At 71.0% G+C, this 56854-nt stretch carries 49 protein-coding genes and 3 pseudogenes (2 of these 52 running past the window's edge); 32 read left to right on the forward strand and 20 right to left on the reverse strand.

Translation table 11 applies throughout. The features are described from left to right. Both IE269_RS16940 and IE269_RS16945 read right to left on the reverse strand, forming a co-directional pair. Positions 1–755: the 5' portion of an alpha/beta fold hydrolase gene (locus IE269_RS16940; protein ID WP_189823778.1), read on the reverse strand. 154 nt of this gene lie to the left of the window's left edge; the window shows 755 of its 909 coding nt (coding positions 1–755); it begins with the start codon at positions 753–755; the stop codon falls past the left edge of the window. Between the two features lie 66 nt (positions 756–821). Then, a complete protein-coding gene (locus IE269_RS16945) occupies positions 822–1346 on the reverse strand; it encodes a GNAT family N-acetyltransferase (RefSeq protein ID WP_229897771.1) in 525 nt (174 codons plus the stop codon). A gap of 207 nt (positions 1347–1553) precedes the next feature. On the opposite strand from IE269_RS16945, the gene IE269_RS16950 reads away from it, so the two are divergent. Next, positions 1554–2132, forward strand: coding sequence for an EF-hand domain-containing protein (locus tag IE269_RS16950; protein WP_189823779.1), 579 nt, complete (start codon positions 1554–1556; stop codon positions 2130–2132). 64 nt (positions 2133–2196) lie between these two features. Here IE269_RS16950 and IE269_RS16955 read toward each other — a convergent pair whose 3' ends face one another. Next, on the reverse strand, positions 2197–3174 hold the full coding sequence (locus IE269_RS16955) for an aminoglycoside phosphotransferase family protein (RefSeq protein ID WP_189823896.1): 978 nt from the start codon (positions 3172–3174) through the stop codon (positions 2197–2199). Positions 3175–3234: 60 nt separating this feature from the next. Between IE269_RS16955 and IE269_RS16960 the strand changes: the two genes are divergently transcribed. Beyond that, the gene (locus IE269_RS16960; protein WP_189823780.1) at positions 3235–4173 is read left to right on the forward strand and encodes a DUF389 domain-containing protein; all 939 of its coding nucleotides are present in this window, start codon (positions 3235–3237) and stop codon (positions 4171–4173) included. A gap of 16 nt (positions 4174–4189) precedes the next feature. On the opposite strand, the gene IE269_RS16965 is transcribed toward IE269_RS16960, so the two are convergent. Together IE269_RS16965 and IE269_RS16970 are read right to left on the reverse strand one after the other, a co-directional pair. Next, positions 4190–4606: an ATP-binding protein gene (locus IE269_RS16965; protein ID WP_308436951.1), complete on the reverse strand. Its 417-nt coding sequence runs from the start codon at positions 4604–4606 to the stop codon at positions 4190–4192. Between the two features lie 118 nt (positions 4607–4724). Next, positions 4725–5033: a hypothetical protein gene (locus tag IE269_RS16970; RefSeq protein WP_189823781.1), complete on the reverse strand. Its 309-nt coding sequence runs from the start codon at positions 5031–5033 to the stop codon at positions 4725–4727. A gap of 141 nt (positions 5034–5174) precedes the next feature. Here IE269_RS16970 and IE269_RS16975 point away from each other — a divergent pair, with 141 nt between their 5' ends. Further along, positions 5175–5960 (forward strand): VOC family protein, encoded by a 786-nt coding sequence (locus IE269_RS16975; RefSeq protein ID WP_189823782.1) that lies wholly within the window; start codon positions 5175–5177, stop codon positions 5958–5960. A gap of 115 nt (positions 5961–6075) precedes the next feature. Here the strand turns inward: IE269_RS16975 and IE269_RS16980 are convergent, their stop codons facing one another. Next, on the reverse strand, positions 6076–6636 hold the full coding sequence (locus IE269_RS16980) for a MarR family winged helix-turn-helix transcriptional regulator (RefSeq protein ID WP_189823783.1): 561 nt from the start codon (positions 6634–6636) through the stop codon (positions 6076–6078). A gap of 45 nt (positions 6637–6681) precedes the next feature. Here IE269_RS16980 and IE269_RS16985 point away from each other — a divergent pair, with 45 nt between their 5' ends. The 3 genes from IE269_RS16985 (at position 6682) to IE269_RS16995 (ending at position 8922) form a co-directional block, all read left to right on the forward strand. Beyond that, positions 6682–7605 carry an EamA family transporter gene (locus tag IE269_RS16985; RefSeq protein WP_189823784.1) on the forward strand — a complete coding sequence of 308 codons (924 nt, stop codon included), beginning with the start codon at positions 6682–6684 and terminating at the stop codon, positions 7603–7605. A 53-nt stretch (positions 7606–7658) separates the two neighbouring features. Further along, positions 7659–8300 carry an NAD(P)-dependent oxidoreductase gene (locus IE269_RS16990; protein WP_189823785.1) on the forward strand — a complete coding sequence of 214 codons (642 nt, stop codon included), beginning with the start codon at positions 7659–7661 and terminating at the stop codon, positions 8298–8300. Positions 8301–8592: 292 nt separating this feature from the next. Then, positions 8593–8922, forward strand: coding sequence for a DUF4288 domain-containing protein (locus IE269_RS16995; protein ID WP_189823786.1), 330 nt, complete (start codon positions 8593–8595; stop codon positions 8920–8922). 29 nt (positions 8923–8951) lie between these two features. Here the strand turns inward: IE269_RS16995 and IE269_RS17000 are convergent, their stop codons facing one another. The 3 genes from IE269_RS17000 to IE269_RS17010 are packed head-to-tail and all read right to left on the reverse strand — an operon-like array spanning position 8952 to position 10713. Beyond that, a complete protein-coding gene (locus tag IE269_RS17000) occupies positions 8952–9464 on the reverse strand; it encodes a cupin domain-containing protein (protein ID WP_189823787.1) in 513 nt (170 codons plus the stop codon). Between the two features lie 49 nt (positions 9465–9513). Further along, positions 9514–9984: a hypothetical protein gene (locus tag IE269_RS17005; protein WP_189823788.1), complete on the reverse strand. Its 471-nt coding sequence runs from the start codon at positions 9982–9984 to the stop codon at positions 9514–9516. A gap of 36 nt (positions 9985–10020) precedes the next feature. Continuing rightward, positions 10021–10713 carry a sirohydrochlorin chelatase gene (locus IE269_RS17010; RefSeq protein ID WP_189823789.1) on the reverse strand — a complete coding sequence of 231 codons (693 nt, stop codon included), beginning with the start codon at positions 10711–10713 and terminating at the stop codon, positions 10021–10023. Positions 10714–10956: 243 nt separating this feature from the next. Here IE269_RS17010 and nirB point away from each other — a divergent pair, with 243 nt between their 5' ends. Next, positions 10957–13785: a nitrite reductase large subunit NirB gene (nirB, locus tag IE269_RS17015; RefSeq protein WP_189823790.1), complete on the forward strand. Its 2829-nt coding sequence runs from the start codon at positions 10957–10959 to the stop codon at positions 13783–13785. After that, positions 13782–15215, forward strand: a complete 1434-nt coding sequence (locus IE269_RS17020) for an MFS transporter (protein ID WP_189823791.1) — start codon at positions 13782–13784, stop codon at positions 15213–15215. Before nirB ends, IE269_RS17020 begins: the two co-directional genes overlap by 4 nt. 64 nt (positions 15216–15279) lie before the next feature. Here IE269_RS17020 and IE269_RS17025 read toward each other — a convergent pair whose 3' ends face one another. Further along, entirely contained in the window at positions 15280–15732 is a 453-nt protein-coding gene (locus IE269_RS17025) for a VOC family protein (protein WP_189823792.1), read from the reverse strand. Positions 15733–15753: 21 nt separating this feature from the next. Here IE269_RS17025 and IE269_RS17030 point away from each other — a divergent pair, with 21 nt between their 5' ends. Further along, positions 15754–16341: a CGNR zinc finger domain-containing protein gene (locus IE269_RS17030; RefSeq protein WP_189823793.1), complete on the forward strand. Its 588-nt coding sequence runs from the start codon at positions 15754–15756 to the stop codon at positions 16339–16341. Between the two features lie 45 nt (positions 16342–16386). Here the strand turns inward: IE269_RS17030 and IE269_RS17035 are convergent, their stop codons facing one another. Further along, on the reverse strand, positions 16387–18702 hold the full coding sequence (locus IE269_RS17035) for an MMPL family transporter (protein ID WP_189823794.1): 2316 nt from the start codon (positions 18700–18702) through the stop codon (positions 16387–16389). A 138-nt stretch (positions 18703–18840) separates the two neighbouring features. Between IE269_RS17035 and IE269_RS17040 the strand changes: the two genes are divergently transcribed. The 13 genes from IE269_RS17040 (at position 18841) to IE269_RS17100 (ending at position 36644) form a co-directional block, all read left to right on the forward strand. After that, positions 18841–20052, forward strand: a complete 1212-nt coding sequence (locus tag IE269_RS17040; protein WP_189823795.1) for a winged helix DNA-binding domain-containing protein — start codon at positions 18841–18843, stop codon at positions 20050–20052. Between the two features lie 146 nt (positions 20053–20198). Next, a complete protein-coding gene (locus tag IE269_RS17045) occupies positions 20199–21077 on the forward strand; it encodes a cysteine peptidase family C39 domain-containing protein (RefSeq protein ID WP_189823898.1) in 879 nt (292 codons plus the stop codon). 162 nt (positions 21078–21239) lie between these two features. Next, complete coding sequence (locus tag IE269_RS17050; RefSeq protein ID WP_189823796.1) at positions 21240–22052, forward strand: MerR family transcriptional regulator; 813 nt, start codon at positions 21240–21242, stop codon at positions 22050–22052. A 324-nt stretch (positions 22053–22376) separates the two neighbouring features. Continuing rightward, positions 22377–23921 carry a serine hydrolase domain-containing protein gene (locus tag IE269_RS17055; RefSeq protein WP_189823797.1) on the forward strand — a complete coding sequence of 515 codons (1545 nt, stop codon included), beginning with the start codon at positions 22377–22379 and terminating at the stop codon, positions 23919–23921. 56 nt (positions 23922–23977) lie between these two features. After that, the gene (locus IE269_RS17060) at positions 23978–24400 is read left to right on the forward strand and encodes a hypothetical protein (protein ID WP_189823798.1); all 423 of its coding nucleotides are present in this window, start codon (positions 23978–23980) and stop codon (positions 24398–24400) included. 304 nt (positions 24401–24704) lie between these two features. Then, entirely contained in the window at positions 24705–25439 is a 735-nt protein-coding gene (gene cseB / locus IE269_RS17065; protein ID WP_189823799.1) for a two-component system response regulator CseB, read from the forward strand. Between the two features lie 8 nt (positions 25440–25447). Continuing rightward, positions 25448–26686, forward strand: a complete 1239-nt coding sequence (locus IE269_RS17070) for a sensor histidine kinase (RefSeq protein ID WP_189823800.1) — start codon at positions 25448–25450, stop codon at positions 26684–26686. A gap of 196 nt (positions 26687–26882) precedes the next feature. Further along, positions 26883–27650, forward strand: coding sequence for an ABC transporter ATP-binding protein (locus IE269_RS17075; RefSeq protein ID WP_229897804.1), 768 nt, complete (start codon positions 26883–26885; stop codon positions 27648–27650). A 166-nt stretch (positions 27651–27816) separates the two neighbouring features. Continuing rightward, the gene (locus tag IE269_RS17080) at positions 27817–30345 is read left to right on the forward strand and encodes an ABC transporter permease (RefSeq protein WP_189823801.1); all 2529 of its coding nucleotides are present in this window, start codon (positions 27817–27819) and stop codon (positions 30343–30345) included. 219 nt (positions 30346–30564) lie between these two features. Next, positions 30565–30870, forward strand: coding sequence for a hypothetical protein (locus IE269_RS17085; RefSeq protein WP_189823802.1), 306 nt, complete (start codon positions 30565–30567; stop codon positions 30868–30870). A gap of 696 nt (positions 30871–31566) precedes the next feature. Continuing rightward, positions 31567–32571 carry an Acg family FMN-binding oxidoreductase gene (locus IE269_RS17090; RefSeq protein WP_189823803.1) on the forward strand — a complete coding sequence of 335 codons (1005 nt, stop codon included), beginning with the start codon at positions 31567–31569 and terminating at the stop codon, positions 32569–32571. A gap of 216 nt (positions 32572–32787) precedes the next feature. Then, positions 32788–33675 (forward strand): universal stress protein, encoded by an 888-nt coding sequence (locus tag IE269_RS17095; RefSeq protein WP_189823804.1) that lies wholly within the window; start codon positions 32788–32790, stop codon positions 33673–33675. A gap of 620 nt (positions 33676–34295) precedes the next feature. Further along, entirely contained in the window at positions 34296–36644 is a 2349-nt protein-coding gene (locus tag IE269_RS17100) for a heavy metal translocating P-type ATPase (RefSeq protein WP_189823805.1), read from the forward strand. On the opposite strand, the gene IE269_RS17105 is transcribed toward IE269_RS17100, so the two are convergent. Both IE269_RS17105 and glgX read right to left on the reverse strand, forming a co-directional pair. Next, on the reverse strand, positions 36623–37279 hold the full coding sequence (locus tag IE269_RS17105) for a pyridoxal phosphate-dependent decarboxylase family protein (RefSeq protein WP_229897773.1): 657 nt from the start codon (positions 37277–37279) through the stop codon (positions 36623–36625). The genes IE269_RS17100 and IE269_RS17105 overlap by 22 nt on opposite strands. Positions 37280–37552: 273 nt before the next feature. Further along, the gene (gene glgX / locus IE269_RS17110) at positions 37553–39607 is read right to left on the reverse strand and encodes a glycogen debranching protein GlgX (RefSeq protein WP_189823900.1); all 2055 of its coding nucleotides are present in this window, start codon (positions 39605–39607) and stop codon (positions 37553–37555) included. A gap of 110 nt (positions 39608–39717) precedes the next feature. Here glgX and IE269_RS17115 point away from each other — a divergent pair, with 110 nt between their 5' ends. Both IE269_RS17115 and IE269_RS17120 read left to right on the forward strand, forming a co-directional pair. Beyond that, the gene (locus tag IE269_RS17115; protein WP_189823806.1) at positions 39718–43485 is read left to right on the forward strand and encodes a P-loop domain-containing protein; all 3768 of its coding nucleotides are present in this window, start codon (positions 39718–39720) and stop codon (positions 43483–43485) included. Positions 43486–43539: 54 nt separating this feature from the next. Further along, positions 43540–44109, forward strand: a complete 570-nt coding sequence (locus IE269_RS17120) for a hypothetical protein (RefSeq protein ID WP_189823807.1) — start codon at positions 43540–43542, stop codon at positions 44107–44109. Between the two features lie 650 nt (positions 44110–44759). Here the strand turns inward: IE269_RS17120 and IE269_RS17125 are convergent. Next, on the reverse strand, positions 44760–45821 hold the full coding sequence (locus IE269_RS17125) for a GNAT family N-acetyltransferase (protein ID WP_189823808.1): 1062 nt from the start codon (positions 45819–45821) through the stop codon (positions 44760–44762). Between the two features lie 146 nt (positions 45822–45967). Here IE269_RS17125 and IE269_RS43190 point away from each other — a divergent pair, with 146 nt between their 5' ends. Together IE269_RS43190 and IE269_RS43195 are read left to right on the forward strand one after the other, a co-directional pair. Beyond that, complete coding sequence (locus IE269_RS43190) at positions 45968–46231, forward strand: hypothetical protein (RefSeq protein WP_229897774.1); 264 nt, start codon at positions 45968–45970, stop codon at positions 46229–46231. Between the two features lie 95 nt (positions 46232–46326). Further along, positions 46327–46662 carry an SHOCT domain-containing protein gene (locus IE269_RS43195; RefSeq protein ID WP_229897775.1) on the forward strand — a complete coding sequence of 112 codons (336 nt, stop codon included), beginning with the start codon at positions 46327–46329 and terminating at the stop codon, positions 46660–46662. On the opposite strand, the gene IE269_RS17135 is transcribed toward IE269_RS43195, so the two are convergent. Both IE269_RS17135 and IE269_RS17140 read right to left on the reverse strand, forming a co-directional pair. Next, positions 46615–47508 (reverse strand): PaaX family transcriptional regulator C-terminal domain-containing protein, encoded by an 894-nt coding sequence (locus IE269_RS17135; protein WP_189823810.1) that lies wholly within the window; start codon positions 47506–47508, stop codon positions 46615–46617. The genes IE269_RS43195 and IE269_RS17135 overlap by 48 nt on opposite strands. Next, positions 47505–48164, reverse strand: coding sequence for a GNAT family N-acetyltransferase (locus tag IE269_RS17140; RefSeq protein WP_189823811.1), 660 nt, complete (start codon positions 48162–48164; stop codon positions 47505–47507). Before IE269_RS17140 ends, IE269_RS17135 begins: the two co-directional genes overlap by 4 nt. Before the next feature lie 178 nt (positions 48165–48342). Here IE269_RS17140 and IE269_RS17145 point away from each other — a divergent pair. The 4 genes and pseudogenes from IE269_RS17145 (at position 48343) to IE269_RS17160 (ending at position 51448) form a co-directional block, all read left to right on the forward strand. After that, positions 48343–49518: pseudogene (locus IE269_RS17145) on the forward strand (DUF418 domain-containing protein). 55 nt (positions 49519–49573) lie between these two features. Then, positions 49574–50305 (forward strand): YqeB family protein, encoded by a 732-nt coding sequence (locus tag IE269_RS17150; RefSeq protein WP_189823812.1) that lies wholly within the window; start codon positions 49574–49576, stop codon positions 50303–50305. Between the two features lie 170 nt (positions 50306–50475). Then, positions 50476–50610 (forward strand): annotated as a pseudogene (locus tag IE269_RS43780) (transposase); the annotation flags it as partial. After that, on the forward strand, positions 50603–51448 hold the full coding sequence (locus tag IE269_RS17160; RefSeq protein ID WP_189823813.1) for an IS3 family transposase: 846 nt from the start codon (positions 50603–50605) through the stop codon (positions 51446–51448). The pseudogene IE269_RS43780 and the gene IE269_RS17160, both read left to right, overlap by 8 nt. On the opposite strand, the gene IE269_RS17165 is transcribed toward IE269_RS17160, so the two are convergent. From IE269_RS17165 to IE269_RS43200, 3 genes and pseudogenes are all read right to left on the reverse strand, one after another. After that, on the reverse strand, positions 51409–52617 hold the full coding sequence (locus IE269_RS17165) for a globin domain-containing protein (protein WP_189823814.1): 1209 nt from the start codon (positions 52615–52617) through the stop codon (positions 51409–51411). The genes IE269_RS17160 and IE269_RS17165 overlap by 40 nt on opposite strands. Before the next feature lie 162 nt (positions 52618–52779). Beyond that, positions 52780–53172, reverse strand: a complete 393-nt coding sequence (locus IE269_RS17170; RefSeq protein WP_189823815.1) for a hypothetical protein — start codon at positions 53170–53172, stop codon at positions 52780–52782. Between the two features lie 429 nt (positions 53173–53601). Continuing rightward, a pseudogene (locus IE269_RS43200) lies at positions 53602–53802 on the reverse strand (hypothetical protein); the annotation flags it as partial. 309 nt (positions 53803–54111) lie between these two features. Here IE269_RS43200 and IE269_RS17175 point away from each other — a divergent pair. Then, positions 54112–54846: an alpha/beta fold hydrolase gene (locus tag IE269_RS17175; RefSeq protein WP_189823816.1), complete on the forward strand. Its 735-nt coding sequence runs from the start codon at positions 54112–54114 to the stop codon at positions 54844–54846. Positions 54847–55379: 533 nt separating this feature from the next. Further along, a complete protein-coding gene (locus IE269_RS17180; RefSeq protein WP_189823902.1) occupies positions 55380–56738 on the forward strand; it encodes an NAD(P)/FAD-dependent oxidoreductase in 1359 nt (452 codons plus the stop codon). Here the strand turns inward: IE269_RS17180 and IE269_RS17185 are convergent. Next, positions 56728–56854, reverse strand: the 3' portion of a protein-coding gene (locus tag IE269_RS17185) for a hypothetical protein (protein WP_189823817.1). Its footprint extends 404 nt past the window's final position; 127 of the gene's 531 nt are visible here — the last part of the coding sequence; its start codon lies off the right edge, out of view; the stop codon is at positions 56728–56730. The genes IE269_RS17180 and IE269_RS17185 overlap by 11 nt on opposite strands.

The following is a 56854-nucleotide window of genomic DNA, read 5'->3' on the forward strand; positions in this document are numbered from 1 at the left end:
TATTCGCCTGCCAGCAGGCCGACAGGGGCGGTGAGTCGGGTGAGGGCCGCGCGCGTCGGCTCCGGGGTGAAGGCGCCCTCCGCGCCGAAGTGGCGGCCTGAGTCCGGGTTGGTGTTCTGCGCCTCGGACGCGGCGACGTGGGCGCGTGCCGTCTCGTCCCAGCGACCCCAGAAGAACGGCGTGACCGCCGCGAAGTTCTCCCCCGACGCCTCGCCCGCCGCGATGGCGCTCAGCGCGGCCGAGGCCTGCGGGTACCAGTCCTCGCCCTGGCGCAGGTCCGCGCCCGCTCGGCGCATCGTGTCCGGGATGTCGATGCCGACGGCCCGGGCGCTCGGGGTGATCAGGATGAGCCGGGCGACGCGTTCGGGGTGGCGGGCGGCGTACTGCGCGGCGACGTTCGCGCCCGCGCAGTGGGCGAGGAGGTCGAGCGTGGGCAGTCCGAGGTGGATGCGCAGTGCCTCGACGTCCTCGACGAGGCGGTCGCAGCGGTACGACTCGGGGCCCTCGGGGAGGTCGGAGCCGCCGCTTCCCCGGAAGTCCAGGAACAGCAGCCGCCGCCCGGAGGCCTCGGGCAGCCCGCCGAGGTCCCCCAGGTAGCGGGAGTCGTGCAGGGGGCCGCCGGGGAGGCAGACGACGGGGGCCGCACCCTCGTCCTCCGAACCGTCGACGTCTCCGACGACGCGGTAGGCGAGGCGGGTGCCGTCCGGCGCGTCGAAGAAGGAGTACGGGGCGGAGGGGGCGGAGGAGTTAGTCATTCCGCGAATGATGTCAGCCTTCCGCCGCAGGTCAACCCCTATTTTCCCCAGCCCCGCCGCATGGTCTCAGAAGGGGCCCGTCTCGAAGTACTTCACCTCGTCGTCCTCCCCGACCAGCCGCATCCCCGCCGCCTCCATCACCCGCTGCGACGCGACGTTCGCGTGATCGGCGTCCCCCTTCACCCGCGTCGCCCCGCACTCCCGGGCGAACCGCACGATCTCCCGCAGCGCCTCCTTCGCGTACCCGTTGCCCCACGCCGACGGGATCAGCCCGTATCCGATGGTGACGGCACCGGTCTCGTCCGCCGGCCCGTGGAAGCCGATGCCGCCGATCGGACGGCCGTCCTCCGCCCGCAGGCGTATCTCGAAGTTCGTGTACGGGCTCGGGTCGCCCTGCTCCGCACACACGCGCAGGAAGCGCCGGGCCGCAGCGATGTCCCCCTCGCGGGGGTAGTCGGAGGTCTCGCGGTACGGTCCGCCCGCCACCAATTGCTCGCTGTACGCCACGGACATCGGGCGCAGGACCAGCCGCTCCGTGAGGAGGTCGGTCAGCGGAGTTTCGTCCAGCGGGGTGTCGAGGTCATGAGTCATGGGAGCGAGACCTATCACGCCGGTCCGTCGGCCGCACGCGGTTAACTCCCCGCCTTCGTAACGCCGTTCCCGCCGCGCCGTCCGGCCCGCACAGCCGACCGACGCACGCACTTCGCAGGAAACCCGCGTGCCCCCCTCCGGGTTGGACCGGGTGACCGCAGGCCTTTGGGCCGTCCACCGCCGCCTACCCAGGAACGGGAGCCACCCATGACCGTGAGCGCGGACGTCGACTTCCTCACATACAAGATCGACCGCACCTTCGACATGCTCGACGGAGACGGTGACGGCCTCCTCACCGAGACCGACCTCTGCGGTCTCGCGGACGGCATGGCGAAGGCGCTCGGCGAGCCCTCCGACGCCCCGAAGATCGTCGAACTCCGTTCCGCCTTCAGCCACTTCTGGCACAGCGAGCTGGGCCGGATGAGCTCCGACAGCAGCCGGGAAGGGCTCACCCGGGAGGACTTCTGCGCGGGTATGCGGGGACGGGCGGTGTCCCAGGGACCCGAGGCGCGCGAGGAGTTCCTGAGCAACGTGGGCGTGATGACGCACTGTTGGATGGACATCGGCAGCCAGGACGGCGACGGACTGGTGACACAGGACGAGTTCGTGGCGATGTACCACAACGGCATGGGCGTCCCGGAGGGCGAACTCGTCGGCACCTTCGCGAAGTTGGACGTGGACGGCGACGGCCGGCTCAGCCGCGACGACGTGCGGCAGGCCACCGCGGAGTACTACACGAGCGAGGACCCCGAGGCCCGGGGCAACTGGCTGTTCGGCCCGATCTGAGCGGGCGGGCCCGGGCGGATTCCGTACCTCCTGCGACTCTCGTACGGTACGGAATCCGCCCCCGTCACCCCGCCAGCAGCCGCTCCAGCGACGCCCTGCCCGCCGGGCCCCAGGTCGGCTTTCCGCCGGGCAGGCCCTTGTCCCCGGCGTGGCCGATGCCGACGAGCATCAGGGCGCGGGTCAGCGCGAAGCCCTTGGCGCGCCGTACCGTCGCCTCGTCCACCTCGCCGTACCCGGCGAAGAAGCGCGCCACGGTGGCGGGTTGGGCCCCCGGCGGGCCCGAGGGCAGCAGGTTCCAGGCCGCCGCGAGATCGTGGGCCGGGTCGCCCGCGCACAGGTCGCCGAAGTCGATGACCCCGGAGAGCCTGCCGTCCGTGACGACGACGTTCGCGGGGTGGAGGTCGGTGTGCCGCCACACCCGGGGGCCCTCCCAGGCCGGTGCGGCCACCGCGTCCTCCCACAGGGCGTTCAGCCGGTCGACGCCCACGCTCCGCACCGCAGAGGCGTCGCCCTCCGCGAGGTCCTTCCGCACCATGTCCGCGACGGAGTCGCTCGCCGCGGCCAGCGTCCACTCGCGCGTCGGGTTCCCCGGGGCGTCCGCCGGGGCCGGAACGTGCAGCGCGCGCAGGAACCCGGCCAGCGCGTCCGCCGCCTCCAGCCGGTGTTCGTCGGCCACCGGCGCGGCGTCGGCCGGCTCGCCCGGCAGCCAGGCCGTCACCGACCACGGGCGCGGGAACCGCTCGGTCGGCTCCCCGGCCCGTACCGGCACCGACACCGGCAGGGGGAGCCGCCCGGCCAGCTCCGGCAGCCAGCGCAGTTCGTTGCGCAGCAGCTCGGGACCGCGCGGCGTGAGCGGCAGACGTACCGCCAACTCCTCGCCCAGACGCCACATCTGCATGTCCCAGCCGCCCCGGACCCGGCTCAGCTCCAGACCGGCCAGATCCGGATGCTGTTCCTCCAACAGCCCTCTCACCAACGGCGCGTCGATCGCGGCACCCTTCAAGTGGCTTGTCGCGTCGATCCGGAGAGTTCGTGCGTCCATCGTGTTGCTCGCGTTACCCATGGGGTCAACCTACGACGACGCACCCGGCACAATGCGTCCATGCTGCATGTACGAGTCATCAGCCCGGCCGACCGCACCGACGCGGTGCTGGGCATCGCGACGGAGTGCCCCGCCGTCGTCAACGTCCTCAGACTGCCCGGCGCCGCGCACGCCCCCGCAGGCGACCTCGTCGAGTTCGACGTCGCCCGGGAGGCCGCCAACGGCGTGCTCGACGCACTGCGCGACCTGGGGCTGAAAGACACCGGCGGCATCACCGTCGAGCAGCTCGACCTGTCGATCTCCACGGCCGCCGAGCAGGCGGAAGAGATCGCTCCGGGCGACCCGGACGACGCCGTGGTGTGGGACGAGCTGACCGCCCGTACCGCCTCCGAAACCCGCCTGACCTGGGCCTTCCTCGCCTTCCTCGCACTGGCCACACAGATCGCGGCGATCGGTGCGCTGCTGGATCAGCCCATCCTGATAGTGGGTGCGATGGTGCTGGGTCCGGAGTTCGGGCCGGTGGCGGCGATCTGCTTCGGCGTGATGAGCCGCAAGGGGGCACTGGTCGGCAAGGCCGTCCGTACCCTCGTCGTCGGCTTCACCGCGGCCGTGCTGATCACCATGGTGTGCGCGGCGGCCGGGCGGCTGCTGGGCTGGATCGAGCCGTCGATGCTGGACGACCGGCCGCTGACCGACTTCATCATCCACCCCGACCGCTGGTCGTTCATCGTGGCACTGCTCGCCGGGATCGCGGGCATCCTCTCGATGACCGCGGGCAAGTCCTCGACGCTGGTCGGCGTCTTCATCTCGGTCACCACCGTCCCCGCCGCCGGAAACCTGGCGGTCGCCGTCCCGCTCGGGCACTGGAGCGAGGTGAGCGCCTCGCTGATCCAGCTCGGCGTCAACCTGGCGGGGATGCTGATCGCGGGGACGGTGACCCTGTTCGTACAGCGGGCGCTGTGGTCGCGGTACGGGCTGAAGGTCGTACGGTCCCGCTAGGGCGGCGGTACGGCGGTCAGCCCTTCACCGGCTCCGGCAGCTCCGGGGTGAAGCAGGCCGTGACCGCCTTGCCGTGCTGCTGCTCGTGGGTCTCCCAGCTGTCCGCCAGTGCGTCCACGATCGCGATGCCGCGCCCCGAGAGCGCGCCCGTGGACTCCGCGCGCTGCTGTGGCGCGCGCTCGGGCGTGTCGTCGTGCACGGAGACGTGCACACAGCGGCTGTCCCAGGTCAGCACGAGCTGGGCGTCGCTGCGGGCGTGCAGATGGGCGTTGGTGAGCAGCTCGGAGACGGCCAGCACGATCGAGTCCGCGGTGTCGGGACTGCTCTCGTACCAGGGCAGCTGGGAGAGGTGCTGCTCCGTCCACCTTCTGCCCTCGCGCACGCCCCCCGACACCGGGAACGTCCTCGCCCAGCCCACCGCGCGCATCGACATGGCCCTGCCCCTCTTCCGTATCGCCGTCCGGTGGTACGTCTGACACGTCACCGCTCGCTGTCGTACGTGTACCCGGGAACCCGGCGGCGAACAGGGGTGTGCGGGGGCGCGTCCGGGATCAGGCGGCGCCCGCGTCGGCGTCCGGGTCGCGGACGACGCGCAGCCCGCGCCGGGCGTTGTTCACCGGGCCGCCGGGGCCGCCGGCCGTTGCCGTCCAGTACGGGTGCTCGTTGACGGCCATCGTCAGCTCGCGGATGCGCTCCCACAGCTCCTCGACCTGGTCGACCTCCTCCTCGGTGAACACGGGGGCGGAGTCCGCGCCCCAGGGAGGGGCGGTGGCGAGGGTGTGGAAGTCGGCCTGGGCCTGGTGGAGCTGCTGCTGGAGGTCGATGAGGTCCTCGGGGAAGGGGGCGGAGTAGGAAGACATAGCGGAAGCGTACGTCTGTTCGATTTACAGATGCCAGTCGAGCGACTGTGATCTGCGCGTTCGCCATGGACGACGGGCGGGGCGCTCGTACGATTCGAGGCAAGGGGGCACAAGCCCCCGCGAAAGGGAGGTCGGATTCCCATGCTCTCCAGCGAATTCCGTACCGGCGCACCCAACTGGCTCGACCTCGGCAGTCCCGACATCCCCGCATCGGCCGCCTTCTACGGAGCGGTCTTCGGCTGGGAGTTCGAGTCCGCCGGGTCCGAGAGCGGGGGCTACGGCTTCTTCCGGAAGGACGGCAGGACCGTCGCCGGCATCGGCTCCCTGACCGAGGAGGGCGCGCACCCCGCCTGGACGGTCTACTTCGCGACCCGGGACGCCGAAGGCGTGGCCAAGGCCGTGGAGCAGGCGGGCGGGACGGTACGGGTCGAGGCCTTCGACGTCATGGACTCGGGGCGGATGGCCTGCTTCACCGACCCGACGGGGGCCGAGTTCGCGGTGTGGCAGCCCGCCGCGCACCAGGGCCTGGAGGCGACGTCGCAGGACGGCACCCTGCTCTGGACCGAGCTGCACACCCCCGACCCGGTGGCCGCGCTGGACTTCTACCGTTCCCTCTTCGGCTGGCGCGCCCAGGAGATGGAGGTGCCGGGCATGGTCATGGCGTACGCGGTGATCTCCTCGGCGGAGGGCGACCTGGAGGACATGTCCTTCGGCGGCGTGGCCCCGTCCAGGCCGGACGAGCGGACGGCGTGGATCTCGTACTTCTCGGTGGCCGACCCGGACGCGACGGCGAGCCGGGTGGTGGAGAGCGGCGGCAGCGTCGTCGTACCGCCGTCGGACATCCCGGAGGTCGGGCGCATGGCGTTCTTCGCGGACCCGGCGGGGGCGCGGTTCGCGGTGCTGAAGCCGAACCCGCGGCAGGGGTAGGGGTCCCCTTCGGGGGTACGGACGGCGGGCGCGCTCCCTTGCGGGGCGCGCCCGCCGGTGTGTGCGGGGGCGGTGTGTGCGGTGGCGGTGGCGTCTTGCTCGGAACGCGTCCGGCTCAGAACTCGTCGCCCAGCCCCAGCAGCAGCGTCCGCATCAGGAGGGCGAGCTGTTCCTGCTCGGCGGGGGAGAGGGCGGACAGCAGCCGGGTCTCGGTGGCCAGGTGGTCGGGCAGTGTCGCCTCGACCAGGGTCAGCCCCCGCTCGGTCAGCGCCACCTGGACGACGCGTCCGTCCGTGGGGCTCGGCCTGCGGGTGATCAGCCCGCGCCCCTGGAGCCGGTCCAGGCGCTGGGTGACCGCGCCCGAGGTCACCATCGCGGAGGCCATCAGCTCGGCGGGGGTGAGGGGGTTGTCGGGGCCGTTGCGGCGCAGCGTCGCCAGGACGTCGAAGGACGCCCGGTCCAGGCCGTGCGCGGCGAAGGTCCGCTTCATCTCCGGGTCGATGAGCAGCATCAGCCGCTTCAGCCGGCCGATCACCGCCATCGGGGAGACGTCCAGGTCGGGGCGCTGGGCGTGCCACTGGTCGAGTACGTGGTCCACGTGGTCGCGGGTGCGCGCCGCGCCGCTCGCGGGGGTCGGTGCCGCGCCGCCCTCGGGGGTCTTTCCGTTCACCGTCATGGAAGGACCCTAGCCGATCTCTTAGCGGTGAGATATGTTGTCTTAGTGCTAAGAAACCGCACGGCCCTCGTGCTTCTGACTGCCCTCGCCCCCGCCGTCTGGGGCTCCACCTACTTCGTCACCACCGAGTTCCTGCCCCCGGACCGGCCGCTGCTCGCGGGCGTGCTGCGGGCGCTCCCGGCCGGAATCCTCCTCGTACTCCTCACCAGGCAGCTCCCGAAGGGGAGTTGGTGGTGGAAGTCCCTCGTCCTGGGCGCCCTGAACATAGGCGTCTTCTTCGCCCTCCTCTTCGTCGCCGCCTACCGCCTCCCCGGCGGGGTCGCCGCCACCGTCGGATCCGTGCAGCCCCTCCTCGTGGCGGGCCTCTCCGCCGGACTCCTCGGCCAACGCCTCACACTCCGTACGCTGTTGGCGGCCGTCACCGGCATCGCCGGGGTCGCGCTGCTGGTGCTGCGCGCCGATGCCCGGCTGGACGCGCTCGGTGTGGCCGCCGCGCTCGGCGGGGCGGTCGTCATGGCGACCGGCGTCGTCCTCAGCAAGCGCTGGGTCTCCCCGGCGCCGCTGCTCGCCACCACCGGGTGGCAACTCGTCGCGGGCGGACTACTGTTGACCCCCGTCGCGCTTCTTGTCGAGGGGCCGCCGCCGTCCTCCTTCACGGGCGAGAACCTGCTCGGCTACGGATACCTCACGCTGATCGGCGCGGCCGTCGCGTACGCCCTGTGGTTCCGCGGCATCAAGGCGCTCTCGCCGACCGAGGTCACCTTCCTCGGGCTGCTCAGCCCGCTGGTCGCCACTGTGCTCGGCTGGGCGCTGCTCGGGCAGCAGCTCACCCCGCTGCAACTCCTCGGCGGACTGCTCGCGCTGGCGGCGGTGGCCCTGGCGCAGTTGCGTCCGAGGGGTGCCTCCCGGACGGTCGCGGGGTCCGTTCCGGCGGAGACGGCGACGACCGTGCCCGTCGGCTCCCGTTGATTCCCGCCACTTCGATACCGCATATCACCTGTTTCCAGAGGAGTTACGAACCCATGCGCATCACCGTCTTCGGAGCCACCGGCGCCGCCGGAAGCCGTATCGTCGCCGAGGCCGTCGGCCGGGGGCACGACGTCACCGCCGTCACCCGTGACCCGGCCCGCTTCGACGCACTGCATCCCGGGGCGAGACCCGCCGCCGCGAACGCCCTCGACCCGGACGCCGTGGCCGAACTCGCCGCCGGGCAAGACCTGTTGATCGGCGTGACCCGGCCGGTGCCCGGCCAGGAGGGGCAGCTCGCGGAGACCGCCCGGGCGCTCGTCGCGGGGGCCGCCAGGACGGGGGCGCGGCTGCTGGTGGTCGGTGGGGCGGGCAGTCTGCGGCTCCCCGGCAGTGACACGCTCACCGTGATCGACGGGCCGGACTTTCCGCCGTCCTGGCGGCCCATCGCGCTGGCCTGCAACGAGCAGTTGGAGGTGGTCCGGGCGGCGGGGGCGGGGGTGGACTGGGTGTACGTGAGCCCTTCCGCGCTCTTTGCGCCGGGGGAGCGTACGGGGGCGTACCGCCTGGGTACGGACGAGCTGCTCGTCTCTCCTGCCGGGGAATCCGCCATCTCCATGGAGGACTTCGCGCTTGCTGTGCTGGATGAGGCGGAGCGGCCCAAGCATCAGCGCGTGCGCTTTACGGTGGGGTACTGAGCTTGGGCATCGGCCCTGGGTCGGACGCCCGTCGCGAAAGGGGCCCCGGGATGCCCCGTGTCGGGGGCGGGCTCTGTTCGGTCGGCGCCCGGTGCCGGGGTGTTTTCGCCCCAGCCCCGCCCCTTCACCTCAACCCTGCGGGGCAGTTGGACGGTTTTCGTGCGGGTGAGTGGGTGGCTGGGCGCGCAGTTCCCCGCGCCCCTGAAGGGGCGCGGATCGGCGCCTGCGTGGCGGAGCCCTAGGTGTGGCGTAAGGTCCGCTGCGCAGCACCGCCGGAAAGAAGGAGTGGACCATGGCGAGCACCTACATTGCGATCCTGTTGACCCGGGCGACTTCCGACGCCGACGGGTATGAGCCTCTCTATGCCGAGGACTTCGTTCTGGTGACCGCCGACGGTGAGGAGGAGGCCCGGGACAAGGCCCTCGCCCACGGCAGGGCCCAGGAGACCAGTTACGAGAACGACCGCGGTGAGCGCATCACCTGGAAGCTTCTGCGCGTCGTGGACGTCAGCGAGGTCCTGGACGGCTCGCTCGGCGACGGCGCCGACCTCTACAGCCGCCACTTCAGGAACTATGAGGCCTACCGGGCCTTCGAGCCCCTGTTGTCGGGCGAGTCTCTCTGAGTGGTGAGTCCGCGCCGGTTCCTAGTTCCTCAGTAGGCCGCTGTCGTCGGCAGCTCCTTCCCGCACCGGGCGCAGAACCGCGCCCCGGCCTCCGAGCCCAGCCGCCCGCACTCCTGGCAGACTCGCCCCAGCGCGCAGGGGGCCTCTCCGCCCTCCTGCACGGGCGGTACGGGGAGGACAGGGCGGACCGATATCCCCGGACGGCGCCGGTGCACCGTGAGGTAGGTAAGGCCCCGTGGGCCCGCCGTCAGGGCCCGGGGTGTGCCCCTCGGCAGCCAGGCGAGTCCGCCCGGTCGCAGTTCCTGCGGCGGCGTCGTCCCGCCGTCGAGGCGGCCTTCGCCCTCCATCACGAGCAGCAGCACGTCCAGTGCCTCCTCGACGTGTGCCGGCACGGCGGCGTCCGGCAGGAGCCGTACCAGATTCGCGTCGAGCTGGCGGTCCTGCTCGGCGAGCCGCCACAACGCCCCGCGCTGCCCCTCCGGCGCCTCGGCGGCGCACTCGTCCAAGAACGCGAGCACCCTGGCCGTCTCCTGATCGGACACCTTGTCCCCCCTGCTCAACTCGGCCCAGGAATAAGTTACTTGTGCCGGATCAGCCCCGCAGCGGCGGATCCGTCAGGTCGGTGATCTTCAGGTCGGAGCGGCGGACCGTGTACCAGACCTCCGTGTCCGGGCTCGCGCCCCAGATCTCGGTGACGATCACCGTGGCCGTCGTGGCGGTCTGGCCGTGGTTGCGCACCTTCCAGTCCTTGGGGATGTTCTGCGCGCGCATCACCGGGTCGGCGTGGTTCTCCTCGGCCCAGGCGGTGAGGCGGGCGTCCAGCTCGGCGGTGAGGTGGGCCTTGCGGACCTGTTCGGGAGCCTGCGGGCCGGAGCCTTGGGCGGCCTTCCGGTAGGCCTTGAAGAAGTGGTTGACCTCGGTGGCGGGGGTGCGGGTCTCGCCTTGGACGGCGGGGGCCGGGTCGGAGGCTGTGGCGGACGCGGGGGTCGTGGCGAGCGGGGCCGCCAGGGCGAGGGCGGAGATCAGTGCCGCCTGGGCGAGAAGGTTGCGCTGCGTGTTCATACGTACAAGAGAAGCAGGCGATTCGTGTTCGTGCCATCACTCACAGTGATGAATCTGCTCCAATAGTTCGCCGCGCCCGGCCGTGTACCTGTCCGCCACCAGCCGTGCGATCCGCGGATGGTCCGCGACCGGCTCCGACACCACCCACGCCCCGCACCCCGCCAGCGCGTGCGTGAAGCGGCCCGGTGCGAGGAGGTGCGCCGCGACCGCGATCCGCCGGTGGCCCTCGGCGCGCAGGGAAGCCACCGCCTCCGGCACCGTCGGCTCCGCCGCCGAGCAGTACGCCGGGACCACGGGGACGTCCCGCAGGTCGCGGAGGCCCTCGACCACCGCGAGGGTCCCGTCGTTGCCGCCCGGCCGGGTCGAGCCCGCCCCCGCCACCACGATCGCGTCCGCCCACTTCCCGAGCGACGCCTCCGCCTCCCGCAGCCGCGCGTGCACCGCCAGCGTCACGTCCCGCTCGCCGCTCAGGCCCTCCGTGACCGTGCAGTCGTACGCCCGCGCCACCGCCGGAATGTCGACCTTCCGGTGGTACCCGTCGCCCAGCAGCACCGGCACCACCACCGCCCCCGGATGCTCCGCCAGCACCTCGTCCAACGAGGGCCGCTGCACGTCGAGATGGCCCACCACGGGGCGTCCCCCCGTCGTCTGCTCCAGCCGCGCGGCCAGCCGCCCGATCGTCGCGGCGGCCTCCGGGACCGCGCTGCCGTGTACGGCGAGGACCAGCATCCGTGCCTCCGAAAGGACTCCGTCAGGGACTCCGCAGGGGGAGCCGAAGGGGTGAAGAGGGGCATCCACCTCTCACGCTATGCCGCGCCAAGCCCCCGCGCCGCCGTCCAACGTCCCGGGCCGGTAGGGTCCTACGGCCCTCTCACCTGGGGCTTTCGCTGACAGTCAGGACGCCTTCACAGGTCTAGCGTCGAAGGTGCCCGGCACGGTACCGGGCGGTTGTGACGGAGCGGAGATTCGCCCATGACACACGCAGACAGGGGCCGGAGCCCCGGGGCGCCCGGCCCCGAGACGCAGACCCTGGTGGTGATCGGCCACGGAATGGTCGGCCATCGGCTGCTGGAAGCGCTCGCCGAACGCGGTGCCCTCACCGGCCCCGGTTCGCCCGGCTGGCACGCGATCGTCCTCGCGGAGGAGGACATACCGGCCTACGACCGGGTCCACCTCTCCTCGCTCTTCACGGGCACCGACCCCGCCGAACTCTCGCTCTCCACCCCGGAGTTCCTGGCCGAGCACGGCGTCGATCTGCGCCTCGGCGACCCCGCCGAGCACATCGACCCCACCGGACGGACCGTCACCACCGCCTCGGGCGCGACGATTTCGTACGACGCGCTGGTGCTGGCCACCGGCTCGTACCCGTTCGTCCCGCCCATTCCCGGCGCCGACGCCACGGGCTGCTTCACCTACCGCACGCAGTACGACGTCAACTCCCTCACCGAGTACGCCGGCGAGGCCCGCGACGGCGTCGTCATCGGCGGCGGTCTCCTCGGCCTGGAGGCGGCCGGTGCCCTGCGCACCCTTGGGCTGCGCACCCATGTCGTCGAGTTCGCGCCGCGCCTGATGCCCCTTCAGGTCGACGACGGCGGTGCCGCCGCCCTGCGCGCCACCATCGAGTCGATGAGTGTCGCCGTCCACACGGGCGTCGGCGCGACCGAGGTCGTCCGGGGCGACGACGGCATCGCGAGCGGACTGCGGCTCTCCGACGGCAAGGTCATCGACGCCGAGGTCGTCGTCTTCTCCGCAGGTGTACGTCCCCGGGACCGCCTCGCGCGCGAGTGCGGCCTCGCCGTCGGCGACCGGGGCGGCGTCGCGGTCGACGCCCACTGCCGCACCTCCGACCCGTACATCTACGCGGTCGGCGAGTGCGCGCAGACCGTCGACGGCCGGGTGTACGGCCTGGTCGCGCCCGGCTACCAGATGGCCGAGACCGTCGCGGACGCCCTCGCGGGCGAGGGCGACAACGTCTTCACCGGCGCCGACACCTCCACCAAGCTGAAGCTGATGGGCGCGGACGTCGCCTCCTTCGGCGACCCCTTCACCGTCGAGGAGGACGCGGTCGCCGTCGTCTTCTCCGACGAGCGCGAAGGCGTCTACAAGAAGCTGCTGCTGGGTCCCGAGGGCCAGCTCCTCGGCGGCATCCTGGTCGGCGACGCCGAGGCGTACGGCTCGCTGAAGCCGCACACCGGACGCCAACTCCCGGGCACCGCCGAGGCGTTCATCGTCCCGAACACCGGCGGCGTCGAGCTGCCCGGTGCGGACGCGCTCCCCGACGACGCCGTCGTCTGCTCCTGCCACAACGTCACCAAGGGTCAGGTGCAGGCCGCCGTCACCGAGGAGGGCGTCACCGACATCGGCGGCGTCAAGCGCTGCACCAAGGCCGGCACCGGCTGCGGCGGCTGCATCGGCACGCTGCAAGCCGTCCTCGACGCGGCGGGCGTCGAGAAGGCGCGCGGGCTCTGCGAGCATTTCCCCGAGCTGACCCGCTCCGAGATCTACGCCCTCGTACGCACCGAAAAGATCCGCTCCTTCAGTGAGTTGAGGGACCGTCACGGAGTCGGTGAGGGCTGCGCCGTCTGCAAGCCGGTCGTCGCCAACGTGCTCGGCACGCTCGGCCCCGACCTCGGCCTGGAGCACATCCTCGACGGCGAGCAGGCCGCCCTCCAGGACACCAACGACCTTTTCCTGGCCAACATCCAGAAGGACGGCACCTACTCCGTCGTCCCGCGCGTCGCGGGCGGCGAGATCACCCCCGAGCAGCTCGTCGCACTCGGCGAGGTGGCTGCCGCGTACGGCCTCTACACCAAGATCACCGGCGCCCAGCGGATCGGCCTCTTCGGCGCCCGCAAGGACCAACTCCCCGACATTTGGCGGCGGTTGGCCGGACACGGCTTCGAGTCCGGGCAGGCGTACGGAAAGTCGCTGCGTGCCGTCAAGTCGTGCGTCGGCGCCCGCTTCTGCCGCTTCGGGCAGGGCGACTCCATCCAGCTCGCCGTCGACCTGGAGCTGCGCTACCGGGGCCTGCGCACCCCGCACAAGTTCAAGGGCGGCGTCTCCGGCTGCCTGCGCGAGTGCGCCGAGGCGCGCGGCAAGGACATCGGCGTCATCGCCACCGCCGGCGGCTGGAACCTGTACGTCGGCGGCAACGGCGGCACCAACCCCCGCCACGCCGACCTCCTCGCCCAGGACCTCGACAGCGCCCAACTCTTCGCCCTGGTCGACCGGTTCCTCATGTACTACCTGCGCACCGGCGAACGCCTGGAGCGCACGGCGGCCTGGATCGAGCGGCTCGACGGGGGCGTCGAGCACCTCAAGGAGGTCCTCGTCGAGGACTCCCTCGGCATCTGCGCCGAGCTGGAGGCCCAGATGGAACGCCACGTCGAGGCCTACCGCGACGAGTGGGAGGCCGTCCTCACCGACCCGGCCAAGCTCGACCGGTTCGGCGAATTCACCGGCGAGACCGAGGACTTGGAGCCCGGCCGCGGCCGCGTCACCTTCCTCCCCGACGGTACCGGACAGGCCGCGGTCTTCCGTGACGCGGCGGGCGAGGTGTACGCGGTCGGCAACCGCGATCCCTTCTCCGGCGCCGACGTTCTCGCCGACGGAATCATGGGCACCGTCGGCGACCGGCCCGTCGTCACCTCCCCGATGCACAAGCAGGCCTTCGACCTGCGCACCGGGCAGTGCCTCGACGACCCCGAAGTCTTCATCCCCGTACACGAGTTGACCCTCGAAGGTCCTCGCACGCACCAGTCCCACCGGGCCACGCACCAGACGCACAGGAAGCAGTCATGAGTTCCCTCGCACAGGCACCCCGCACGGGTGACGACGCGGCCGAGGCCGCCGACCCGACTCAGTACCGCCCCGGCCGCACCATCACCGACTGGCGTCCCGAGGACCCCACCTTCTGGCGCACGACCGGCCGCAAGGTCGCCAACCGCAACCTCTGGATCGCGGTCCCGGCACTGCTCGTCGCCTTCGTGGTCTGGCAGGTCTGGTCGATCACCGCCACCAACCTCACCGACGTCGGATTCGGCCTGAGTCAGAGCCAGTTGTTCTGGCTGACCGCCATCCCCGGCATCACCGGCGGCACCGCCCGCATCCTCTACACCTTCCTCGGCCCGATGGTCGGCCAGCGCACCTTCACCGCGCTCTCCACGGTGATCCTGGTCGTCCCGCTGATCTGGCTCGGCATCGCCATCCAGGACCCGACCACCCCGTACGGCGTCCTCATCACCATCGCCGCGCTCTGCGGCATCGGCGGCGCGAACTTCTCCTCCTCGCTCGCCAACATCGGCTTCTTCTTCCCGAAGAAGGAGAAGGGCAACGCCACCGGCATCAACGGCGGCCTCGGCAACCTCGGCGTCTCCGTCGTCCAGCTGCTCACCCCGATCGTGATCACCTGGTCGACCATCGCCATCGGCACCGCCCAGCACAAGAAGGACGGCACGCCCGTCTACCTCCAGAACGCGGCGTTCCTGTGGGTGCCGGTCCTGGTGATCCTGGCCGCCGTCGCCTGGTTCGGGCAGAACAACCTCAAGGTCGCCTCGACCCCCTTCTCCCGCCAGAAGATCATCTTCAAGCGCAAGCACAACTGGGTCATGACCTGGCTGTACGTCGGAACCTTCGGCTCCTTCATCGGCTTCGCGGCGGCCCTTCCGCTGCTCATCAAGACCACCTTCACCCCCATCGACGCCGCCTACTCGGCCGCCACGTACGCCTGGATGGGCCCGGCCATCGGCGCGCTCGCCCGCTGGGCGGGCGGCTGGATCGCCGACAAGCTCGGCGGCGCCCGCGTCACGATCATCTCCTTCGTCGGCATGGGCGTCTCGCTGATCGGCGTCATCAACTTCCTCCCCTCCGGCGGCGACAACGGCAACTTCTGGGGCTTCTTCCTCTGCTTCCTGGCCGCGTTCCTCTTCTCGGGCATCGGCAACGGCTCCACCTTCCGGCAGATCCCCGTCATCTTCCGCACCACGCACCTCAAGGGCCTCGTCGAAGGCACCCCCGCCTACGACCAGGCGCTGAAGCAGGCCGAGATGGAGTCCGGTGCGGTCACCGGCTTCACCGCCGCCATCGCGGCGTACGGATTCTTCTTCATCCCGGCCCTCTTCGGGTCGGTCGCGGTGACCAGCGCGATGTGGGGCTTCGTGGCCTTCTACGCGAGCTGTGTGGTCGTGACCTGGTGGTTCTACGCCCGCAAGGGCGCGGAGGCGCCCAGCTAGTCCGCACCGCCCCATGAGCTGGGCCCCGGGTATGTCCGTGCATACCCGGGGCCCTTTGCCGTGGTCACGCCACGCAGAACTCGTTGCCCTCCGGGTCCCGCATGACCCACCAGTGGCCGGCCGGTCCCTGATTCACCTCGTTCACCCGGGTGGCCCCCAGCTGCTCCAGGCGGTCGACCTCCTTGTCCAGGTCGCCGGGCTCGGCGTGCACGTCGATGTGCAGGCGGTTCTTGCCGGACTTCGGCTCGGGGACGTCCTGGAAGAGGAGCCTGCGACCGCGGCCGACACCACTGCTCTCGTCGTACGGGTCGTCCGGGTGCCGTACGCCCGCGAGCCCCCGGAAGAGCTTGTGCCCGTTGTGCTCGGTGACGGCTTGCTCGGGGAGGTGCCCGGCGGCGAGGAGCTGCTCGATGAGAGCGCTGGGGTCCTCCACGACGTATCCGAGCGCTTCGGCCCAGAAGTCCGCGAGGACGGGTGCGTTGTTGCTGTCGATGACCAACTTCCAACCCAGTGTCATGTAACCAGTTATAGTGGTTACATGGACTCGACCGCAACACCCGGGCTGACACTGAAGTCCCGTACGGGAGCCGCGTACCGCTTCGACCCCGGCGCCCTGTGCCTGGAACTGCTGACCACAGGGGGGCCGGGTCTGTACGGACGCTACGAAGTCCTGCATACGGGTGCGGACTTGGCGGAGTGGGCCGGCGCGTCGCGGCTGACGCCGACGCCGGTGCTGGAGGCCTCCGAGGAGGAGGTGGCGCAGGCACGGGAAGTACGGGACGCGCTGTTCCGGATGGTGCTGGGGGAGGGCGGCCCGGACGACGTGGACACCCTCAACGCGGCGGCTGCCGCACCGCCCCTCGCGCCCGCGATCGGGCCGGACGGCGAGAAGCGGTGGGGGCCCGCCACCGGCACCCACCTGCTGGCCACCGTCGCGCGGGACGCGGTCGAGCTGCTGACCGGTCCGTACTCCCACCGCATCCGTACGTGCGCGGCCGAGGACTGCCACCTGGTGTACGTCGACACCTCCCGCCCCGGTCGGCGGCGGTGGTGCTCCATGGAACACTGCGGCAACCGCCACAAGGTGCGGGCGTCCCGGGCGCGGCAGACGCAGGACGGGGCCTGACCGTGGGGAGGGGCGGCCCCGTCGCCCCCTAGGCGAGGAACCGTTCTAGCCGTCCCGCAGTCCGACCTTCCCGTGCAGCCGTCGCAGCGGCTGCGGTGCCCACCAGTTCGCCCGGCCGCACAGCTTCATCACCGCCGGTACGAGGATGCCGCGCACCAGCGTCGCGTCCACCAGCACCGCCAGCGCCAGCCCGGCCCCCAGCAGCTTGAGCAGGCTCAGCTGCGAGGTGGCGAGCGCGCCGAGGACCGTGGCCACGACCAGCGCGGCGGCCGTGATCAGGCGGCCGGTGTGGTCGATGCCGAAGACCACGGCCCGGGAGTTGTCGCCCGTCGCGAGGTACTCCTCCCTGATCCGGGAGAGCAGGAAGACCGTGTAGTCCATGGACAGCCCGAAGGCCACGCAGAACATCAACACCGGCACGGTGACCTCCAGTTGACCGGTGTGGGCGAAGTCGCCGACCAGCCACTTGAGGTGGCCGTCCTGGAACACGTACACCATCGCCCCGAAGGACGCGGTGAGGCTGAGCGTGTTCAGCACCAGCGCCTGGAGCGGCACCACCACGCTTCCGGTGAACAGGAACAGCAGCACCAGCATGCTCAGTACGATCACCGCGCCCGCGTACGGGATGCGGTCGCCGAGGGCGTCCTTGGTGTCCACCAGCGCGGCCGCCTGCCCGCCGACCAGTGCGGGGGCGGGCGCGGGCACGGCCCGGATCCGCTGGGCGTGCCGTTCCCCGGCGGGGGAGTTGGGGCCCGCCTGCGCGGTGATGTTCAGCCACACCCCGCGCGCGTCGCCGAACACCGCCGACGGCGGTCCCGGCGGGGCCACCCGGCGACCCTGTGCCCAACTGCCGAGGGGGCCGTCGACCCGGGCCGTCCCCTCGACGCGCGACAACTCGGCCAGGTAGGAGGGAAGTTGGGCGGCGCGATCGGTCAGTGGGAGGTCCGGCAGCACCAGTGTCACCGGGGACGTGCCCGCCTGTGCGAAGTCCGTGCGCAGTGCGTCGGCGGCGGTCTGCGCGCTCGCGCCCTTCGGCAGGATCCGGTCGTCGGTCAGGGCGAACCGGGCGTGCCCGAAGGGCAGTGCGAGCGCGATCAGCAGCACCGCGACCCCGGTGCCCGCCAGCACCGGACGGCGCATCACCCGGGTGGCCAGCCAGTGCCAGGCGCCCCTGCCCCCGCCGCGCGCACCGGGCAGCTTGCGGCGCAGTCCCGCGAAGACGTCGAGGCGGTCGATGCGGTGCCCGATGACGTACAGCACCGGAGGCAGGACCAGCAACGAACTGACGGCGGCCAGGCCGACCACGGCGATCCCCGCGTACGCGAGCGACCGCAGGAAGGTGATCGGGAAGACCAGCAGCGCGGCCAGTGAGATCACCACCGTGAGCGAGGAGAAGAGCACGGTCCGGCCCGCCGTGCGCATGCTGCGCACGACGGCGTCGAGCACGTTCCGGCCCTGCGCCAGCTCCTCCCGGTAGCGGGTCACGAGGAACAGGCTGTAGTCCACGGCGAGTCCGAAGCCGAGCGCCGTCGTGACGTTCATCGCGAACAGGGACACGTCGGTGAAGGACGCCAGCAGACGCAGCACGGCCAGCGTGCAGACGACCGAGACGACGCCCACCAGCACCGGCAGCAGGGCGGCGACCAGGGAACCGAAGGCGAGGAGCAGGATGACCAGGGTGAGCGGCGCGCCGATCAGCTCGGCCCGGGTCAGATCCTGGTTGCTCTGCGTCTCCAGCTGGCTGTTGATCACGGCGAGGCCGGTCGCTTCGACGGTGAAGTCTCCCTGGATTCCGCTGAGTTGTGCGGCGAGTTCACCGGCTCGGTGGGTGGTCTCGTTCGCGTCGCCCTCAAGACGTACGAGCACGAGAGCGGCGCGGCCGTCCTCGGCGCGCAGGGCCGGGTCCTTCGTGGTCCAGTACGAATCGGCGCGCGCGACGCCGTCGAGACCGGCCACCCGGCGGGTGAACTCGGCCCCGGAAGCGGCGACTTGGGGTCCGTCCGCGGAGCCCTTGCCGGTGGCCAGCAGGACCATGTGGGGCGAGCCGCTGTGGAAGCGCTCGTCCAGCAGCTTCTCCACCCGCGCCGACTCGGAGTCGCTCGCCGTGTATCCGCCGCTGGACAGCACGCCGGACGCGCCTGCCCCGAACACGGCGGCGACCAGCGAGATCAGCCCGATCAGCAGGAACACCGGGGTCCTGCGGTGCACGAGCCGCCGGGCGAGCGCGCCGAGTCCGCGCCCGGAAGGGGTGGCCGCGTTGTGGTCGGGGAGCGGTCGCGGCGCCGCCTCCGGTGGTCGCGTCTGTGCCCGTGCCCGTGTCTCGTGCGACCGCTTGCGCCTGACATCCGGTTTGCCCGCCATCTCCCGCCCCCCAGCGGCTAGTTGAACTCTAGAGTTAGTCACTAGACTGCTACTACAGTCAGCGTACTCCATCACACGGACAAGGGGTACGCTCCGGGACACAGGCGGTACCGATCACGGCACAGGGGAGTGGTGGGGATGCGGCGCATCGACGTTGCGGAGCGGCGGGCCAGGCTCGGGGTGCGCCACCGGTTGGCGCCCGCCGCCCGCGCCGACGGTCCGGTGGAGGCGGCCCGTTCCCTCGTCGCCCTGCACAGCACCGACCCGGCCTCCGTGTACGTCGCCGTCTGGGCCCGGACGACCGGCGGCACGGTGGCGGACGTGGAGCGCGCCCTGTACGAGGACCGCTCGCTCATCCGGCTGTTGGCCATGCGCCGCACCGTCTTCGTCACCACGCCCGACACGGCCCCGGTGATGCAGGCCGCCTGCTCGGACGCCGTCGCCGCTCGCGAACGCCGCAAGCTCCTGGGCTTCCTCGCCGCGTCGAAGGTCGCGGACGACGAACAGGGCGTACGGGACTGGCTCGCCGCCGCCGAGGAGGCCGCCGTACGCGCTCTCGCGGCCCGCGGCGAGTGCACGGCCTCCGAACTCGCCGGTGACGACCCCCTCTTGAGCACCCCGGTCACGATCGTCGCCGGGAAGGAGCCCTACCCCACGCAGAAGGCCGCGAGCCGGCTGCTGCTCCTGCTCGCCGCCGAAGGCCGGGTCGTACGGGGAAGACCGCGCGGCACCTGGACCTCGCACCAGTACCGCTGGGCCCCGCTCACCGACTGGCTCCCCGGCGGCCTCGCACCCTCCAGTACACCCGCTGACACCCACCGGGCCGAGGAAGAACTGACCCGGCGCTGGCTGAGCGCCTTCGGCCCCGCCACCGCCGACGACCTCCAGTGGTGGACGGGATGGACCAAGACCCAGGTCAAGCGGGTGCTGGCCACGCTGAAGCCGGTGGAGGTCGACCTCGGCGACGGCGGTACCGGGCTGCTCCTGCCCGACGACCTGGAGGAGACCGCGCCGCCCGAGCCGTGGGCCGCACTCCTCCCGGGCCTCGACTCCACGCCGATGGGCTGGCACGAGCGCGCGTGGTTCCTCGGCGAACACGGCCCGCGACTCTTCGACCGGGCGGGCAACATCGGCCCCTCGCTCTGGTGGAACGGCCGCATCGTCGGCGGCTGGGCGCAGGACACCGACGGCACGATCGTGTGCCGCTTCCTGGAGGACGTCGGCACGGACGCCGAGGCGGCGGTCCGCGCGGAGGCGGACCGGCTGGCCGTCCCCCTCGGCGGGGTCAGGCTGAGCCCCCGCACCCGGGGCCGTACCTGGCTGGAGGAGGAGATCGCGGGCCGGGCTTGACTGTCACACGGTGTCAGGGTCTGGACTGGGCGGCGGGAGGCAGCCGCGAAGGTGCCCCTCATTCCTTGACCGAAGAGACAGGACGACACCCAGTGACGCACCACTACATCGGCTCCGGCCCCTACTGCTACGCCAACTCCCTTGCCATGGCGCTCGGTACGGGGGCACCGACCCCGGCCGTCATCGAGGTGCTGACCGGTTCGCCGTTCGGCTTCGAGCTGCTCGGCGGTGCCCTGCCGCTGTTCGACCCGTACGGCTGGGACCCGGACCTGGGGCTGAGCGCGGCCACCGACCTCCTCGGTGTGCGGTGCACGCGTACGGCGGGCGGAACCGCCGAGGAGGCCGAGGAACGTCTGCGGGCCGCTTCCGCCCGGGGCGCCGTTCTGGTCGGGCCCGTGGACATGGGCCTGCTGCTGCACCAGCCGGGCACACCCACCGCCGACGGCGGTGACCACTACGTGGTGGTGCTGGAGGTCGACGGCGACACGGTCGTCTTCCACGACCCGCACGCCCACCCCTTCGCGACGCTGCCGGTCGCGGACTTCCTCGTGGCCTGGGAGGCCAAGGCGGTGGGTTACGCCGACGCTCCTTACGTGATGCGCGCCGATTTCGTACGGGAAGGGCCGGTGACCCCGCAAGAGGCACTGCGGGCGTCGCTGCCCGGTGCGGCGCAGTGGCTGGCGGGCGACGGCCGCCGGTCGGTACCGCCGGGGACGCTCGGGGGCGCGGCCGGGCTGGAAGCCCTGGCCGCCCGGGTGGACGAGGGACTCGCCGAAGGCACGCGCGGCTTCCTGGCCCACTTCTCGATCAGGGTCGGCACGCGGCGTCTCGCCGATGCGGGACACTGCCTCGACTCGCTGGGTCTGCACGAAGCGGCGAGGATCGCGACCGGGCAGGCGCGGCTGGTCGGCAGGCTCCAGCACCCCGTGGTCACGGGCGACGACCGGGCCCTGGCGGACGGCCTGCGCCGACTGGCCCCGACCTACGAGCAGTTGCGTACCGCACTCCTGGCAGCCTCCTCCTGAGCGCCGGGCGGTGACGGGCACCCGGCCTGGCACCCGACCGGGCACCCGGCCTGGCACCCGGCCTGACACCGGACCGGGCGCCTGCCCGGACCGCTCGGTGCCCGTCACGTCGACGTCCTGCGCCCCTTCACGGCGAGGCGGCCCAGGCCCTTAGCATTGATCATGTTCACCATCGGAGACTTCGCCAGACTCGGCCGCGTGTCGGTCCGGATGCTGCGGCACTACGACGCCACCGGGCTCCTGCGCCCCGCCCGGGTCGACCCCGCCACCGGCTACCGCTTCTACACCGCCGCCCAGCTCGCCCGGCTCAACCGGGTCATCGCGCTCAAGGACCTCGGCCTCACCCTTCAGCAGGTCGGGGAGATCCTCGACGACAAGCTGACCGCCGAGGACCTGCGCGCCATGCTGCGGCTGCGCCGGGCCGAACTGGAGACCGCGATGGCGCAGACGGCGGCCCGGCTGGGGCAGGTCGAGGCGCGGCTCCGGTCCATCGAGAGCGAGGGAAGCATGTCCGCCCACGACGTCGTCGTCAAGAGCCTGCCGAGCATCCGCGTGGCCGAACTCACCGCTGTGGCGGCCGACTTCGACGCCGTCGGCGGGGTCATCGGCCCCCTGTACGCCGAACTGTTCCAGCGGCTCGAAGCGGCGGGCATCACGGCCGACGGTCCGGGCGTCGCCCATTACGAGGACGCCCCCGAGGGCGGCATCCTCGTCCACGCGGGCGTCCAGGTCTCGGCCCCGGTCCGCGACGACGGGGAGCTGCGCGTCCTGGACCTTCCGCCGGTCGAGCAGGCGGCGACGATCGTGCACCGGGGGCCGATGGCCGCGATCCTCACGCCGGTGCAGCGGCTGGGGCAGTGGATCGACGCCAACGGCCACCGGTCCGCCGGGTACCCCCGCGAGATCAACCTGGAGTGCCCGCCCGACCAGGACGACTGGGTGACCGAACTCCAGGAGCCGATCGTCCCGGCCTGACCGGGAGGTGTTCGCGCAGAGCGCCGGCCTGCTCGCGGCCACCGAGCGCCTTGTCATCGGCACGGGCATCGCCGACATCAAGACGAAGCCGCCGTCGCCGCACGACCGGCCGAGCACCTTGCCGCCGGAGCCGACCACGTCCTGCTCCACCCGCTCGACACCGGCCTCACCACCACGTTCGACCAGCTCGAACGCCTCGCGGCCCACCTCTGAGATCCGCTCACCGTATCCAGCGGGCGCCCGCGCCGCAGTAGTGCACGCTCTACCTCCGAACTCCCCTGTACGCCACTGCGCCAGAGGCCCCTCCCGCGGTCCGATAGGGGCATGAACAAGACCCCTTCCCGGCCCCGCCGCCCGCGCATCCTCGCCGCCTCCCTGGCCGCCGCCGCCCTGCTGTGCGGCACCGGTTCCGCCGCCGCCGCACCCGGTGCCGCGACCCTGACCCCGGACGCCGTCGACAACTACGTACGCACGTACATGGCGGAGACCGATCTGCCCGGCGCGGTGGTGGCCGTGACCCGGGGCGACCGGGTCGTGCGCGTCGCCGGGTACGGGCACACCGCGGCGAACCGGGCGCTGACCGCACGGACCCCGGTGCCGGTGGCCTCGCTCTCCAAGTCGATGACCGCACTCGCCGTCATGCAACTGGCCGAGGCGGGCAAGGTGGATCTGGACCGCCCGGTGCGTCAGTACGTCCCCGACTTCACCCTCACCGACCCCCGCGCCGAGCGGATCACCGTACGCCAACTGCTCAACCAGACCTCGGGCATGGCCGATTCGACCCACCCCGACCTGGTCGGCCCCCAGCCGCACACCCTCACCGAAGCGGTCGACGCCCTCCACGGGGTGAAGCTCGCCTCCGCACCCGGCACCCGCATGAGCTACCACAACACCAACTACGCGGTCGCCGCCCGCCTGGTGGAGGTCGTCGGCGGAAAGCCCTTCGCCTCGTACATGGCCGACCGCGTCTTCCGCCCGCTCGGCATGACCGGCACCACCACCGTCGACTCCACCGCCGAGATGCCCGAGCAGGCCCGGGGCTACGTACGGGCGTACGGGCAGTTGATCGAGCGCGACCAGCCGCACTGGTTCACCGCGGGCGGCTTCGGCGCCGTCACCACCGCCGACGACCTCGCCCGCTGGCTGATCGCCCAGAACAACGGCGGCACCTCGGCGGACGGCCGGCGCGTCGTCTCCGCGCAGTCCGTCACCACCATGCACACCCCGCCCCGCACCCCTTCCGGAACCGCCTACGCCATGGGCTGGACCCGGTCCGAGGAAGGCCCGCGCGAAATCCGGCACACCGGCCAACTCCTCACCCACAACGCCGCGCAGACCCTCCTCCCCGACTCCCGCACCGGCATCGCCGTCGTCACCAACACCGGCATGATCTCCGGCGACGACGCCACCCTGCTGGCCCAGGGCCTGGCGGATTTGGCCCGAGGCAACTCCCCTTCCGACAGCACCCCCTTCACCCTCCAGGCCGACTACGTACTCGCCGCACTCACCCTGCTCTCCCTCGCCCTCGGCGCGAAGGGTGTCGTACGGGCCCGCCGCTGGGCCGTGCGCGCGGCCGGCCGGCCGTGGTGGCGCACCGCACTCCGCACCCTCCCGCACGTCCTGCCCATCGGCCTGTTCCTGCTGCTCGGCGACCTGGCGGGCCTGCTCACCCGGCGGGGCGGGGACCTGGCGATGGTCTCGTACGTCTGGCCCGCCCTCTTCGTCTGGGCAGCGGTCTCCGCGGCGGCGTCGGCGGCGGTGCTCGTCGCCAGGGCTGCTCAGGCCGTGCGGACCAGGTGGGTTACCTCGGAGGTAATTGAGGCTCCTTCCGCCGCTGCCTACCGTTCAGGAGAAGTCGCGGCCCGCTGAACAGGGCGCTTCCGCGACCGGCCGCCGATTCCATGACGTACGAGAGGAACACGCCAGTGAACACAGCGCAGTTCGACGGAATCACCGCCCCTGCCACGACCACCGGAACCGACGGTCTCGCCCGCCTGGCCCTCAAGCTGGACGCGGCGGTCACCGGCCTCAACGGTCTCGCCTACCTGGGCCTGGCCACGGTCCTCGAATCCTGGTTCGGGATCGCGACGGCGGTCCAGTACCCGGTCGGCGCGTTCCTGCTGCTCTACGCACTGGGCGTGCTGGCGGCGGGAACCCGCAGGCGGATCAGCCGCACGGCCCTGACGGCGATCGTCGCGGCGAACCTCCTCTGGGTCGCCCTCAGCCTGACGCTGGCCGTCGCCGGCACGCTCACCCCGACGGGCGCCGGCACCTTCTGGCTCGTCCTCCAGGCCCTGACGGTCGGCGGCTTCGCGGGGCTCCAGCTTCTGGGACTCAAGCGGATGTGAGCCGGGGAGGCGGGGGGCCGGGGGCGAGGGCCGGGGCCGCCGGGCTTTGTATCGGTCAGGTATCCGGGAGCGCTCAGCCGCCCGTCGAACGGTCCTGCCGACTGCGCCTCCGGGGCGGGTCCCGGCGTCGCCGCGCACCCTCTTGACCTGCGCGAAAGCCAAGCAGGCGGGTGCGGAAGGCTGCCGCGTCACGGCCGGGCCCGTCTCTGCGAGTGCCCTATCGTTCCTGTCGGGCCACTGTTGACGTACGCACGTGTCCAGAGCCCGCTCGCGCAGCCCAGACCCCCCACGAACAGGAACCGCGATGTCCTCGCCCGACCCCGCCGCACCTTCCTCCGCGCCCGTGCGCGTGCTGCTGGTGGAGGACGACGAGCTGATGCGTCGCTCCTTCACCGTCGCCCTGGAGCGGTACGGGTACGTCATGGAGAGCGCGGCCGACGGGCTGACGGGCCTCGAACGCTTCCGGGAGGGGGCGTTCGACCTGCTGGTCCTGGACGTCATGCTGCCGGGCCTGGACGGGATCGGGCTGTGCCGCAAGGTGCGGGAGAGCAGCCTGGTGCCGATTCTGATGATGTCGGCGCGCGGTGACGGGCTCGACATCGTGGCCGGTCTGGAGGCCGGGGCGGACGACTACGTGGTGAAGCCGGTGGAGACCGGCGTGCTCGTGGCGCGCATCCGCTCGCTGCTGCGCCGGGCGACGTACGCGCCCTCCCTTCCCGCGCCCTCCCTTCCCGCGCAGCCACGGCCCGCCGACGAGGTGCTGGCCTTCGGGGACCTGACCATCGACACGGGCGCCCTGGAGGTCGCCGTCGCGGGCAGCCCCGTGGCGCTGACCCCGACCGAACTGAAGCTCCTCCTCGAATTCGCCGCGCACCCCGGCATCGTGCTGGAGCGGCACACCCTGCTGCGCAACGTCTGGGACTACGGCTGGGACGGCGACAGCCGGGTCGTGGACCTGTGCGTGCAGCGGCTGCGCGGCAAGCTCGGCCGGGACCGGATCGAGACGGTCCGCGGCTTCGGCTACAAGCTCAGGCGTTGAGCGAGTCCATGACCGCAGAAGCGAGAAAGCGGCGCGTCTCCCTGCGCTGGAAGATCGCCGCGCTGGCGGCGGCCACCGCCTGCCTGGTGGTCGCGGCGGTGGGGGTGCTGGTGCACGTGTGGACCGTGGACGACATCCGCGGCCGGGGGGAGCGGCGGGTGCACAACGGGGCGCTGGCGGCCCTGGACGTCTACAAACGCAGCGGGGTCCTGTCGGACGGCGGCGAACTCGATCCACCCAGGCTGCCCGCTTCACTGCGCGACCTGTCCGACGACCACGTGCACACGGCCTTCGACGAGCACGTCGAGGGCAACTCGGGCCCGACCGCGTGGGGCGCCCTGCGGACCGACGGCCCCGGCAGCCCGGTCCTGGCCGTCCCGTACAACCTGAGTTCGGAGTACCACAGCCTGCGCCGGCTCGACGTGAGCATGGCGGTGGCGTCGCTGGTCGCCCTGCTGGCGGCTGTGCCGGTCGCGGTGTACGGAGCCGGACTGCTGGCCCGCAGGCTCCGGCGGGTCTCCGAGACGGCCGTACGGATCTCCGCCGGGGACCTGGACGCCCGTACCGGACCCACGAAGGGCGGCGACGAGGTGGCCGACATCGCCGCCACGGTCGACCGCATGGCCGACAGCCTCTCCCGGCAGCTGCACACCGAACGCCGGTTCACCGCGGACGTGGCACACGAACTGCGCACGCCCGTCGGGGGACTGCTGGCGGCGGTGGACCTGCTGCCGCCGGGGGAGACGGAGGATCTGCTGCGGGCCCGGGTGCGGGATCTGCGCGGTCTGGTCGAGGACCTGCTGGAGATCTCCCGGCTGGACTCGGGCGCGGAGCAGGTGGCACGGGCGCGGGTGCCGCTGGGCGAGGTGGTCCGGGAGGCCGTGGAACGTACCGGGTATGAGACGCGGGTCGCCGTGGAGGACGCCGGATCCGTGGAAACCGACCCGCGGCGGCTGGAGCGCATCGTCGGGAACCTCGTCATCAACGCCCACAAGCACGGCACGGCCCCGGTCGAGGTCACCGTCCGGGGACATCTCGTCGTCGTGCGCGACCACGGGCCCGGCTACCCCGCCGACCTGTTGCGTGAGGGCCCGCGCCGCTTCCACACGGGTGCGGCCGAACGCGGCACCGGCCACGGGCTCGGCCTGACCATCGCCCTGGCCCAGGCCCGCCTCCTCGGCGCCGAACTGGTCCTGGCCAACGGGCCGGAGGGCGGGGCGGTCGCCACCTTGCGGCTGCCGTACTGAGCCGTTTTGGCGATGGGCCCTGATGCTGGCGTTGCGCCGTGCCGCGCCTCGCCTCGCCTCGCCTCGCCATGCCGAGGCGTAACTGCTGCACAGTGGCGCGTCCACTGATACACGGCGGCGCGGGATGCCGATACCTTCTGCGGCGACTCTTCGATGTGACCCGTTCTGCCACACCGAGGAGTCCTCCGTGACCGCCATGTCCCACGCCCCTGACGCGACGGGCCTCATGCCCGGCCTCGCCGCCGCCACCTCCGGCCTGTCGAAGGTCTACGGGCGGGGCGACGCCCGGGTCGTCGCCCTGGACCAGGTCAGCGTGGGTTTCCGGGAGGGGGAGTTCACCGCGATCATGGGCCCGTCGGGAAGCGGCAAGTCCACGCTGATGCACTGCGCCGCAGGGCTCGACTCGTTCAGCTCCGGTTCGGTACGGATCGGCGACACCGAGCTGAGCACCCTGAACGACCGGCAGCTCACCCAACTGCGCCGGGACCGGATCGGGTTCATCTTCCAGGCGTTCAACCTGCTGCCGACCATGACCGCGCTGGAGAACATCACCCTGCCGATGACGATCGCGGGCCGCCGCCCGGACCAGGCGTGGCTGGACCGGGTGGTCGCGATGGTCGGCCTGTCGGGCCGCCTCGGTCACCGCCCGAGCGAGCTGTCCGGCGGCCAGCAGCAGCGCGTCGCGGTCGCCCGCGCCCTGGTCTCGCAGCCCTCCATCGTCTTCGGCGACGAGCCGACCGGAAACCTCGACTCCCGGGCCGGTGCCGAAGTCCTCGGCTTCCTGCGGGATTCCGTACGGGAGCTGGGCCAGACCGTCGTCATGGTCACCCACGACCCGGTCGCCGCCGGGTACGCGGACCGCGTGGTCTTCCTCGCGGACGGGCGGCTGGTCGACGAGATGGTGCGGCCCACGGCGGGGCGGGTGCTGGAGCGGATGAAGGGGCTTCAGGTGGGGGTGGGTTGAGGCTTCTGCGGGTCGTGCGTCGGCACCCCGGTTCGCCTGCGGCGGGCTGCCCCAGTCCCGCCCCTTCACCTAAAGCGCTGGCCGCGCGGCTTTCCCGGATATGCGCGGGTGGGTCGTGGCTGGTCGCGCAGTTCCCCGCGCCCCTACAAACAGGACCCGAATTCCTATGTTCCGTACCGCCCTGCGCAACGTCCTCGCCCACAAGGCCCGCCTCCTGATGACCGCCTTCGCGGTCCTGCTCGGCGTCACCTTCATCACCGGCAGCCTCGCCTACGGCGACAGCCAGCAGCAGGCGGCCGTCGACCGGGCCGCCGCCGGCTACGACCGCATCGACCTCAGCGTCGCCCCCGACAGCGACCCCGCCAACGGCAGCCCCCTCGCCACCCTCGACGACCGCACCGCCGCCGCCCTGGCCAAGATCGACGGGGTCCGTGCCGCCGCAGGCCGGGTCGACGGATTCGCCGCCGTCGCCGACCGCAAGGGCAACCTGCTGGGCACCGGCGACTTCCGCAAGGGCGGCAACTTCGCCCCGAACGCCGAAGGAACCGACCCCGCCTACCAGTTCGGCGCGGGCACCGGCCCGACCCGTAAGGACGAAATCGCCCTCGACGAGGCCAGCGCCACGAAGGCCGGGTACCGCGTCGGCGACACCGTCCGCGTCGGTACGGGCCAAGGCGCCGCCTCGTACAAGATCACCGGAACCTTCCGCACCGACGCCTCCAAGCTCTCGCCCGGCGGCAGCCTGACCCTCTTCGCGAACGCCACCGCCCAGCGGCTGTTCCTCCGGCCCGGCAAGTACACCGAGATCGAGATCACGGCCGCCGACGGCACTGACGCCCTCGCCCTCGCCGACCGCGTGGACGCCGCCCTGCCCGACCACACCAGCGCGATCACCGGCGCCCAACTCGCCCAGCTCAAGGCCAGGTTGGCCGCCAGTGACAGCGGCACCATGAGCCAGATCATGACCGGCTTCGCGGCCGTCGCCCTGTTCGTCGCCACCTTCCTCATCTCCAACACCTTCACCATGCTGGTCTCCCGCCGCACCCGCGAACTCGCCCTGCTGCGGGCCGTCGGCGCCACCCGTGAGCAGGTGCGCCGCATCCTGCTGACCGAGGCCGTGCTCGTCGGCGTCCTCGCCTCGGTGGCCGGAATCGTGGCCGGTGCCGGAGTCACCTCGCTGCTCCAGAAGCTCTTCGCGACCCCGGCAGCCCCTGCGGCCCCGGTGGTCCTCACCCCGACCACCCTCATCGTCTCGGTGCTCGTCGGCACCGTGCTCCCCGTGATCGCCGCCTGGCTGCCGATCCGCCGCGCCATGGCGATCCCGCCGGTCGCCGCCCTCGGCGCCGCCGAGCAGTCGGCCCCCGAGCCCGCCAACTCGCTGCGCACCCGCATCAGCGTCGCCCTGACCGTCGCGGGCACGGCCACCGCCGCGATCGCCGCCCTCACCGGCAGCGCGGACGCCCGTACCGTCATCGGTATCGGCGCCGGCCTCGCCATGATCGGCGCGATCGGCCTGATCCCCGTACTGTCCCGCCCCTTCGTTACGTTGCTGCGCCCGCTGTTGTTGCGGGTGAACCCGGTGCACGGCGACCTCGCCGCCCGCAACACGGTGCGCGACCCGCGCCGTACCGGAGCCACCGCCGCCGCGCTCGCCATCGCCCTCGCGCTGGCCTCCGGGCTGTCGGTCCTCGGCGCGTCCGCGACCCAGTACATGGAGCGTGCGACCAAGGAGTCCTTCACCGCCGACTTCGTGGTCAACTCCCCGGGCGGCGCAAACCGGTTGACGCCCGCCACCGCCGAACCCCTCAAGAAGCTGCCCGGCGTCACGTACAGCCCGCTGAACCAGTCCACCCAGTACCAGCTCGGCGGCACCAGCTCCGTGCTGACCGGCGTCGACCCCGCCACCATCGGCAAGCTGCTGAAGTACGACATCGTCTCCGGCTCCCTCGACAGCCTCGCCCGGGGCCAGATCGCCGTCGCCGACTTCAAGGCGGAGCAGACCGGCTGGAAGGTCGGCCAGACGCTGCCCCTGGAGCGCAACGGCAAGAAGGGCGAAGTCACCGTCGGAGCGGTCTACAGGGCGGACGAGCAGAACGACCTGATGCCCAGCATCACCGCCCCCGACTCGCTCGTCGCCCGGTACGACAGCGCGCCCAGCACCAACGCGATACTCGTCTCGCCCGAGGGCGGTGCGTCGGCGCGCGCCGACGTCGTCCGGGCCCTCGGCGACAACCCCGCCCTGGCCGTACTCGACAAAGACACCATCGCCGCCGAGGACACCAGCGGCATCGCCGACCAGCTCAACATCTTCTACGCGCTGCTCAGCATGGCCCTGGTGATCGCGGCGCTCGGCATCGCCAACACCCTCGCGATGTCCGTACTCGAACGCGGCAAGGAGATCGGCACCCTGCGCGCGATCGGCCTCGACCGCGTCGGCGTGACCCGCATGATCCGCCTCGAAGCGCTCCTCGTCGGCCTCCTCGGCGCGGCCGTCGGCACCGTCATGGGCGTCTTCCTCGGCTGGGCGATGGGCCGCACCCTCCAGGCCAACGTCGCGGGCTTCGAACTGGTCCTCCCCTGGGGCCGCCTCGCCCTCGGCATCGCCCTCGCCGTCACGGGCGCCCTCCTCGCCTCGCTCTGGCCCGCCCGCAGGGCCGCCCGGGTCGACATCCCGGCGGCGACGGCTGCCCAGTAGGGCTGGACGGGGCCGAGTCCCGGCACGCGGCGGGCCTCCGGCCCGACGCGGGGCACGACGCCGAGGCGCGGCCCCGGTTCGAGGACGTGCCGGTCGTGCACCTGAGGCGGATGCCCCGGACGGCAGCGGCATCCCGAGGATGGCCCCGAGCCCCGAGCCCCGAGCCCCGAGCCCCGAGCCCCGAGCCCCGAGCCTGCGGCTACGGCCCGGCTGCATACCGTGGGCGGCCCGCCGGGGCTGCTCGCCGCGCAGCTCACCGACCGTCTCGCCCGTCGGGAGGCGGACGGCATCCGGCCCCGCGAGCCGGCGGACCTGTCGGCCGGGGGACGGCTCCACGGGCCGGGCTACGCCGCGTACCGGACGGACGACGTCCGAGCCACGGCCCGCCGGAGGGCCGACGTACGGGCGATCACCGGGGGCGACCGGGGGAGACCGCCGAAGGGACTCGGGCCCTTCAGCGCGACGGTGCGGGGCGGGTGCCCGGACGAAGGACCTCGCCCGGAGAGCCTGGACGTGGCGGAGTGAGGCGGGCGCCGCACGGGAGGGGAGTCGACGGTGCCCTCGCCGCAACGCCCGGCGAGTGGTGGAGGTGCATCGGCGCGGATCGGTTCAGGGCCCCAACGGCCCCCTGGGAGCACGCTGTTAGGGACCTACGGCCTCTGGCAGGGAGGGGCCGGCGGGACGACGGTGGAAGTGTCCGAGTACACCTGCCAGGACGGCACGGCGTCGGCGGACCACTGCCGAACCGGATGTGCCGGCAGTTACGTAGGGGGCGCCATGAACTGGCCCACAGCAATTGTCATCATCGCCGCGCTCTTCGCGCTCGCGGCGGTACTGAGTACCTACTTCGCCAGGCCCAAGAAGTAGCCCGGGCTCGCCGAGAAGCGCAACAAGCAGTGCAGGGACCGCAGGAGAGCCCTGCGGTCCCTGCACGATCCCACGGAGAACAGCGCGTCGGCTCCGCACTCGCGCTCTCGCGACCTGGCCGGCAGCCCGGTCGGTCGAGGGACGAGCTCAATGGCATGTCCTTGTTCGGCCCCGTTTCTGGATCAGGTACCGACACGGCGCTCTCCGACGACAGGGCACTCCCGTGCTTGGCCGACGAGAAGCGGGAGACGGGCCGGTCCTCGCCCAGGGCCGTCCGGCCCTGTACCGGGTCCTCCGGCCTCTTACCTCACAGCGCACCAGCGACCGACGATGAGGGGAAAGGAGGGCCGGGACATGAACGGGACCTGTGCGCGGCCCGGCCACGCGGCCAACTACCTGGTGCGCGCCGCCGTCACCGCGCCGTCGCTGCACAACACCCAGCCCTGGCGATTCGCGAGCCGGGGCGACGACGAGATCACCCTGTACGCCGACAGCGCGCGACGGTTGCCGCTCGCCGATCCCGACGGCCGCGAGATGGTGATCAGCTGCGGCGCGGCGCTGTTCAACCTGCGCCTGGCCATGCGCCACCTCGGCTTCCTGCCCGTCGTACGTCCGTACCCTCAGCCGGGCGTTCCCGCGCTCCTGGCGCGCATCCGGTGGGGGCCGTACGCCCGCGCGACCGATGAGGAAGAGCTGATGTATCGGGCCATGGCGCAACGGCACACCCACCGGGGCCTGTTCCAGGCCACCCCGCTGCCGCTCCAGCTGATCGACGGTCTGGGCCGGAACGCTCGCCGCGAAGGAGGGGAACTGTTCATGCCGAGGGGCAGTGCGGAACGTCTGTGGCTCGGCACACTCGTCCAGGAGGCCGAGACCTGCCAGCGGGACGACCCCCGCCACGCCGCGGAGCTGGCCCGCTGGGCAGCCGCGCCCGGTACCCGCCGTCTCGACGGTGTGCCGGTGGAAGCCCGTGCCTTCCCGCCCGATTGCGCGCCCTACGCCGGACGCGACTTCACCGGCAGTGCGCCGAGCGACGGCCGGAGCGGCATACGGGCCACCACCTGGCCGGACTCCGCGGGTCTGGTCGCGGTTCTGACCACCCCGCGCGACACCCGCCAGGACTGGTTGCGAGCGGGACAGTCGCTGCAGAGCGTCCTGTTGTTCGCAGCCGCCCACAAGGTGTCCGCGGCCTTCCACACACAGCCTCTCGAACTGCCGGCCTACCGGGACAGCATCCGCAGGTCGATGGTGCCCGGCCAGTACCCGCAGGTCATCATGCGCCTCGGCCACACCGTGCACGCAGTGGGTGCCGCGCGGCGTCCGGTCGCCGACGTGCTCTCGGTGGCGGACGCGGCGTGAGCCCGTTCTGTCGCGTGGTCGTGGACCCTTGCGCGGTCCACGACTCCCTGCGGTGTCTGCCGCAGACAGCGGTGGCCATGGACCGGCCCTTCCGCCCGGCAGCCCTCCTCGGGTGACGGGGCAAAGGGGTTGCACGGCCCAAGGTCCGGGCCCGATGGGCCCTCCTCGGCGCTCCTGCTCCGGCGCGATGCTGGAAGCGGAGGGAAGGTGGGAGACATGCTCCAGTTCCAGCCGATCGTCGCGGGTCTGGACGGCTCGCGTGAAAGCGTCGCCGCCGCTCACTGGGCGGCCAGGGAGGCGCAGCGGCGCTCGCTGCCGCTGCGGCTCGTGCATGCCTGGGAAGGACTGCCGGTCCCCGAGGAGTCCGCGGGACTGCCCGAACTCCGGGTCCCGCAGTACTGGGCGAGGCGAGTGCTGCGCAACGCCGTCGAGCAGCTCACGGAGGCGTATCCGCAGGTGTACATCAGCGCGGAGCAGATCGCGAAGCCGCCGACGGCCGCCCTGGTGTCCGAGGCGGCGCGGGCCGAGCTCGTGGTCCTGGGGAACCACGGTTTCGGCGGCCCCAGCGGTCTGCTGACGGGTTCCGTCGCCATGGCCGTGGTGACACACGCCCGCACGCCGGTCGTCCTCGTCCGTGCGGGCTGCTCGACGGCGGACGAACTGCTGCCGGGCGGAGAAGGGGGCACGAACGGGGCCGCGCCGTACCGGGAGGTCGCCGTCGCCCTCGATCTGGCACATACCTGCGACTCGCTCCTCGAGTTCGCGTTCGAGGAGGCCAGGAGCCGGGCCACCGTACTCAGGCCGGTCCACGTGTGGTACCTGGCGAGCCGTCAAGCCCCCGACGGGGAAGCCGGACGGGAAGCTGCGTGGGCGCTTGAGACGGTGCTGGAGCCGTGGCGGGAGAAGTTCCCGTCCGTCGAGGTCCACCCGCGGTCGGTGCAGGGCAGGCCCGCCCAGGAGGTGATGGAAGCCGCCCGGGACGCCGGTCTGCTGGTGATAGGACGCCAGGTGCGGCACGCGGCGCTGGGCAGCCACCTGGGGCGGGTGGCGCACGCGGCCATCCACCACGTCCGGTGCCCCGTCGCCGTGGTCCCGCACGACTGACCGGGAGAGAACCGGAAGCCGGAAAGCCCGCAGGAGCCGAAACGCGCGTTCTGGCACGGCGGCCGGGGTGGTCACGAACTGCGACGAGGCCCGCCAGGTGGGGCTGCTCCGCCTCCGGACAGGGCCGGTCGCACTCCAGCACAGAGAGGCAGAGGACCTCATGTACGCATTCGGGATGCTGGTCCTGCTCGGACTGGCCGTACTCGTCGTGGCGAAGCTCGCCCAGCGCTACTTGTCCACGGTCCAGGAATTCTGGGCCGGCGCGCTCGTGGCGCTGCATCGGTACGGCCTGGCTCGCCGACTCCGATCTGTTCGGATCGGAGCCTGGGGGCTCACGGTGCGCAACGGCACCCCCGGCCCCGTGTCTCCACGGGGGACACCAGGACACGCAGAGCGAGCCGAGCGGAACCGCAGTCCTGCGCCACGAGTGCGAGAGCCCGGGCCACAGGGACACCCCGGCACTGTTCCCGACGGGGCCGACGACGACCCGGGAAGGTCAGCACACGTCCGTCCGGCCCTTCGGCAGGGCCGAACGCCCCCTGCCGTCACGACCGGCCGCCGCGATGTGATGGACGGAGATCGCCCCCTGGGGCGCCGCACCGAAGGGAGACGGGTACGCCATGACCCACTCCGCCAACACCGCACAGCTGTGTCGCCTGGTCACCGCAGTCGTGTCCCGCCGACTCGACGTGGTGCTGCTGGCCGTCACGGCGTCAACGCTTGTCGGCGGCGGCATCGCCTGGCTCACCGATGCCGTTGGCCTCGCGGACCTGCTCTGGGGGCTGGGCACCGCGTCCGCCATGATGCCCGCGGTGGGGTGGGTGCTGAACACGCTGCGGCACGGACACGCAGGCGTGGACCTGGTCGCCGTGCTCGCCCTGGGCGGCACCCTGGCCGTGGGCGAGTACCTGGCCGGTGCCCTGATCGCGCTGATGCTCGCCACCGGCCGCACCCTCGAAGCCGCAGCCCAGAGGCGGGCTTCCCACGACATGCGTGCCCTGCTGGAACACGCGCCGCGCACGGCGCGCCGTCGAACGGCCACGGGGGTGGCCACGGTGCTCCTGGGCGAAGTCGTCGTCGGCGACCTGCTCGTTGTCGGCCCGGGGGAAGTCGTCCCCGTCGACGGCCGCATCGAGAACGCCTCCGCCGTCCTCGACGAGTCGGTACTCACCGGCGAGTCCCTCCACGTCGACCGGTCCCAGGGCGAGACGGTACGCAGCGGAGTGGTCAACGGTGGCAACGCCTTCGAGTTGCGCGCCACCGCGACGGAGCAGGACAGCACCTATGCGGGCATCGTGCGGCTGGCGCAGCAGGCAGGGGCCGAGTCCGCGCCGGTCGTGCGGCTGGCCGACCGGTACGCGGCCTGGTTCCTGCCCCTGTCACTCGCGGTGGCGGGACTGGCCTGGCTGCTCAGCGGCTCCGCGGTACGCGCGGTAGCAGTTCTGGTGGTCGCCACACCGTGCCCCCTCTTGCTGGCCGCCCCGGTCGCCATCGTCTCCGGCCTCTCCCGCGCCTCCCGCTTCGGCGTCATCATCCGTGACGGCGGCGCTCTGGAGAACCTCGGCCGCGCTCGCACCCTCCTGCTCGACAAGACCGGCACCCTCACCCGCGGACGTCCCCGCGTCCTCGACGTGACCGCCGCCCCCGGTTTCACGTCGGCTGAAGTCCTTCGCCTGGCCGCCTCGCTCGACCAGTACTCGCCCCACGTCCTGGCCCAGGCCATCGTCGACACCGCCCGGCAGCGCAAGCTGGAACTGTCGGTCCCTTCGGACGTGATGGAGGAGCCAGGCCGCGGCGTCACCGGCACGGTGGACGGGCACCAACTGGCCGTCGGCCGCGCCGACCCCGCTGCCGTACGCCCCGGCTGGGCCACATCGGTGGCCAACCGCGCGCTCCTCGACGGTGCGGCCGTCGCCTGGCTCACCCTCGACGGACGACTGACGGGAGCCGTCCTGCTGCGTGATCCCCTTCGTCACGACGCCCCGCGCACCCTGCGCCACCTGCGTGCGGCGGGCATCGACCGGCTCGTGATGCTGACCGGCGACCGTGCCGCACCCGCCCGCGAGATCGCCGCAGTCCTCGGCCTGGACGGCGTACGCGCCGACCTCGGCCCGGCCGACAAGGTCTCCGCCGTACGCGCGGAACGGGAACGCGCGGTCACTGTGATGGTCGGCGACGGCGTCAACGACGCCCCCGCGCTGGCCGCCGCCGACATCGGCGTCGCCATGGGAGCGCGCGGCTCCACCGCCTCCTCCGAGGCCGCCGACATCGTACTGACCACCGACCGCGTCGACCGCCTGGCCGACGCCGTCATCCTCGCCCAACGTGCCCGGCACATCGCCGTCCAAAGCGCTCTGGGCGGCATGCTCATGTCGCTGGCCGCCATGGCTGCGGCTGCCGTCGGCCTGCTCCCGCCCGCCGTCGGCGCGTTGCTCCAGGAGGGCATCGACGTCGCCGTCATCCTCAACGCCCTGCGCGCCCTGCGCGTCGACCGGTCCACACGGCCGGCTCTCACCCCGACGGCCGAGGCGCTCATCCAGCGGTTCGCCGCCGAACACGACGACCTCCAGAGCGTCCTGGACGCCGTACGCGACGCCGCCGACCACCTTTCCGGCACCCCCGGACCCGAGGCCCTCGCCGCCGTCGAGCAGGCCCATCGCCTGCTCACCGAACGGCTGCTGCCGCACGAATACGCCGAGGAACACCAGCTCTACCCCGCCCTCGCCCCCGCCCTCGGCGGCCTTGAGGCCACCTCCACCATGAGCCGCGCCCACACCGAGATCGAACGCCTCTCCCACCGCATCGCCACCCACCTCCAACTCGCCCGGACCGGCGGCGGACCGGCTCCCGAACAAGCCCTGGCCCCCGAACAACTCGACGACCTGCGCTCCTGCCTCTACGGCCTCAACGCCGTCCTGCGCCTGCACTTCACCCAGGAAGAAGAGAGCTACTTCTCCCTCGCCCCGTAAGGCGGCGTTCGGCAACGCCCGCACGGTGGCGACCCAGCCGCCTGCACGACAGTGGTGCGGTAGTTGCACAGGCAGGCACGCAGGACGGTGCGACCCCGCACGGCGACGGTGGCGAGGTAGGCGCGCCCGCCGGCCTGCACACGGCGGGCGACACGAGCGTGCAGGGCGTCCCGGTCGCCACTGCCCGGGTCGGTGATGCGGAAGCGGGCGACCGGCCAGGAGCCACCCGCCAGCAGTTCCAGCCGCGGTTCGGCTGTGATCTTGTACCGCAACTGGTCGGCAAGGGTCAGGTAGTGCGCGATCAGGCTGGTGATGCCTGCGCGGCCCAGGCGGTTGAGGGTGGCCCACAGAGACAGGGCGCGGGTGCCGGGGCGGATCAGTTCGATCGTGGCGTGGGACAGCCACGGAAGGGCGTCGGGTTCGTCGGCGGTGAGGTAGGAGGCCTGGTGGGCGAAGGCTGTGTGCAGATGCGCGGGGTCCGGGACGCGAAGGGCTCCACAGCCCACCGGCACACTGAGTGTCTTGTGCGGGTCCACGGTCAGTGCATCGATCTTTCCGATGCCCCGGTACAGGGGTGCCAGGGCCGGAACGGCGGCGCCGAGCCCGCCCCGGGCCTCGTCCGCGTGGTGCCACATACCCGTCTCCCGGCACAGGGCGCAGCCGGTGGGCAGGCAGACCGATGCAGGCGGCAGCCTTGGCGACGGACATGTGCGCCTGGGCGCTGTAGTACAGCGTGAGGCGGGCGTGGTCGCGGTCGTAGGCGGGTCCGTCGCCGGAGCCGCGGTGGGTGAGGTACCAGGTGCGGGCGGTGGCCAGCGCGAGCAAGTTGGCCATGGAGCCGCCGCTGGTCAGCAGATGCTCGTTCACCGGACGTTCTCGGATGCGTTCAGCGGGCGGGTGAGAGGGCTTCACCCCGCAGGACTTGTGAGCACGACCACCGAGCTCCCGGCCAGTTGCAGGGAACTGCCCGCGTGGAGCTTCGCGCCGGAGCCTGGTTCCAGGGCGTCTGGCAGCGCTGTGTCGATGACGACCTGCCACGGTCCGTGATGGTCGCGCGGGATCGTGAACAGCCTGGGTGCTTCCTCGGCGTTGAACATCACCAGGAACGAGTCGTCCAGGATCCGCCGGCCGAACCCGTCCGGTTCGGTGATGGCGTTGCCGTTGAGGAAGACGGTGAAGGAGCCGACGACGGTGACGTGAGGCCAGGGGCGCTCGACGAAGGGACGGCCTTCGGGGGTCAGCCACTCGATGTCGGGCAGGTCGTCGGAGATACCGTGCACCGGTCGTCCGTGGAAGAAGCGGCGGCGGCTCAGGAGCGGGTGCTCGCGTCGAAGTCGCACCAACTGGCCTGTAAAGGAGAGGAGTTGCGCGGACTCCTGGGCGATCTCGGTGTCGCTGCTCGCGGGCCAGTGGACCCAGCACAAATCGCTGTCGTGGCAGTACGCGTTGTCCTCGCCCAACTGGGTGCGGCCGAGTTCGTCGCCGTGGGAGAGCATCGGCACACCCTGCGAGAGAAGGAGCGTGGTGAGGAGACTGCGCTGAAGCCGGCTCCTCCGTGAGTTCTCCTCGCCCGCCCCCAGTTCGTACTCGGCCAGATCGCGCAGCGTGAGACCGTCGTGGCAGGTCACGAAATTCACGGAGGCGAGCGGCCGTCGTCCGTCGTCCTGGTACATGTCGGAGGACCCCGTGAACCGTTCCGCGAACTCGCCGAGCGGAAGGGAGCCGCCGCGCCACAGTTCTCTCATGGTGTCGAGATAGCGGCGGTTCCACTCCGTCCACAGCGGAGGGAAGTTGCCGAGCTGATCGCCCTGCTCGCCCAGGTCGATGGGTTCTGCGATCAGTTTGATCTGTGAGATCACAGGATCTTGCTGCACCAGGTCGAAGAACGTGGAGAGCCGGTCCACCTCGTCGAACTGCCGGGTCAGAGCGGATGCGAGGTCGAAGCGGAATCCGTCGACGTGCATGTTGGTCACCCAGTAGCGCAGCGAGTCGATGATGAGCTGAAGGGCGTGCGGGGAACGCATGAGGAGGCTGTTGCCCGTCCCGGTGGTGTCCAGGTAGTACCTCGGATCGCGGGCGAGGCGGTAGTACGAGCCGTTGTCCAGTCCCCGGAAGGAGAGCGTCGGCCCGAGGTGGTCGCTCTCCGCCGTGTGGTTGTAGGCCACGTCCAGGATCACTTCGACACCTGCCGCGTGCAGGGCCTTGACCATCGTCTTGAACTCCAGCACCTGCTGGCCTCGGTCGCCCCAGGACGCGTACGCGTTGTGCGGGGCGAAGAAACCTATGGTGTTGTACCCCCAGTAGTCGGTGAGCCCCCTCTCCACCAGGCTCCGGTCCGGGACGAACTGGTGGACCGGCATCAACTCCACTGCGGTCACGCCCAGTTCGACCAGGTGATCCAGGACGGCCGGGTGAGCCAGAGCCATGTACGTCCCCCGGACCTCCTCGGGGATGTCGGGGTGCAGGACGGTCAGGCCCTTCACATGCGCCTCGTACAGGACACTGCGGTGGTAGGGGGTGCGTGGTGGCCGGTCGTCGCCCCAGTCGAAATCCGGGTTGACCACGACCGAGCGCAGGGTGTAGGGCGCGGAGTCGAGGTCGTTGCGCCGGGTGGGGGCACCGAGGTGTTCGCCGTACAGCGCCTCGTGCCACTCGATCGAGCCGCTCACGGCGAGGGCGTACGGATCCAGCAGGAGTTTCGCCGGATTGCAACGGTACCCGAGCTCCGGAGCGTAGGGTCCGTGGACGCGGAAGCCGTAGCACTGCTCCGGGGCGAGCCCCGGGAGGTAGGCGTGGTGGATGCAGGCGTCCTGCTCGCGCAGTTCTACGCGGGTCTCCGCGCCGTCGTCGTCGAACAGGCAGAGCTCGACGCGGTCTGCTGCCTCGGAGAAGACGGCGAAGTTGACACCCGCGCCGTCGTACGTCGCCCCCAGCGGATATGCCTCTCCCGGCCAGACCTGCATCGCGATCCCGGCCCCCGTCCATGCTCGCAAGGACTGCCAGAACAGGTTACGCCACACGACATATGATGGTGCATCAGACCTGCTCGCCATCACCCCGAGCGAGGTGTGCCATGTCCCAGCCGTCCATGCCGGTCATCGACTTCTCCGGCTACGTCGCGGAGCGGACCGCCGATTTCGCGGGGCGCGCCTGGGTCTTCGACGAGATTCACCGCTGGCTCGCGGATCCGTCCGGAGCACGGGTGTTCGCGCTGACGGGAGAGCCGGGAGCCGGAAAGACGGCGGTCGCGGCCCGGCTCGTCCAGATGTCCGCGGGTGAGGTCCCCGTGCCGGGGGCCGCGGCACCCCCCGCGCCCGGCGCTCCGGCCCCCGGATTCCTGTCGGCCGTTCACTTCTGCGCGGCCGGCGATCGGCACTGGATCGACCCGCACACGTTCGCGGACTCGCTTTCGCACCAACTGAAGTACCGCTACCCCGCATTCGCCGATGCGGTCCAGAGCGCCCTTGCCCCCACGGTCAGCATCCGGCAGCACGTGGGGGACAACTGGGGGACCGTGGTGGGCGCCGAGATCGAGCAGCTCGTGGTGAGCGCGAGTCCCGAGGACCGCTTCCAGCGCCTTGTGCGCGAACCGCTCGAAGCCCTTGCCCGCACCACGCCCGGCCGGCCGGTGGTGATCCTCGTCGACGCGCTGGACGAGAGCCTGCACTACGGAGGCGGCGTCTCCATCGCCGACCTCGTCCTCCGGACAGCGGCCCTGCCACTCACCGTTCGCTTCGTCGTGACCTGCCGGCCCATGAGCACCCTGCTGCACGCCCTGCGTCGCGCCCGCGCCCTCGTACGCACGCTCTCTCCCGGTCGGGGACATGGTGGTGAACCGCCGGACGGCGACACCGTGCTGCGGGTGCGTGAGGATGTCCAGGAGTATCTGGAGTCGGCCACCCGCCGAGAGGCCGCCGTGCTGCACCGGCTCCTCTCCGACGGTCTGCGGATCCCTGATCTCGTCGCCGCCGTGCGCGACCGGGGCGAGGGCAACTTCCTCCATGTGCGGTCCCTGCTTCGCATGCTGCTGGAGCGCCGTGAGCTCATCACTCCCGCTTCTCTCGCAGCGCTGCCGGACGATCTGGACGAGATCTACTTCGAATTCCTGCAACGCTCGGTCGGTGCACGGGGGAAGACCTGGCGCCGTACGCACGGCAAGGTGCTGGGAGTCCTGGCGGTCGCGCAGAGCCCGCTCACCGAGGACCGCGTGGCGGCCTTCACCGGTCTGCGCCTCGATGTGGTCCGCCCGGTACTGGCCGACCTGCGGGAGCTGCTCACGGCCGACGACGGCGTGCAGCCCAGCCGCCGGACGTACAGCCTCTTCCACCAGTCCTTCGGAGAGTTCCTCCTCGACCGGGATCGAGGAGCAGGCGAGTACTGGCTGGACGGAACACATACGCACCGGGCGATCGCCCGGCACTACTGGCGCCACCGCGACGACTGGACCGATTGCGACGCCTACGGGCTCGACCACCTGGCCGCGCATCTCTTCGCGGCCGGCGACTTCGACCGTCTCCAGGCGCTCGTCGACGAGCGGTGGATACCGATCCGGCACACGCGCAGGAACTACGCGTACGACGGACTGCTCGACGACATCGAACTCGCCTGGCGGGCCGCCCGCCTCGCCGACCGGGCCCGGGCCGCTCGCGACGGCCGGGCGCCGCATGTGGGGCAGGAAGTGCGCTGGGCGCTGTGCGCCGCAAGCCTTGTCCGCGACCTGCCGACCGAAGCCCCGGCCGCCCTCGTCCGCGCGGGAGTCTGGACCGCGCGTCAGGGCCTGGCCGTCGCCGGACGCCTGCCCAGGGGTGAGGCCCGGGCCCGGACGCTCGTCTCGCTGGCTCCGGTACTGCCACAACCGGCTCGCGCCGGTGCCTTCGCGGCCGCTGTCGAGTCGACCCGGCAGATCACCGATGCCGTGGAACGCGCCCGGGTACTGGCCGGGCTCCTGCCGTGCCTGCCGGAATCCCTCAGGGCCGACGTCTTCGTACAGGCGGCGAAAGCGGTAAGGGAATTGAAGGACGAGCGTCGTATCGCCGGAGGGTACGGTCAGTACTACGCGAGCGCGCCGGGGGAGCGGTACGTCTTCACGGGGAAGCGCGCGACGGCCCTCGCAGCGCTGGCCACGGCGATGTCGGGCATGGCGGCGACCGGGACCGGCTCCGAGGACATGGCCGCCGTGCTCCGCGAGTTGTGCGCCGAACAGGACGAGGCACGGTTCACGGCCAAGGCGGCCGAGATCGTGCGAACGCTCCCTCTGGGGCCACCGTCCGCGGATTCCGTGAGCCATCCGCAGGACAGGGGAGGCGATGCCAACGAGCTTCTGGCGGTCCTGAAGGTCTCGATGGCTCAGGGGGACGGCAAGGAGCAGCAAGCAACGATCCGGCAGCTTCGGCAACTGGTGGGCCGCCCCGTCCCCGACATGGCCGAAGAGCTACGCCGCCGACTGTCCGGGACGAGCCCCCAGCAACTGCCCGGGGAACTCGTGGTCCTGGCCCCGGAACTGACCGACGATGTCGTGCCGGAAGTGCTTGCCAGCATGCGGTCCGTCAAAGACCCGGACATCCGCCGCCATGTGCTGCAGGCCATGGCACCGCACGTCCCGAACGGACTGCTGGACGGCTTCCTGTCCGCTGCCGCCGAGCGAACGGGCGGCAAGGACCCCGAGATCCTGGCTGCCGCAGCCCCCCATCTGACCCCACCCGCACTCGACCGTGCCTTCGAGGCCGCATGTTCGTGCGGGTCCGTGCGGGGGCGGGCCCTGGCCGCGGCGGCTCTTGCTCCGCACCTTCCCGAGCCGAACGCGGGCCGGGCCAGGCGTATGGCGGCGGAGGCTGCGGCAGGACTCCAGGGCGGCGCCCTTTCCCCCCGTGCGGCTGCCGTACTCGCACCGTTCACGGGCGACGGGCCGGACGAGGCCCGGCTACGGTTCCGCCGGATTTCGACGCTGCCCCGCAGCCCGCAGGAGCAGTACGCATCGCACCGCGTGACCCTCGACGTCCTCACGCTCACGCCAAGTCTGCCGCCCGGAGAACGGGAAGAGGCGCTCAGGCTGGTCGGCGAGGCCGTGCAGAGCGCCGGCTGGCTGTCGTACGCGGCGGTTTGGGGAGACGCGCAGGAAACGACGTACGCCGCACTCGACCTGATCGGGCGTCTGCCGCGGTCGGACGCGGCCCGGCGGCTGTCCGCCCTGCTTGCCTCCCGCGCGATCATGGAGGCGAGTACAGCCTCCTACGGCCGCAACTACCCCGGTTGGAGGACGCGTTACCGCGTCAGTCTCCTGGTGCGGCTGCTGCCGCACCTGCGGGATGAACAGCGGGCCCAGGCCGCCGAAGCGGCACTCTCGCTGATCGTCGGGGACCTGGCCGACCCGCTCAGCACGGAGTTGACCACAACCCTCGCCTGGTACCTGCCGCGACCGCTGCTGCGGACCGCGGAGGAGGCGATCACGGAGCGTCCGATCCCGCTCTACCTGCCTGACGACGCTCTCGACGAGGCGTTGGAGGTGGCCCGGGAGCGCAGGAACGAGGATTGGCTGTTCGCCATCGCCCTGCGTTCGCAGGGCACGGGCCTCACCACCGCGCTGGCGGTGGCGGGTGACATAGGCGGGCCCGCGCTCCAGGGGCGACTGATGACAGAGTGCGCGTCGGCGTTCCGACGCCTGGAACCGCCCGCCCTGCATGCGGCATGGGCACAGACCCTGCAGGCTGTGGCCACGTTGCAACGCAGAGATGTCCTGGACTTCGTACGGTGCACCGGCCCGATGGCGGTGGACCTCGGCGGGGAACAGGCCGTGCAGGATGCGGTGGCCGCGATCGAGGACACCGGGCAGTGGTGGCCATGACTCCTCCGGAGGAGGACACTGTCCGAGGGCGACGTCGGAGCGAGGGGGCGGGCCATGCCGGATCCGATCACGTGGAGCGCGCTGGGCGGCTGGGTCTTCACCGAGGGCATCAAGTTCCTTTACGGACAGGCATCGGAGCTTCTGACGGCATGGCGGGCACGAGGCGCTGCCGCAGCCGCGGTCGAGCCCCCGGCGTCCGGGAGCATCGACGTACCGATCGCCCCCAGCGACGCCCTGGACGGGGTGCCGGCGGGGGCTTCCGCCGATGCGGCGGTACTGGACCGGGAGCACCGCACCTTGGTCCGCCTGACGGGTGCGCTCTCTCCCTACGCGCAGGGACTGGCCGAGATCGACCCGAACGACGAGGAGCTCGCCCTGCTGGCCGGAGAACTGCGCTCGCTGATCGAGGCCGTGTACGGACAGCGCTTCACGTTCCGCGGCGAGACGCGCGAACGGACCGGCAGCCAGGTGTCCGTCACGCAGGTCCTCGGCGAGGTCGGGGGATCGGTCACCGGCGCCGAGGCCGAGGTGGCTCACGGTGCCCGGCTGGACGTCGACCAGAGGGCGACCGAGGTCAAGCCCGACGGCACGGTCACGGGCTTCAAAGGCACGATCGACCACTGAGCATGACCGGTCGCCGGTCGCCGGTCGCCGGTCGCCGGTCGCCGGTCGCCGGTCACCGGTCACCGGTCAGCACGGCACACGAAGGAAGGACGACACCTCCACCCTCGGTGCCGGGCTCCCGGGAACGGACCCGGCCAAGGACGTCGAACTCACCATCACCGAAGGGGTGCTGACTCTGCGTGCCGAGTGCACCACGGAATCGAGCGATTCAGGTGTGGAGCACGCTGGACCCCGGAGGCGCTGCGGGGCGACGTCACGGACCTCCAGGGCGGCACCTTGGCGGCTCCCCTCCAGGGGCAGCTGGCCTCGGGCTTCGTAGGGAGTTCCTGAAACCTGGCGTGAAGATCCTCGACGAGGCCTGCGGCGGGCGGAGGGCATGGCCTGGGACACCTCCACGGACCAAGGCACCCATCAGCGATTCCTGGGCGAGGTCGGTGTACGGGAAGAGGCACCCGACGGCCGAGGCCGGCCCTCAGTGCAGCGAGCTGGCCTTCTACAACCTGGGAGGGTTCAGCACCGCGATCGGCGACTACGAGCGCATTCACTTCCACAGCGCCCCTGCCGACCGGTTCGCCAGCTTCGCCGACGCACCTGGATCGGGGTGTGCTCGCATTTGGCCGGGCCCGGCAGTCGAGCCGACCCGGGGCGAGTCAGAAGCGTTTGACGAGACTGACTGCTCGGTCGGTGACGGTGAAGCCGAGGCTCTGATACAGCCCGAGAGCACCCGTGGGGCTTTCGGCGTCGACATTGAGTACGGCATGGTCCAGCCCGTCGGCCCGCAGCGCCCGCATCACGCGGGCCAGCATCGTGCGGGCCAGCCCTTGCCCCCGCGCTTCTCGCCGCACGCCGACAGTGGAGACGTACCCGAACGGGCCGCCGCGCAGCGGCCACTCGTCCGGCTCCACGTCGACGAAGACGAATCCGACGACGCGCTCGGTGCGGTGCGGGCCGGAGGCTACGGCGAGTACGGACAGGTCCGGTCGGAATGCCTCCAGCCGGTGGCCCGAGGCCCACTCGGCGGCGGTGACGGGCTGAGAACCCCAATGGTCACGGAAGGCGTCGTTCATCGCTGACCTGGCCCGTTCGCTCCACTTCTCCGTGTAAGGCACGAGCCGCACTCCCGGGGCGGACGGCGGATCAGCGGCAGGCGCGGCAAGGTCACGCTCCAGCTCCAGCCACCACCGGGCTCTCTCGTAACCGTGGGTCTCCAGGAGCCGGATGGCAGGGGTGGCGTGGTCCTGCGCGTCCGATGCGAGCCACCCTGGCAGCGTGGCGTCGCTTGCCGCGAGGTGCTGAAGGCCGCGGGCCTCCTGCCACGCCAGGAGGGCTGTACCGATGCCCTCGCGTCGGCGGTTCGGGGCCACTATTCCGTTGAGCTCGACCCAGACGACCGTCTCCTGGCTCGCCGGGGCCGTGGCCGAGCCGTAGGCGGCGGCCCGCCCGGCGGCGTCGACGGCGATCACCGCGTCACGCTCGGGGGTGAAGGCCTCGCCGCGGAATTCCTCCTCCAGTTCGTCCCTCGTCACCAGCGAGCGGGGATGGTCGATCTTTCCGGCGGCATGCGCCAGGTCGAGGATCAGGCCGATGTCGGCAGTGGTGGCCGGCCTCCAGGTGAGCCCGTCCCCGGCCGCGGGCAGGGAAACCGTTGATGGGGCGGTCACTCGGTCGCGCAGTGCGCGGAGTTCGGGGCTGTGAGGCGTCGTCCCACTCATGGGGATCCTTTCTCGGTACCGCCTTTACCCGCTTCGGGGATCTGCGGCGGCCCGAAGGCAGTATGTCCAGTTTGCATCACGACATCATATCGTTCATTTTCGATACGATCGTTCTCAATGTAATCGATTCTTGGAGTGGGGTCCTCATGGACTGGGGAGATCTCATCTACATCGCCTTCGACGTGCTCGGCGACGAGTCGTGCGCGCAGCTGGCCGGGAAGGCGGCGGTGGACACGGCAGTGCCCGGCGAGGAACCCCTGGCGGCGACCTCCGGGCGGGCCCGGGACCAGTGGACGGACGGCACGCTGGTGCTGACCACGCACCGGCTGCTCTGCGTCAAAGAGGGCAAGGCTCCGCAGGCGGTGCCGCCGGCCACGTCACCGACGTCGCGGTCGCGCCCTCCCGGCTGACCGGGCAGATCCTCCAGGTCACCGCGCTGACCGGGGCGTACAGCTGGGAGGAGGTCAAGGATGCCGAGGCGTTCGCGGGCAAGGTCCGTGGGGCTGTGGCCGGTGCCCTGCCCGCGCCTGCCGTCGCGACGGGGCCCAACGGAGAGGCGTCCGCGCTGGTCGAGCGCCTGGAGCGGCTTGCGGCGCTGCATCGCTCCGGTGCGCTGAGCGACGACGAGTTCACCCGGGCCAAACAGCGGATGATCGGCGCTCGAGCGGCGGCAGGACCGCCGCCCGGCCGCTGCGTCACGTTCCGGCCGGGTCGGGGAGAGGACGCGGCCCTCAGCCGGGAAGCGTTCGACAGCGGGCGCGGCCCCGCGTTGAGGGCCGGGGCCGAGCCGTGGTCACTGCCCGTCGGGTGCGTCGCTGTAATGGCGGAACAGGCGAGGTAGTGCGGTGGGAGTGTCCTGAGCTGCGGGGAGGGCGCGCAGAGCGGTCCAGCATTCCTGGGCGAGTCGGCGGGCCCGGGTGCCGGGCCAGGGCTGGGGCAGCAGTTCCGGGGGCAGCAACGGATCGGGAGTCATGGCGCGGCTGAACTCCGCGGCCAGTTCCACGGCCATGGTGAGCCGCTCGATCCCGGACAGGGCTGTGCCGTGCGTCAGCCGGTCGGCGCAGGTCGTCGCGAAGGCCGCGAGGCGTTCGTGTCCGGCGGCGATCTCCCCCAACGGCCAGGTGGCGGAGGCCAGTCGACGAGGGTCGGCGGCGTCCCCGATGCGCAGGTCGGTACTGGTGAGGAAGGTGACGGAGCCGAGTACGTCGAGTTGGCGGGCCCGGGCTTCGACCAGGTCGGCGATGGGGTTGGCGGCGACGTACAGGCCTCCCTGGACGGGTGCCGCGCCCAGGTGCAGCAGGGTTTCCCGGAGGGCGTCGCGGGCGGTACGGCGAGCCTCGGGGATGGCGAAGGCGAACAGGTGCCACGTGCCGTCCCAGGGCGCGAACCCGCGGTCCTGCCGGTAGGCGTGGCGGACATGGTCGGCGTCGGGGGCAATGATGCCGGTTTCGGCTTCGGCCACTGCCCGCAGCACGGCCTTGCGCCCCCGCCCCTCGTGGGTGAATCTGCCCTCGGTGACGAGGCGCTTGATGCACAGCCGGACCTGCTGGTCGGTCATGCCGAGGAGTTCGGCAACGGCGTAGAGCTCGCCGGCGTCGACCGTTCCGTCTTCGCGGACCAGGGCGTGCACGAGCAATCGGGTGGGGATCTCCGGACGCGGTGCGTGGGCCGGCTGTGTGGGTGTCATCGGGGAGTTCCTCCGCCCAGGTCCTCCGGGGTGACGGCACGGTGCATGGTGGTGACAGCACCGAAGCCCATCAATCTCCGCAGAAATGGGGTCTGTTGGGTGTGTACGGCGCTGAAGCCATGGCGTTCGTACAGGGCCTTGGCGCGCGGGTTGACGTCGATGACGTCGAGCCGGATCCGGGTGCAGGTGTTCTCGGCGGCCACGGCGGCGATGCCGTGCAGCAGCAGGCCGCCGATCCCGGTGCCGCGGTGGTCCGGCGCCACGCAGATGCCGTCCATCACCAGTTCGCCCTCGGCGGGTTTCCGGGTGAACAAGGCAAGGAGTGCAAGCCGGGGGAGCCCGCGCAGCGGGCCGTATGCGGACAGTACGTCGCGTGCTGTGCCGCCGGTCAGGCCGCGCCCGTCCAGCTGGTAGCCGACGACACCGACGACGCGGCCTGTGCCACCGAGCGCCGTGATGCCGCGGTCGTGGTGCAGATGGGAGGCGAGGAACGCCCGGCCCTTCGCGGGCGGACCCAACGTGCTGCCGAGCTTGCAGCCAAATGCCTCCCAGTACAGGGCGGCCACCTGCCGCTCAGCACCGTCGGGGATGCCTCGATGCAGACGGGGGGCGTCGCTGCTGCCCCGACCGCCTGCCACCTCCTGCGATGCACCCATGGTCCCTCCACTCGTTTCGACCGCCACCGAGAATCATAGTACGCTCGTATCGGAAACGACCGTTTTGGATTCGATAGATTCAGGAGTGCCCGTGAGTGCCCGACCAGGTACGGAGAGCCCCGCGCGCCGCCTGCCCGCCACAGGGAGGCAACCAGCCGGCGGTGTCCGGCTGGCGCAGGTGGACGCGCTGCGGGGGTTCGCCCTGCTCGGCATCCTCATGGTCAACATCACCTACCTGGCATCCGCCTACCACGGCACGGGCCTGGAGGACCCGGGCCTGGGCGGCCCGCTGAGCGAGGTCGTCCGCCGGCTGGTGACGGTGCTCTTCGAGGCAAAGTTCTTCCTGCTGTTCTCGTTCCTGTTCGGCTACAGCTTCACGCTGCAGATCGACTCGGCCGAGCGACGCGGCGACCGGTTCGCACCACGCTTTCTGCGGCGCCTGACCGGGCTGTTCGTGATCGGCGTCATCCACGCCGTCATCCTCTTCCCCGGCGACATCCTCACCCTGTACGCCGTCCTGGGTCTGATCCTGCTTGCGCTGCGCCGGGTCCGGCCCCTTAACGCGGTGCGGATCGCCTTGGCACTGCTGGCGGTGACCGCAGTCGGATACGCGCTCCTCGCGCTCGCCGTCGCCGATGCGGGCGGTGGCGGCGTCATCCCCACATCCACGGCATCCGCCGCGGCACAGGCGACCGAGGCCCTGCGCGGCGGCCCCGCGTCGGTCATCGGCGCCCACCTGCAGGAACTGCCTGATGTGGTCGCCCTGCTGCTCTTCTTCCAGGCGCCGTCCGCGCTCGCCGCCTTCCTGCTGGGCCTGGCGGCCGGACGCCGACGCGCTTTTGCCGACACCGGCCGACACCAGCGGCTCCTGCGTCGGCTCCAGTGGGTCGGCTTCACGGCCGGCCTGCTGGGCGGCATCGTGTACGCGGATGCGAGCCTGAACCACCCCGAGTCCGCGTACCAGCTTCTCGCCATGGGCCTCGATGTGATCACCGCTCCCCTGCTGGCCGCCGCTTTTGCGGCGACCGTGCTCCGCCTCGCCCACGGCCGCTGAGGACAGGCCGTGGTCACCGCGTTCGCGCCGGCGGGCCGCATGTCGCTGACCAACTATCTCGGTCAATCCCTGGTCTGCGCCTTGCTGTTCACCGGATTCGGGGCCGCGCTGGTCGGCCGCGTCCCGCCCGTCGGAGTTGCGGCGATCGCCCTGGCCTTGTTCGCGGCGCAGGCCGTGGCCAGTCGATGGTGGCTGCGACACCACGCCTACGGCCCGCTGGAGTGGCTGCTGCGTGCCTGGACCACGCTCTCGGCACCCCCGTGGCGCACGTGCAGCCAGAAACAAAAGATTCAGCCATAGCCCCCTTTTATGCGTTCACGTTCTTGTCCTGCTTCATGAGGAAAGGTGTATCGGTATGTCCGGCAAGGAAATGACTACCGTGATCCGGCAGAAAATTTCGAACCGAATTCTTGTGGCGGCCGGATTTCCGGTCCTGGGAGCAGTGGCCGGATGGCTGCTGAAGCTCCTGGCGAACTGGGCTGCCTCCTGGCCCTGGATTCCGTGGGAGGGGCCGGTCGAACTCGTCAACAACGCACCTGAACCAGTGGTGACACTGGTCAGCCTGCTGGTCGGAGCCTTGGCCGGTGGCGTCCTCGTGCTCATGGCCGAGCACGGCTACGTGACCGTCACCATCGAGGACGACCAGGTCACAACGGATCGTGGCGACTCCAGCCAGAGCGTTTCCCGGGCCGCGATCCACGGGGTGTTCGCCGACGGCAAGCGGCTTGTGGTTCTCGGCGAGCGAGGCCAGGAACTGGCCGTGGAAAGTAAAACCGAGGGCGCGGATCTGCCGACGGTCAAGCAGCTCGCGAACGGCTTTCAGACACACGGATACCCGTGGCTGCCGGACGGGGATCCCTACCAGGACGAATACAGGCGATGGGTCGAGGACATGCCGGGCCTGCCGGTCAGCGGCAACGCACTTCTCAAAGCACGGGCAGAGGCTCTGAACAAGCAGGAAGAGAGCAACGTCGCGGAGCTGCGACAGGAACTGGCGAAGCTTGGGATAGTCGTACGCGACACAGGCAAGAGGCAGTGGTGGCGGCGTGTCCGGCAGGCGGATGAGCAGAAGGAACACGCTCTCTGACGGGCCGTCGGACAAGGCGTGCTGGAAGCGGCGCCTCCGCGGCCAGTACCGAAGGCGGGGCGGCATCTCCGAGGGCGGCATCAAGGACCCTGGTGCCCCGCCACAACGTCTGTCGGCGAACGAAGGTCAAGGATCACGGCTAAAGATCATCGTGCCCGTTCAAGCGGGGCGCGATCGCGCTCGTCGATTCTTCGGGCAAGACGGTCACTGCGGTGGGTCGGGAACTCGGCATCCGCTCGGAGTCCCTGCGTGGCTGGTACCGCCGGGCCAAGGCGGGTCGGGGTGAGGGCGAGTCCGGTGAGTGAGCTGTACCGGTTCATCCACGCGGAGAAGGCGAACTACCCGGTCGTTCTGCTGTGCCGGGCGCTGAAGGCCGCCCGCTCGTCGTACAGCGCGTGGTGTGATGGCGAGGTGGCCCGCCGCGCCCGGGAGGCCGTGGACGACGCGCTCGGGCAGGAGATCACGGTGCCGCACGTCGCCTCTCGCCATGCCTACGGTGTCCCGCGCATTCACGCTGAACTGCGACGCCTGGGGCAGTGGGTGAACCGCAAGCTTGGCGCCCGCGTCATGCGCGAGCGCGACATACGTGGCGTCATACGGCGCCAGCGCCGCTCGCTGAACCGGTCGGATGCGAAGGCGAAGCCGGCCCCGGACCTGATCGGCCGTGACTTCCACGCCGAGCGTCCCGGGACCAAGCTGGTCGGCGACATCACCTGCCCGCCCACCGCCGAGGGCCGGCTCTACCTCGCCTGCTGGCTGGAACGCGCCACCCGCGAGGTCATCGGCTATGCCATGGCAGATCACCACCGAGCCGACCTCGTCGTCGAGATTCTGGGGCCTCTTGGAGAAGGAGATCGGCACCCGGACCTGGCCCGGCCGGGCGACCGCCCGCGCCGAGGTCTTCACCTTCATCGAGACCTTCGGCAACCGCCGTCGCCTGCGCAAGCACAAAGTCTTCGACCACCTCAGCCCGGCCGAGACCAGGCAACGACACCAACATGCCCTTGCGGCATATCGATCACGTGTCCGGATCACGGGGAAGCTTCACCTTTTCGCTCGCTTGTCGAGGTCCTTCGGGGCGCTGTTCCGCGGCGGGCGTGGTGCTACTTGCTGAGCCAGAGATCCGGGCCGAACACTTCGTAATGGATGGACGGGGGCCTCAGCCCATGGGCGAGCAGATCGGTGCGGGCGGCCTTCATAAAGGCCAGGGGACCGCACAGGAATGCCGTGGTGTCAGGTGGGAGGGAGAGGCGGGCGATGTCGGCCCAGCCCTCGCTGACATGATCCGCGGCGGCGTCCGGGTGATCGGTGTCCTCGTACCACACGTGCAGCGAAGCATGGGTGAGTCGGCCGACCAGTTCGACGAGTTCGAGCCGGTGGGCGTGATCACTGGGGGAGCGGTCCGCGTGGACGACGGTCACGGGCCGGTGGGGCGAGGTGGTGGCGAGGTGTTCCAGCATGGCCAGCATGGGGGTGACGCCGATGCCTGCCGAGGCGAGCAGCAGCGGGTTGTCGCCCTCGGGCAGCAGGAGGTCACCGAAGGGGAGGGAAACCTGAAGGGCGCCGCTGGCTGTGGCGTGGGCGTGCAGCCAGGAGGAGACCTCACCCTCGGGCACGTGGCCGTCGGGGGAGTACTCCCGCTTGACGGTGATGCGCCAGGTCTTGAGGCCGGGGGCCGAGGACAGGCTGTACTGCCGTGTCTGGTGTGCCCCGTCGGGCAGTTCGACCCGCACGCTGACGTACTGGCCGGGGGTGAACGGTCCGGTCGCCGACCCGTCGGCGCGTCGCAGGATGAGGGACACCGCGTCGGGGGTCTCCTCATGGCGTTCCGTGATCTCCATGGTCTGCCAGACGGCGCCGTCCTCGACCTGTGCCTGCGCGTACAGGCGCGCTTCCATGGCGATGAGGGCGTTGGCCATCAGCCAGTAGACCTCGTCCCAGGCTGATGCCACCGCCGGGGTCACGGCATCCCCGAGGACCTCGGCGATGGCTTGGAGGAGGTGCCGGGCGACCAGCGTGTACTGGTCGGAGGTGATACCGAGTGCGGCGTGCTTGTTCGCGATGCGGCTCAGCACCGCGTCGGGGCGCTCGTCCGGATGCCCGACGAGCGCGGTCGCGAAGGCGGCGACTGCGCCGGCCAGTGCCTCCTTCTGCGTGCCGCTGGCCTGGTTCGCCCGGTTGAACAAGTCGTCGAGCAGTTCGGGCCGTTCCTCGAACATACGGCGGTAGAACAGCTCGGTGATGGTGTCGAGGGAGGCACCCACGGTGGGAAGAGTCGTGCGGACGATCTGTGCGGATCGTTCGGAAAGCATGCCAACTCCGAATTGGTGAATGAGATGTGTGTTTTCAGATGAGTCACCGTCGGTGTCTCATCGGTGCTCGACCGATTGACCGGACAGCGGATCACCTTGTGACAGCTACGCCGCACCCTGTGGTTGATTACGAGCGGAGAGTGTCTTGTGCCTCAAGGAACTTCAGCATCGCGATGCTGAACAGGGTGAACCGAACGTCCCTCCCTGGCTGCAGTGGTCGAAGACATGGGCCTGCGTGATCTGACGCAGCACAGCGGTGGCGCTGTCGTCGGTCAGGAGGCCGAGAGGGGTGGTGAGGGCGGCAGTGCAATCGGCCGCCTCGGGGTGGGCGTCGACGTTGCGTTCCAGGAACCGTTCCATGGCGGCGACCGCCGTTGACCAAAACGCGTCATCCGCCACCTGTCTTCGCGGTCGGCCGAGGTGTTCGACGACATGGTGCCGGAGTTTCGCGTACATGGCCGCGGTGTGGTCGCGGGCGGTCGGCAAGTGACCGGAGCTCTCTGTTCCGATCGGCTCGACATCGACCATGGTCAGGCGCTCTTCCAGCGCAGGCATCCGGAGGTTCCCCAGCCGATCCCCGGCTCGCCGCAATGAGCGCCACACACGGGGCCCGCACCGTCAATGTGGTACCGCTGTTCGATGTGGGCGGGACTGCGGGGGACGGTGAGCGAATGAGCGCAGGGAGAGACGCGAGGACTGATACGAGTGCTTCACGTTCTCCGATGATCCGAGCGCGGCGGCTGGTCTCCAGGAAGACTGGCACTGTCATGGAACGAAGCGCTTCCCAGAACCAACAGTGTCATTGGGCGTGTTTCAGTGAGGTAGGCTGAATGCAGTGGTTCCGACGGCGAGGCGCACTCCGCGAAGGCGTCGGGAACACGACGCACCCGCTGCACAGAGCCGAGCGGGTGCCGTGGCCCCGGACGCTTTCGAACCCCCGCGAAATCGGCGTCCGGGGCTATGAACTGGCTCTTTCTCTTCCGCTCAGTCCTGTTGGGCACGATAGAGGCCCCGGCCGGTGCGCTGGCCCCGGGACGCGCCGCTGAGACGGTCGAGCGTGCTGCGATGGCGTTGATGCTCCCTCTGCCGGTGACGCGGCCCAGAACGGTTGCCACGTCGCGCGCGCACACCAGTGTCACCGACCTGTGAAAGGTGGCTGAGGATCTGTTCGGTCAACTTGCCGTACCTGTGATCCGCCAACTTGCCGTACCTGTGATCTGCGTTGCTCTTCGAGCGGGAGATGTTCTTCGAGGAGGAAGCCCGCTTCCTTGCCCTCCCGTCACGTCCGGATGGCCGGGAGGCCACGCCCCATCACCGTGTGGCCGCAGCGTTCTTTGCAGAGCAGACCGGCTGGACGCGGATCACCTGACATGGCCCGGTCCTCCGGTGAGAGAAATGTCCCGACGGAGTGCGGCACTGGAAAACACGCTGTGACAATATGTGAGATCTCTTCATCCGTGAGGCCCAGTCCGCCTTTTGACGAAGGAGTCACTCATGCCTGCCATCCTTATCCACGGAGTGCCTGACACTCATCACGTATGGGACGGTGTGCGACAGCACCTGACCAGGGCCGACGTGGAAGCCTGGGACCTGCCCGGTTTCGGTGCCGCGCGCCCGAACGGCTTCGGCTCCTCCAAGGAGGAGTACGTCGACTGGCTGGTCCGACGACTGGAAAGGCTCGGTGAGCCGGTGGACCTGGTCGGTCACGACTGGGGCTGCATTCTCACGCTCCGCGTCGCCTGTCTGCGCCCCGACCTGGTCCGCACCTGGGCCGGAGGCAACGGGCCGGTCAACTCCAGTTACGTGTGGCACCCGCTGGCCAAGATCTGGCAGGACCAGGTCGAGGGCAACCGCTTCATGCGCGAACTGCGTGCGGAGCCGTTCGCCGAGGACCTGGCGGCCGGTTTCGACGTACCCATCGGGCTGGCCAAGGACATGGCGAGCCGCGTGGACGAGCCAATGAAGGACTCCATCCTCAAGCTGTACCGCTCTGCGGTCAGCATGGGGGCGGAGTGGGAACCGGGACTGTCCGCCGTGTCGGCGCCCTGTCTGGTCTTCTGGGGAGCCCTCGACCCCGCGTGCCAAATCGAGTTCGGGCGCAAGCTCGGCGCCTCCCTGCATGCCTCCGAGGTGGTCGAGATGGACAGCAACCACTGGCCGCTGCTCCAGCGCCCCGCGGAGGTCGCCGAGATTCTGGAAGGTCATTGGAGCGCGTACGCCGACGACTGACGACCGCTGAGGCGGTCGTACTTCTTGCATCCCGCGACGGAGGGGCGAAGGGTGCACGGTCCGATCTCTGTCCTCGTCGTGCCCGCCGGCAGCTGAAGGTGGTGAGTGCGCCACGAGCTCCGGTATCGCTGAGCGGCACACGGCCAAAGGGACCACTGTGTCGGCCACGGCCGTCTGACACATCCAACGGGAAACAGTGTGGGTATGAGGGCGCGTATCTGGTCGTGATCAAGGGTTGGTTCGGGGGAGGTCCTTGATCCAGATCATGGCGGTACAGAGACGGAGGCCTGCGAGGTAGCTCTCGGTCGTCTTCGGCGGCAAGAGAATCTGCGCCATCCGATACGGCCACCGCACGTCTCTGGTCTATGAATCGCATATGAGAGTGAACGGGCCTCCGCGCGCGTGGCGTTGACGCCCGCCGCACTGCTTGAGCCTACCCACGGACGGTAGTCGGCGGTGATCCGGCCACCATGTCACACCGAGTGCCGGAGCTCGGTCTACAAGGTGAAGACCGACAGGAACAGAGGGACACCGTGCGTGAGATCTTGATAGTGGGCGGCGGCTATGCGGGTTTCTACACAGCGTGGGGCCTGGAGAAGAAGCTGCGACGGGGTGAGGCGCGCGTCACCGTCGTCGACCCTCGTCCCTACATGACGTACCAGCCGTTCCTGCCCGAGGTCGTGGCCGGCTCGGTGGAGGCGCGGCACGCCGCGGTATCGCTCCGACGGCACCTGCACCACACGCGTCTGATCGCGGGCTCGGTGACCGAGATCCGCCACGGCGCGCGCACGGTCACGGTCCGCCCGGAATCCGCTCCGCCCTTCGACCTGCAGTACGACGTGCTGGTGGTGACGGCCGGGGCCGTCACACGTACCTTCCCGATCCCGGGGCTGAGCGATCAGGCGTACGGGCTGAAGCACGTCGAGGAGGCGGTGGCCATCCGCGACCGCCTCCTCACCTCGTTCGACCGCGCGGCCGGCCTGCCGCGCGGGCCCGAACGCAGCAAACTACTCACCGTCACCGTCGTCGGTGGCGGATTCTCCGGAGTGGAGGGGTTCGGTGAACTGCTGGCACTGGCGACCGCGTTGCTCAAGCGGTATCCGGAGATCGACGCGGACGAACCGGCCTTCCACCTGGTCGAGGCGCGAGACCGTATCCTGCCCGAGGTCACCGACCGGCCGGGGGCCTGGGTGGTGCGTTCACTGGAGAAGCGGGGGGCGCGGGTGCACCTGAACACCCAGCTCGTCTCCGCCGCGGACGGGCGCGTGCGGCTCTCTGACGGCACCGAGTACGACTCGGGGCTCCTGGTGTGGGCGGCCGGCAATGCTGCCAACCCGATCGTGCACAACCACAGCGACCTCCCCGTCGACGAGCGCGGACTGCTCACCGTACGGGCGGATCTGCGGGTTGCCACGGGCACCGAGGTGGTGCCCGAAGCCTGGGCGGCGGGTGATGATGCCTCGGTGCCCGATCTTGCCGCCGGGCGGCCGGGTGCCCACACCGTGCCCAACGCCCAGCATGCCGTCCGGCAAGGCAAACGGCTGGCCAAGAACATCCTGGCGTCCCTGCGCGAGCGCCCGGCAAAGGACTATATGCACCGTGGCCTGGGCGTGGTGGCCACGCTCGGGCTCGGCCGCGGCATCTTCCAGTACCGGAGTCTGGTCATCAAGGGGTTCCCGGCGTGGCTGATGCACCGGGGGTACCACGTCCTGGCCATACCGAGCTGGGAGCGGAAGGCGCGCGTGTTCGCTGTGTGGGCCACCGCCGTTCTCTACGGCCGCGACATCGTCTCGCTCGCCTCGGTGCAGCACCCGAGGGAGGCCTTCGTCTCACACGGCGACCCGCGCCCGGGTGCGGAGCCCGCTGAGCCCGAAGACAGGATCAGGGCTTGACGGCGCGGTAGAGCCCGCGGCCGACCCGCTGGATGCGCGAGGCGCCGACCAGGCGGTCGAGCGTGCTGCGGATGGCGTTGATGCTGCCGCTGTCGGTGTCGCGTCCCAGAGCGGAC

The organism is Streptomyces spiroverticillatus (genome assembly GCA_014650415.1).
Lineage (GTDB): Bacteria > Actinomycetota > Actinomycetes > Streptomycetales > Streptomycetaceae > Streptomyces > Streptomyces spiroverticillatus.

Excerpts from the sequence above, each read along its gene's own strand:
- IE269_RS17140 (WP_189823811.1), bottom strand. The coding sequence starts at position 48,164 with ATGGGTGCATCGCAGGAGGTGGCAGGCGGTCGGGGCAGCAGCGACGCC.
- IE269_RS16950 (WP_189823779.1), top strand. The coding sequence starts at position 1,554 with ATGACCGTGAGCGCGGACGTCGACTTCCTCACATACAAGATCGACCGC.
- IE269_RS17095 (WP_189823804.1), top strand. The coding sequence starts at position 32,788 with ATGCTCCAGTTCCAGCCGATCGTCGCGGGTCTGGACGGCTCGCGTGAA.
- IE269_RS17030 (WP_189823793.1), top strand. The coding sequence starts at position 15,754 with ATGGACTCGACCGCAACACCCGGGCTGACACTGAAGTCCCGTACGGGA.
- IE269_RS17055 (WP_189823797.1), top strand. The coding sequence starts at position 22,377 with ATGAACAAGACCCCTTCCCGGCCCCGCCGCCCGCGCATCCTCGCCGCC.
- IE269_RS17005 (WP_189823788.1), bottom strand. The coding sequence starts at position 9,984 with ATGAACACGCAGCGCAACCTTCTCGCCCAGGCGGCACTGATCTCCGCC.
- IE269_RS17070 (WP_189823800.1), top strand. The coding sequence starts at position 25,448 with ATGACCGCAGAAGCGAGAAAGCGGCGCGTCTCCCTGCGCTGGAAGATC.
- IE269_RS17090 (WP_189823803.1), top strand. The coding sequence starts at position 31,567 with ATGAACGGGACCTGTGCGCGGCCCGGCCACGCGGCCAACTACCTGGTG.
- IE269_RS16960 (WP_189823780.1), top strand. The coding sequence starts at position 3,235 with ATGCTGCATGTACGAGTCATCAGCCCGGCCGACCGCACCGACGCGGTG.
- IE269_RS43190 (WP_229897774.1), top strand. The coding sequence starts at position 45,968 with ATGGACTGGGGAGATCTCATCTACATCGCCTTCGACGTGCTCGGCGAC.
- IE269_RS17150 (WP_189823812.1), top strand. The coding sequence starts at position 49,574 with ATGTCCGGCAAGGAAATGACTACCGTGATCCGGCAGAAAATTTCGAAC.
- IE269_RS16975 (WP_189823782.1), top strand. The coding sequence starts at position 5,175 with ATGCTCTCCAGCGAATTCCGTACCGGCGCACCCAACTGGCTCGACCTC.
- IE269_RS17165 (WP_189823814.1), bottom strand. The coding sequence starts at position 52,617 with ATGCTTTCCGAACGATCCGCACAGATCGTCCGCACGACTCTTCCCACC.
- cseB (WP_189823799.1), top strand. The coding sequence starts at position 24,705 with ATGTCCTCGCCCGACCCCGCCGCACCTTCCTCCGCGCCCGTGCGCGTG.
- IE269_RS16945 (WP_229897771.1), bottom strand. The coding sequence starts at position 1,346 with ATGACTCATGACCTCGACACCCCGCTGGACGAAACTCCGCTGACCGAC.
- IE269_RS17075 (WP_229897804.1), top strand. The coding sequence starts at position 26,883 with ATGTCCCACGCCCCTGACGCGACGGGCCTCATGCCCGGCCTCGCCGCC.
- IE269_RS17105 (WP_229897773.1), bottom strand. The coding sequence starts at position 37,279 with ATGTGGCACCACGCGGACGAGGCCCGGGGCGGGCTCGGCGCCGCCGTT.
- IE269_RS16970 (WP_189823781.1), bottom strand. The coding sequence starts at position 5,033 with ATGTCTTCCTACTCCGCCCCCTTCCCCGAGGACCTCATCGACCTCCAG.
- IE269_RS16980 (WP_189823783.1), bottom strand. The coding sequence starts at position 6,636 with ATGACGGTGAACGGAAAGACCCCCGAGGGCGGCGCGGCACCGACCCCC.
- IE269_RS17080 (WP_189823801.1), top strand. The coding sequence starts at position 27,817 with ATGTTCCGTACCGCCCTGCGCAACGTCCTCGCCCACAAGGCCCGCCTC.
- IE269_RS17115 (WP_189823806.1), top strand. The coding sequence starts at position 39,718 with ATGTCCCAGCCGTCCATGCCGGTCATCGACTTCTCCGGCTACGTCGCG.
- IE269_RS16955 (WP_189823896.1), bottom strand. The coding sequence starts at position 3,174 with ATGGACGCACGAACTCTCCGGATCGACGCGACAAGCCACTTGAAGGGT.
- IE269_RS17120 (WP_189823807.1), top strand. The coding sequence starts at position 43,540 with ATGCCGGATCCGATCACGTGGAGCGCGCTGGGCGGCTGGGTCTTCACC.
- nirB (WP_189823790.1), top strand. The coding sequence starts at position 10,957 with ATGACACACGCAGACAGGGGCCGGAGCCCCGGGGCGCCCGGCCCCGAG.
- IE269_RS16990 (WP_189823785.1), top strand. The coding sequence starts at position 7,659 with ATGCGCATCACCGTCTTCGGAGCCACCGGCGCCGCCGGAAGCCGTATC.
- IE269_RS16995 (WP_189823786.1), top strand. The coding sequence starts at position 8,593 with ATGGCGAGCACCTACATTGCGATCCTGTTGACCCGGGCGACTTCCGAC.
- IE269_RS17175 (WP_189823816.1), top strand. The coding sequence starts at position 54,112 with ATGCCTGCCATCCTTATCCACGGAGTGCCTGACACTCATCACGTATGG.
- IE269_RS17135 (WP_189823810.1), bottom strand. The coding sequence starts at position 47,508 with ATGACACCCACACAGCCGGCCCACGCACCGCGTCCGGAGATCCCCACC.
- IE269_RS17040 (WP_189823795.1), top strand. The coding sequence starts at position 18,841 with ATGCGGCGCATCGACGTTGCGGAGCGGCGGGCCAGGCTCGGGGTGCGC.
- IE269_RS17025 (WP_189823792.1), bottom strand. The coding sequence starts at position 15,732 with ATGACACTGGGTTGGAAGTTGGTCATCGACAGCAACAACGCACCCGTC.
- IE269_RS17035 (WP_189823794.1), bottom strand. The coding sequence starts at position 18,702 with ATGGCGGGCAAACCGGATGTCAGGCGCAAGCGGTCGCACGAGACACGG.
- IE269_RS17010 (WP_189823789.1), bottom strand. The coding sequence starts at position 10,713 with ATGCTGGTCCTCGCCGTACACGGCAGCGCGGTCCCGGAGGCCGCCGCG.
- IE269_RS17170 (WP_189823815.1), bottom strand. The coding sequence starts at position 53,172 with ATGCCTGCGCTGGAAGAGCGCCTGACCATGGTCGATGTCGAGCCGATC.
- IE269_RS17020 (WP_189823791.1), top strand. The coding sequence starts at position 13,782 with ATGAGTTCCCTCGCACAGGCACCCCGCACGGGTGACGACGCGGCCGAG.
- IE269_RS16965 (WP_308436951.1), bottom strand. The coding sequence starts at position 4,606 with ATGTCGATGCGCGCGGTGGGCTGGGCGAGGACGTTCCCGGTGTCGGGG.
- IE269_RS17050 (WP_189823796.1), top strand. The coding sequence starts at position 21,240 with ATGTTCACCATCGGAGACTTCGCCAGACTCGGCCGCGTGTCGGTCCGG.
- IE269_RS17125 (WP_189823808.1), bottom strand. The coding sequence starts at position 45,821 with ATGAGTGGGACGACGCCTCACAGCCCCGAACTCCGCGCACTGCGCGAC.
- IE269_RS17100 (WP_189823805.1), top strand. The coding sequence starts at position 34,296 with ATGACCCACTCCGCCAACACCGCACAGCTGTGTCGCCTGGTCACCGCA.
- glgX (WP_189823900.1), bottom strand. The coding sequence starts at position 39,607 with ATGCAGGTCTGGCCGGGAGAGGCATATCCGCTGGGGGCGACGTACGAC.
- IE269_RS17045 (WP_189823898.1), top strand. The coding sequence starts at position 20,199 with ATGGCGCTCGGTACGGGGGCACCGACCCCGGCCGTCATCGAGGTGCTG.